The sequence below is a fragment of the Hyphomicrobium sp. genome, from assembly GCF_041674905.1.
GTDB lineage: Bacteria > Pseudomonadota > Alphaproteobacteria > Rhizobiales > Hyphomicrobiaceae > Hyphomicrobium_B.
In genome coordinates, this window is record NZ_JBAYUV010000026.1 from 1 (window position 1) to 50132 (window position 50132).

Sequence of the window (50132 nt, forward strand, 5' to 3'; positions counted from 1 at the left end):
ATCGTGCGAGGCGAGCGAGAAGCCTGCGCCAAGCGTATCGAGCGATTGCAGAACCTTGAGCCGTTTTTCTGCGCCTTCCGTCAGCTTCTTGTCCGGCGGCGTCGTGATATAGGCGTAGGCGCGCGTCTTCGATCGGCCGACGCGGCCGCGCAATTGATAAAGCTGCGCCAGTCCGAACATGTCGGAGCGATGCACGATCAGCGTATTCGCGTTCGGCACGTCGAGGCCGGACTCGACGATCGCCGTCGACAGCAGGATGTCGTATTTGCCCTCGTAGAACGCTGTCATCACGTCTTCGAGTTCGGTCGGCGACATCTGTCCCGTGGCGCGGGCGAAGACGAGATCGGGCACGGCCTCGCGCAGGAATTCTGCGATGTCGTCGAGGTCGGAAATGCGCGGCGCGACGTAATAGGTTTGCCCGCCGCGGAAGCGTTCGCGCCTGAGCGCTTCTTTCAGAATGACCGGATCGAACGGCGAGATGAACGTACGCACCGCCATGCGGTCAATGGGAGGCGTGGTGATCAGCGACAGCTCGCGCACACCGGTTAGCGCGAGTTGCAGTGTGCGCGGGATCGGTGTCGCCGACAGAGTCAGCACATGCACATCCTCGCGCATCTTTTTGAGGCGCTCTTTGTGATTGACGCCGAAATGCTGCTCTTCGTCGATGATGAGCAGGCCGAGGCGTTGGAACTCGATCGATTTGCCGAGCAGCGCGTGCGTGCCGACGACGATGTCGATGTCGCCGGACTGGAGCCCGGTTTTGACTTCCGCAAGCCCCTTGGCGCCAACCATACGCGACGCCTGCGCGATCTTGACCGGCAATCCCTGAAAGCGCTGCGTGAAGGTCTTAAAATGCTGGCGCGCCAGAAGCGTCGTTGGCACGACGACGGCAACCTGCAAGCCGTTCATCGCGGCGACGAACGCCGCGCGCAGTGCGACTTCCGTCTTGCCGAAGCCGACGTCGCCGCAGACAAGCCGATCCATCGGCTTGCCTGATGCGAGATCGGCAAGCACGGTGTCGATGCTCGTCGCCTGGTCTTCCGTTTCCTCGTAGGGGAAGCGTGCAACGAATTCGTCGTAGGCGCCGGTCGGTGGTACGAGCGCGGGAGCTTCGCGCAAGGCTCGGAGTGCCGCGATCTTGATGAGCTCGTTGGCGATCTCGCGCAGCCGCTTCTTGAGCTTAGCCTTGCGTGATTGCCATCCAACGCCACCGAGACGATCTAGCTGCGCGTCGCTCTCGTCCGCGCCATAGCGCGAGAGAAGCTCGATATTCTCGACGGGCAGAAACAGCTTGTCGCCGCCCGCGTAATGCAATTCGAGACAATCATGCGGCGCGCCGAGCGCGGTAATCGTCTGCAATCCCGCGAAGCGGCCGATGCCGTGATCGCTGTGCACGACGAGGTCGCCAATCGAAAGCGCCGTTGCTTCCGTCAGAACGTCGGCGGCCTTACGCGCGCGGCGGCGCTGGCGCACGAGACGGTCGCCGAGCACGTCCTGTTCGGCGATGACGACGAAGTCGGGCGTCTCGAAACCTTCCTCGATGCCGAATACCGCAAACGCCGTCGCGTTCGGCTTCAGCGCTTGAGCCTCGGTGAAGCTTTCGACTTTTTCCACGCCCTTCAGGCCGTGATCGGCGAGGAGCGTGATCAACCGCTCACGCGCGCCCGTCGTCCAAGCCGCGAGGATGACACGCCGGGTTTCAGCGTGGATGCGGCGGACGTGACCGACGACGGCGTCGAACACGTTGTTGTCGGGATCGGCGCGCTCCGCCGCGAACGTCCGGCCCCGCCGCCCCTTCATCGCATAGACGTTCGAGGTGCCCGGATCGTCGAACGGGGTCAGCCGCGAAACCGTGCGCGCATCGAGCGCTGACGCCCAGTCCTTGCCATCCAGAAATATCTGGTCCGGCGGCACGGGTTTGTAAGGCGGCGCGCCGAAGCGCTGACCTTCAAGCGAGTCGACGCGCGCTTCGTAGTGCTCGCGAACTTGCTCGAAGCGGCGTTTGACGGCTTCGTCCGCCATGTGATCGAAACTGATGCCGACGCCCGGCAGATAATCGAAAAGCGTTTCGAGCGCGGGATGGAAAAACGGCAGCCAGTGCTCCTGGCCTTGATAGCGCCGCCCGCTGCTGACGGCTTCATACAGCGGATCGTCGCCCGTGTTGCCGCCGAACAGCGCAACATAACGCGTTCTGAAGAGCGCCGTCGCTGCTTCGCCGAACGCGACTTCGCTGACGGGCATCAGCGAGAACTTCGGCACCGGCTTCATCGAGCGTTGCGTTTCCGCGTCGAACGCCTTGATGCTTTCCAGCGTGTCACCGAAAAAGTCGAGACGGATCGGATTGCTGCGGCCTGGCGGATAGAGATCGAGAATGCCGCCGCGCTGCGCATACTCGCCCGGCTCCATCACCGTGCTCGAACGGTCGTAGCCGTAGGATTCGAGGCGACGGATCATCTCCGCCGGATCGATGCGCTGACCCGGAGCGATCGTCTTCACCGCGCCACGAATAAAGCTCCGGGGCGGCACGCGCTGCAGGATGGCGTTGACGGTCGTCAACACGAGCGTCGACTTCTTGCGCCCGCCGATCGCAAGCCTGCCGAGCGTCGTGATGCGGCGCGCGACGATCTCTGCATTTGGGCTCGTGCGGTCGTAGGGAACCGTATCCCACGCCGGAAACGGAACGACGGCGATATCGGGCGCAAAGAATGCGACGGCGGCCTGCAATTCTTCGAGCCGCCGGTCGTCGCGCACGACGTGGAGATGCAGCCCCGGCTGATCGCCGCCATGCGCCGCACGCGTGATGTCCGCAAGGACGCGACCGTCGAACCCTTCCGGGACGCCCGAAAAAATCACACGCGAGCTTTGCAATTGATCCGTCATTGGAAAATATCAGTCTGTCTCAGCGGCGAGCCGGTGAAAAATGCGAATATCGGTCAGCAGATCCTGAAACTCGCCGCTTTCAGGTTCGCCCGAGAAAATCCACGCCTGCAACAGGGGATCGGGAAGGTTCAGGAACCTTTCGAAGTGCTGCAAGGCGTCGTCCGGCCATACTGGAATCCGGGCATCGGCATAGCGCCCGACCAGCAGGTCCATCTCTTTCGTGCCGCGGTGATGCGCGCGGTAGGAGGCGCGCCGCCGCCGCACATCGAGATCGTCCGCCATTGTGAATCCGGGTTGCATGGCAATATGGCCGTGCGGCCCCTCGCGGCTTGACTGGAAAGCGATCAGCCGCCACGGTGTGCCGTCCGTGCGAAGGGTTCCTATAGCGCCCGCCGCCCTTGACGCCTAGCGCGAAGGTCGGTGCTTATTGCCGCGACCCTCGTTCGATCGCTGTGCTCCCCATGATTTCGCACGGCGGGGCGCGAATTTCCTCAATGGCAAGCCGAAGTCGACGATGCGTCCCTCGTTCCTCAACCCGCTGTTCGCGTCGGCGCAGACGATCGCCGGGATCGGGCCGCGGCTCATCCTGCTTTTGAAGAAATGCCTGGCGCTGCCGCCGGGTGTCACCGAGCCACGCGTCGTCGATATGCTTTGGCATATGCCGACCGGCGTCATCGACCGGCGCGCGGAGCCTCAGCTCGCGTCCGCTGTTCCGGGCAGCATCGTGACGCTGCAGCTTCGCGTGCTGAAGCACAAGCCGCCACCGCGCGGCAACCGGAAGGCCCCGTACAAGGTCACCTGCGAGGATGACACGGCGCGGATCGATCTCGTGTTCTTCCATGCCGAAAGAAAGTTCATCGAAAACCAGCTCCCCGAGGGCGAGGTGCGGTTCGTCTCGGGACGGATCGAACGCTATGGCGAAGTGCTGCAGATGGCGCATCCCGATTACATCGTCTCGCCGGACGCGCGCGATGATCTGCCGATGCTCGAGCCGGTCTATCCGTTGACGGCCGGGCTGTCGGGCAAGATCATGGTCAAGGCGGCGCGTCAGGCCATCGACCGTGTTCCCGATGTTCCCGAATGGCAGGAACCGCGCTGGCTCGAAGCGCGCGGCTGGCCGAATTTCAAAACCGCGCTCAACCGGGTTCATCGTCCTGTCGATGCGCAGGATGTCTCGAACGGCGCCGGTCCGTGGCAGCGCCTCGCCTATGACGAGTTACTCGCCGGACAGCTGGCCTTCGCGCTCGTCCGCCAGAATTTGAAGGCCGAGCGCGGACGCCGCCTTTCAGGCGACGGCAATCTCCGACGAAAAATCGCCGACGCGCTTCCCTTCACGTTGACGGGATCGCAGCAGATCGCGCTGGCGGAAATCTCCGACGATCTCGCGGCTCCCCATCGCATGCTGCGCCTGCTGCAAGGCGACGTCGGCTCCGGCAAAACGGTGGTCGCGCTGCTGACGATGGCGGTTGCGATCGAGGCAGGCGCGCAGGCCGCCCTGATGGCGCCGACCGAAGTCCTCGCGCGTCAGCATCTCGAAACCATCGCGCCCCTGGCCGACGCCGCTGGCCTGCGGGTCGCGCTGCTGACAGGCCGCGAAAAGGGTAAGGCGCGCGATGCGATCCTCGAACGTCTCGCATCCGGCGACATCGACATTTTGATCGGCACGCACGCGCTGTTTCAATCCGACGTCGTGTTCAATGACCTCGCGCTCGCCGTCATCGACGAGCAGCATCGCTTCGGCGTGCATCAACGTCTCGCCCTACAAGCGAAAGGCGCGAACAACGATACGAACGTGCTGGTGATGACGGCGACGCCGATCCCGCGCACGCTATTGATGACGCACTACGGCGATCTCGACGTCTCGAAGCTCACGGAAAAACCGGCAGGGCGAAAGCCCATCACAACCAAGGCGCTGCCGCTGGAATCGCTCGAACGGCTGATCGAGCGCATTCGTGCGCAGCTTGCCGAAGGCGCGCAGGTTTATTGGGTCTGTCCGCTGATCGAAAGCTCCGAGCTGACCGACCTTGCCGCCGCCGAAGAACGGTTCGCGCATCTTCGCCAGATTTTCGGCGACGGCGTCGGCCTTCTGCATGGCGCGCTCTCGGGCAAGGAGAAAGACGAGACGATGGCCGCCTTCGCCGAAGGCGCGATCAATATCCTCGTTGCGACGACCGTCATCGAGGTCGGCGTCAACGTGCCGAATGCCAATATCATGGTGATCGAGCACGCCGAACGTTTTGGCCTCGCGCAGTTGCATCAGTTGCGTGGGCGGGTCGGGCGCGGGTCGCGAGAGTCGTTTTGCATGCTCGTTTACAAAGCGCCACTCGGCGAGACGGCCGGGAAGCGCTTGAAGATGATGGAAGAGACAGAGGACGGATTTCAGATCGCCGAAAAAGACCTCGAGCTGCGCGGCGGCGGCGAAATCCTGGGTGCGCGCCAGAGCGGAGCGCCTGGCTTCCGCGTCGCCGAAGTTCCGGGCTACGACACGCTGCTGGCGGCAGCGAGCGATGATGCCGCGCTTGTGCTAGGTAACGATCCCAATCTCACATCGCCGCGCGGGCAAGCGCTGCGCACGCTGCTCTATGTCTTCGAATGCGACGAGGCCGTGCGCCTATTTCGCGCCGCCTAAGCTTTCTTGCCGCGTCCAAACGGGAACCGCGAGCCCGGCATCGAACCCGCTCCGATACGCCGCATTTTATCGTCCATGCTCGGCATCACGATCCCGCCCGACAGGATGATCTTGGCCGCTTCTTCGACGGTCATCGAAAGAAACACGACATTCTCGCGCGGCACGAAGCAGATGAACCCCGTCGGCGGCACGATGCCGGTCGGCATGAAGACCGTCAGCAGATCGCTCGTCCCGCCCGGCGCCACATCCTTGATCTCGCCCGACGTCTCGCCGGTGACGAAGACGAGGCTCCAGATTTCCTTCGACGGGAATTCGATCATTCCCACTTTCTGAAAACTCTGGTTCGGCCCGGCCGTCGAAATCACGCTTTCGAAGATTTGCTTCAGCGCGCCATAGACGTTGCGCACGATCGGCGTGCGCGACAGCATCAGTTCGCCCGACGAGACGAGCGTCCGCCCGAGCAGGTTGGCGGCGAGCGCGCCAATGACCGTCAGGCCGGTGATCGCGACGACGAGGCCGAGCCCGGGCAATGGAAACGGCAGATAGGTGTCGGGATTGAACGTCGTCGGCAGCAGCGGCTTGATCCACGCGTCGACCCAGTGAATCACGCCCCACATGATCCATAGCGTGATGGTAACGGGACCGACGATGACGAGGCCGGTCAGGAAGGCATTTCGGAAGCGCGAGCCGAGCCGCCAGCCGGTTTTACCCTCGCTGCTCGCCAGCCGCTTCAGCCCTTCGGTGAGCTGCGCAGCCTCCGCATCCCCCTGACGGCTGGCACGGCGTTCCGGGTTTGGGTCGGGCGGGGATGCGCTCATAGTCTCCTACTCGGGCCAGCCACCCGATGGAGATCGGGCTTCCCTCAGTTTGTCACGACCAGGCAATCTAGGCCACTGCTCCGGAGCTTGTCGCAAAGCCCCCGAGGTTCCTCCTGCGAAGCATAGCCGTTGATGCGCACCCGATAAAAGGTGCCCATGCTACCGATAACCGCTTCATCGACGGTCGGCACATGATTGGCGAGATCGGACCCGTGCTGGGCGATGAGTTGCTGCGCCAGCGCTTCCGCCTCGGCACGAGAGCGGACGGCGGCAATATGGATCTTGTATTTGCCCTTGCCGACAGCCGCAGGTTTGGTCGCGGTGGCGACTTTTTGAGGCTTGCCCGCCGACTTCGCGGCGCTGCCTTCGTTAACGACCGTTGCGTTGCTCCAGCTGGACGTCTCCGCGACCGCCCCGGTCGAAGACGTGGTGACGCCGGCCGGTGCCTGCGCCTGTGCCTCTGGAGCCGACGACGATCCGCCGAACATGTTGGAGAAGAAGCCCGTCACGCCGGAACCGAAGGAACTCGACTGCGCCGGTGCGGCAGACGGCGTCTGGGCCGCAGGCGCTGGGTTCGATGTGCCGTCGGTGACCGACGACGACGCGAGTGAATTGACCGGCGCATAGGCGGCCCGGGCTCGCGCCGCATCCTGCGCCGCGGAACTCGACGGGTCCTGCCGACTGACCGCCGCGCCGCTGGAATCGCCCGAGGTGTTGTTGGCTGCAGCCTGCGCAATCGCTGCGGCCGATAATCCTGCCGACCCCGTATTGGGACCTGAAGCCGGCGTTGCTGCCGGGATGGAAACCTGCGCCGAAGTTGGGGTGGCCGGGGCCGCATTTGGCGTGCCGACGACCCGCTCCGGACCTTTGCCGCTGTCCTGGATGCCGGCCATCTTGTAAGCCTCGGCACGCTCGGCCGTGGCGGTACTGCGGTCGCCGGCGCTCAATCCGTTCTTCAGCCAGAGAGCGCTCGTCAGGTCCGAGATCGCCAGGCCCGGCTGCTTCTGCTTCTTATAGGCTATCCCGCGCGTATAGAGCGCCTTCGCCATTTCCGTCGACGAAAGCCCGCCCGTGGTCAGTGCATTCGAGAGCTGGTCGATGGCGGGCTGATAGCGGCCGTTGGCGAAATCCTTGAGCCCGGTATCATAGGCTTGGCGCGACGCCTTCTTTTTCTGTTCATCAGGCGACAGCTTGGAATCGTCGCTGTCACCGCTTTGCGATGCGGTGGCCTTGGCTTTTTTTGCGTCCGCGATCGAAGGGGTCGCGATGGCAGCGAACGTAAACGCGCACAGACCCGCGACGGCGGCGAACCCCGCGCCACGCACGAGCTTCCGGACTTGCGTCATGTGCGTTTCTTTCCCCATTCGCGACGACTTTAGGCGCAATACCCCCTTCCCCTTATTGCAACCAGTCGAACTGGGCAATTTCAGGGCCCGGTTCCCGTCACGTTTTCCCCCATCATTCGACTGTGACCGATTTCGCAAGGTTTCGCGGTTGATCGACGTCGGTGCCGATCTGGACGGCCGTGTGATAGGCAATCAATTGAATAGGCACGGCATAAAGCAGCGGCGCGATGAACGAATCGACCTTCGGCATCTGAATGTGCGCTGCGGGGGTGCAGCCGGCCTTGTCGGGCGCCGCGTCTGAAATCAGAATGATCCGTCCACCGCGTGCTGCAACCTCCTGGAGATTCGACACGCTCTTCTCGAACAGGTTGTCTTCCGGCGCGACGACGATGACCGGCACGCTTTCATCGATCAGTGCGATCGGTCCGTGCTTCAGTTCACCCGCCGCATAGCCTTCGGCGTGAATGTAGGAAATCTCTTTGAGCTTGAGCGCCCCTTCGAGCGCGATGGGGAAGCTCGATCCGCGCCCGAGATAAAGAACGTCGCGCGCCTTCGCCAAGTCCTGAGCGACCGCCAGATAGATGTCGTCCTGGCGCAGGATCGCTGCGATGTGCCGGGGCACCTCCGTCAGCGCTGTGACCAGCGCCGTTTCCTGTTCCGCCGTGATCGCGCCGCGCGCTTTCGCGATGGCGATCGTGAGACAGGCGAGAACGGACAGCTGACAAGTGAAAGCCTTCGTCGAGGCGACGCCGATTTCGGGGCCTGCCAGCGTCGGCAACGCCGTGTCGGACTCGCGCGCGATGGTCGACGTCCTGACGTTGACGATCGACGCGATCCGCTGCTTGTTGGCCTTGCAGTAGCGAAGCGTCGCAAGCGTATCCGCCGTCTCGCCCGACTGCGACACGAACACGGCGAGACCGTTCTCCGAGAGCGGCGCTTCGCGATAGCGCATCTCGGATGCGACATCGATATCGACCGGCACCCGCGCATAGCGCTCGATCCAGTATTTGGCGACGAGACCGGCATAATACGCCGTGCCGCAGGCCGAAATGGTCACCCGGCTGACTTGCGCGAGATCGAGACCGAGGTCAGGGAAACGCACCTGCGCCGTCGCCATGTCGAGATAATTGGCGAGCGTGTGCGAGACGACTTCCGGCTGTTCGTTGATCTCCTTGGCCATGAAATGGCGATAGTTGCCCTTGTCGACGAGCAGCGAGCTTGCGACGGCCTTGATAAGCGGACGCTCTGTGCGCGCGCCCTGACGATCATAGATTTCCGCGCCCGAGCGGCGCAGCACCGCCCAGTCGCCCTCCTCGAGGTAGGTGATCGCGTCGGTGAACGGCGCTAGCGCAATGGCGTCGGAACCCAGATACATCTCGCCCGACCCGTGGCCGATCGCGAGCGGCGATCCTTTGCGCGCGGCGATCATCAGATCATCTTCCCCGGCGAAGATAATTCCGAGCGCGAACGCGCCCTGCAAATGATCGAGTGCCCGGCCGACCGCCGCGACGGGATCGTTACCCTGGTTGAGCTCGTCAGTAATCAGATGCACGACGGCTTCGGTATCGGTATCGGTATCGAAACGGTGCCCCTTGGCTTCGAGCCTCGTACGCAGTTCGCGGAAATTCTCGATGATGCCGTTGTGCACGACCGAAACCTTGTCGGTCATGTGCGGATGCGCGTTGCGTTCCGTCGGACGGCCATGCGTCGCCCAGCGCGTGTGGCCGATGCCCGTGCGCCCTGCGAGCGGCTCGGCGAGAAGGCGCTGTTCCAGATTTTTGAGCTTACCCTCGGCGCGCCGACGCTCGAGCCGGCCGCCCTCGACCGTCGCGATGCCTGCGGAATCATAACCGCGATATTCGAGCCGCCTGAGCGCATCGACCAGATTGTTTGCAACGGCCGACTTGCCGAGAATCCCGACGATTCCGCACATAAGATGTCCCCAAGTGATTCACCCTCTGGTTGCACGATGAGGGCGTTCCAAGATCTTCTCAAATCACAGAGTGTTTCCGTTTAACGCATGCAGACGCCGTGCCAACGAAAGCGGGTAACCCGCGTCCATCGTTAATCAATCACATTACTTTGTAGCTTTTCTGCGCGCCATCAGGATGCGGAATTTCTCCGCCCAGCCCGGGCGCTCCTCCTGGGTGCTCCGTTCGAGCGCCAGCGCGCCGGGGCTGACGTTCTTCGTGATAACGCTGCCTGAGCCGACATAGGCGCCCGCCCCGATGGAGATCGGGGCCACCAGCGACGTGTTGGAGCCGATGAACGCGCCCTCCCCGATCTCGGTCTTGTGCTTGGCGTAACCGTCGTAATTGCAGAAGATCGTGCCCGCGCCGACGTTCGCCTTGGCGCCTACCACGCCGTCGCCGAGATAGGCGAGGTGATTGGCCTTGGCGCCGGGACCGAGCGTCGTGTTTTTCACTTCGACGAAATTTCCGATGTGAGCTTCCGCGCCGATCCGGGCGCCCGGCCGGAAGCGCGAGAACGGCCCGATGCGCGCGCCTTTTCCGATCACCGCGCCTTCGAAGTGGCAGAAGCCGAGAATTCTCACGCCCTCCTCCACCGTCACGCCGACGCCGAAAACGACGTGCGGTTCGATGACGACATCGGCCGCGATTTGCGTGTCGAAGCTCAGCCAGACCGTTTCCGGCGCGATCATCGTCACGCCGCCCTCCATGAAGCGGGAGCGCGCGCGCGCCTGCCAGATCGCCTCGGCGGCGGCAAGCTGGTCGCGGGCATTGACGCCTAGAACCTCGTCTTCGCTGCATTCGACGACAGCGGTGCTCAAGCCGCTGCGAACGCCGACTTCAACGGCATCGGTCAGATAGAATTCGCCCTTGGCGTTAGCATTGCCGATGCGCCCCAAGAGATCGGAGATGTTTGGTACGCGGAACGCCATCACGCCCGAGTTGCAGAGATCGATGCCGCGTTCGGCTTCGGAAGCGTCTTTCTCTTCCCGGATAGCGGACAGCGTTCCCTTCTGGTCGGTTAGAAGCCGCCCATAGCCGGACGGGTCTTTCGCTCTGAACCCCAGCACTGCGATGTTGGCGCCCGCATCGAGAGCCGCCCGCAAGCGCGCAACTGTTTCGGGACGAATGAGCGGCGTGTCGGCATAGAGCACGACGACGTCGCCGCTATGCCCATCGAGCGCCGGACGGGCGGCGAGAACTGCATCCGCCGTGCCCAGCTGCGATGCCTGCACGAAGACCCGCGCCCCCGGCGTAACCCGCTGAGCCTCCGCCGCGACGTCGTCCATGCCGGGGCCAATGACCACCGCGACGTCACCCTGCACGTCCGAAACCGTGGCAAGCACGTGCGCCAGCATCGATTGACCGGCAATTTTGTGTAGCACCTTCGGCTCGCTCGATTTCATGCGCGTGCCCTTGCCGGCGGCGAGAACGACGAACAGCGGGTGCGATGCGCTCATGGGAAACCTTGGGCTTGGCCGCGTGCGGCCGTGGGCGTTTCATCCGTGCCGGTCGGGGTGAATGACCTCAGTCGGCGGCGCCAAGCCATAGCGCCCCAAATCCCTTCGCGGCAAGGGAGGCACACGATTTGGCGCGCAGGCGGTGGCTCCAGCTGCATGACCGCGATGATGACATCCATTTTGCTCAGAAGTTTCCGAGCCATGGCCGCTTGGCGGACATCGATGCCACCATCCACAACTTCGATGCAACACACCCTGCCCAGGCATTGCGAACGACGTCCGGGCGACCCAACGTTCTCAGTGCGGCGAAATTGATTCGGCTAGCAAATCACGCCGCGCAGCATTCGGGACCCCACTCGGAACTTAGGACACCACACCTCATGACCAAGCCCGCCATTGATAAGCCGGTTCGTAGGCCTGCGATTTTGACGCCCTACGCCGCTCTGTGGTCAACGCTCGGGACGCTTGGCCTAGTCTATCTCGGCGTCGCGGTATTCCAGCCCGACTGGCTCAGCAGTCTGACGCCCGCCAGCGCGCGTATCGAACATAGCGCCGAGACGCAAGCCACGCTCATGAAGCTCAGCGCTGACGTCGATGGGCTGAAGTCGTCGATGGCCAACCTCCAGCTCGATGTCTCGGGCGTGAAGTCGGACGTCGAGAACCAGGCGCAGCACACGCAAGCTCTTGGTTCGCAAGTCACCGCGCTGGACGACAAGATGCGTTTGGCGGAGGCGCCACCGGCGACGGCAGCAGCTCCGCAGCAGCAAACCGGGACCGACGTGATCGGAGCAGCCGACGATACGCCGGCCGGCCTCGATCTCTCCAGCGATCAGGCGCGGCCTCAGACCAAGATCATCAACGCGTCGCCCGAGAGATCGCAGATCGTCACCGGCAGCGTCGACAAATCGTCGGCGCACGCGAAGCCGAAGGCGAGCGCCGCCAACAGCGATGAGATCAGCTTTGGTCCTGCCGTCGTGAAGCCGGTGAAAAAGCCGATCGGCATTGCGCTTGCGTCGAGCGCCAGCGTCGAAGGGCTTCGCTTGAACTGGAGCCAGCTTGCGCAACAGCACGGCGACAAGCTGAAAAAGCTGAAGGCCCGCTATACGACCAACGGCGACCCGGCGAACCCGAACTTCAATCTGATCGCAGGACCGGTGAAGACGAAGGCCGAAGCGGTGAAGCTCTGCAACGATCTGCAGGCGCAGGCCGTTTCCTGCACGGTTGAGGACTTCACCGGCAACGCGCTGTAAGCCGAAAACAGAGCGGCGCTTTGAACACAAAAAACCGGCGAGCCTCGCGGCGCGCCGGTTTTTTTATGTGATCTCTCTCTTGACGATCCGGAACGGGCGAGCCGGATCTCAGTAGCTCGACGTGTTGAACGTATCGCACGCGTCCATGCGCCCGGATTCAAATCCGGCCTTGAACCAGTGCACGCGCTGGGCGGCGGTGCCGTGCGTAAAAGCATCCGGAACGACGCGGCCCGTCATCTTCTTCTGGATCATGTCATCGCCGATCTGCGAGGCCGCGTTCAATGCTTCCTCGATATCGCCAGGCTGCAGTCGCTTTTTCATCTGATCGTTGAGGTTCGCCCAGACGCCCGCCAGGCAGTCGGCCTGTAATTCGGTCCGCACCTGAATCTGATTGGCGGACACCTCGTCGTCGGCGCGCTGCTTCAGCTCCTGCACCTTATCGAGAATGCCGAGCTGCTTCTGAACGTGATGGCCGACTTCATGCGCGATGACGTAGGCCTGCGCGAAGTCACCGCTGACGTTGAACCTGCGTTTCAGCTCGTCGTAAAACGCGAGGTCGACATAGACCTTCTGATCGAGCGGACAATAGAACGGTCCCATGGCCGCCTGACCGGCGCCGCACGCCGTTCGCGTAACGCCCGAATAGATGACGAGCGTCGGATCGGGATAATTCCGGCCGAAGCTCTTGAACACGGATGTCCACACGTCCTCGGTATCGGCGAGCACCCGGCTGATGAATGCCTTCTCGTCGTTTTCGCCGGCCGCCTGCGTTTGCGGCGAGCCCGGTAATCCCGGAATGTTGTTGGTCGGTGCGCGTTGCGCCGGTCGCTCCGATTGCGGCAGCTGAGGCATGTTGATCTGGCCGCCCGAGCCGAACAGCACGTCGAGCGGGTTGATGCCCATGAACATCATGAGCGCGCCGATGATCAGCAGCGTCGTGATGCTGAACCCGCCGCCCCCGCCAAGCGGAATCCGCATTCCGCCGCCCGGAAATCGGAGGCCGCCGCCGCTATCATCTCCGCGACGATCTTCAACATTCGAACTTTCACGGTCGTTCTGGTCGTAGCGCATGGCGGCCCTATCGTTGATGTTCGCGTTACGGGTTAAACAGCGCCGCAGAAATCAACCTGCGCTTCATAACGCCAGCCGCGCCATACTGCACGGGGAAGTAGTTAAGACAAGGGCTTCCTTTGCGCCACTGGCCGCGGAAAAACGAGTTCAATCGGAGCCCATCGAGCGCGCCCGTTTTGCCTTGCTGGCACCGGGCAGCGCGAGCAGACCGGAGGTCGCCGCGACGTCCTTGATCTGGGCTCCCGACTTGAGCAGGGCACGGACGTTGCGCGATGCCGCGACCGTGCCGTCTTGCGCATAGGCTTCGTGATTGCGCTCGATCTCGGTCAGGTCATAGCGGTAGTTGACCATCAGGCCGTGAGCCTCCCGGAGCCCGCGTTCAGACGTGTCGGCGAGCCAGTTCAGGCGTTCCAGACGGGCGCCGTTGCCGAGATGAAAGCGCGCGACAGGATCGACGGGCCGTTCGTCTGCCGAGCGGACGGCCAGGAAGTATTGCGCGGCGAGCGACAGCAGCACCGGCTTCAGGTCCTCGCTTCCCGGCACGCCTTTGGCGACGTCGTCGACCCAGCGCGGATCGCCGAGCCGCGCCAGGATCGCGCGCTCCTCTGGATCGAGACCCGTCTCGCCGTCGATCGCGAGCACCCGGTCGAGCCAGCGCGCGAAGCTCGGCACCGGAGACAGCGTCACGAATGTCTTGAGGCTCGGACTGTCACGAACGAGATCCTCGACCACTTGCTTCAGCAGAAAATTACCGAACGAGATGCCTTTGAGGCCTTCCTGGCAGTTCGAGATTGAATAGAAAACGGCGGTCGTCGGCGGAACGTCGTCGTCGTCGCGATGCGCATCGAGCACGGCCGCGATCGTTCCAGGACTCTCGCGCGTCAGCGCGACTTCGACGAAGATCAACGGCTCATCGACGAGCGCCGGGTGGAAGAAGGCGAAGCACCGCCGGTCCTTCGGATCGAGCCTCCGGCGCAGGTCGTCCCAGCCGCGGATTTCATGCACGGCTTCGTAGGCGATGATTTTTTCCAGAATGGCCGCCGGCGTCTGCCAGTCGATGCGCCGGAGAACCAGGAAGCCGCGATTGAACCATGACGTCAGCAGACGTTGCAGGTCGCGGTCGACGGCCGCGAGTGCATCGTCCGCCTTGAGATGCCGGGCGAGATCGGCTCGGAGCGCCACGATCTCGGCCGTCGCCCCGGGCGCGAGGTTCAGACGCCGGAAGAACTCCATGCGCGGGCTGTAGGCGGCAGTCTGCAACCGCGCGAGGCTTTTCTCCGACGGCTGATCGAGATAGGCGCGCGCCGCATCGGCGACGTCAGCCGCGTCGGGTTGAAGCTCATCCGCCAGGAAGCGGTAAAACTGCAGGCGCTCGTCGGTGGACGCCTTTTTGAGTTGGATCAGGAGCTGCCGAGCGATCGCGACGCCCGAGGCTTCGCCACGCCCCGACATCAGCGCCCGCGCCAGAACCTCGATCGAGTCCCCGCCTGCCGCACCGAACAGCGCCTTCGGCAGCAACGCCCGGCTCTGTTCCGCGATCGAATTCATCAGCTCCTGGAAAAACGAGACGTTCACACGTTCACCCATACCAGCCGGAACCTCGCATTAACCTTTGCTTAACCCTATAGGCCGAGCATTGTTCACCTACTTGTATAGGGCATATGCGACATGAGCGATCGCCTTTCCAGTGGACGGCCGGCATCGAGCCTGGACGCCGCGAACAACGACACGGGACGCGTGGCATTCTGCGGGCCTTACGTGCTCTCCGCGATTACGGGCTACGGAATTTCGAAGATCGAGGACGTGATCCGCGAGGGGCGCGAGTTGCCTCCGCACCGCAAGCCCGTCGTCAAGGGAACGTACGCCGACGAGGTTGAATCGGCGCTCGCGCATTTCGGCTATCGCATGGTGCTGAAGGAAACCCACCTTCACCGCGCCCGCAAGGAACGTCCGACGCTCTGGACCTGGATGCAGAAGCCGCGCAACGCGTGGGCGTATTACATTCTCGCCATCCACAAAGGCAAAGAAGGCCATTGGATTCTCGTGAAGGGCGTCAAAATGTGCGACACCTTCACCGAAGGCAAATGGACGTTCGTCGTCGACGGCCCGCATCGCGGCTGCCGCATCATGGAGATTTTCGAGGTCAAGAAGGCGCACGACGCCTGACGGTTCTTTCCTCGCGCCCCCCGTCCTCCCGTGACTCTCGCCGCTTAAATGAACGCGTCGTGAACCCGCGCGTCAGGGTCCGTTCAAGCGCGATGCGTTAGCTCTCGTCGCCATGGGAGGCGTTTGCTGCGCGAGGAGAGCGTGCCATGGCTGAATTCATTCGTTCCGGAGCCTTGATGCTGATGGCGGTCGTTGTGGTCGCTGCCGGATGTGCCGTCGTTTTTTACGGCTGAACGTCTGCCCGGGCCGCATCCGCGCGATCCGGCCTTGTCGGATCGGGAGAGTTGCGCCACTTAAAAGGGACCTGACTGTCCCCTTTTTCATTGTAATGACGCGCGGCGCGATTTGACTGACCTCACCTACTCCGATCTCATCAGAGACGCGCAGACGCGGCTCGGCAACTATCTGACGCCGTGTGTTCGCCTCGGCGTCACCGGGCTTTCGCGCGCCGGCAAGACCGTTTTCATAACGGCGCTCGTGCGCAACCTCGTGTCCGGCGGCCGCCTGCCGTTCTTCACGGCGGATGCGGAGCATCGCATCGTCCGCGCCTATCTTGAGCCGCAGCCGGACGACAGCGTTCCGCGCTTCGACTACGAGGCGCATCTCGACGATCTTCTGTCCGTGCCGCCGTCCTGGCCCGACAGCACGCGCCGCATCTCAGAACTCAGGGTAACGATCGAATATCAGTCGGCGTCACTTTTGAAGCGCGTTGTCGGCCTCTCGAAACTGCACGTCGATATCGTCGACTATCCCGGCGAATGGCTGATCGATCTGCCTCTACTGGATCAGGATTATCGTGCCTTCTCGGCTGAAGCGCTGGCGCTCGCCGCCGCGCCCGAGCGGGCCGACGCCGCGAAGCCGTTTCTGGCGTTTCTTGCCGGAACCGATCCTGCCGCCGTCGAGGACGAGCAGATCGCGATGACCGGCGCCAAGCTCTTCACCGACTATCTCCGCCGCATGCGCGAGAGCGGCGCGCAGTCGACCCTCGCGCCCGGACGCTTCCTCCTTCCCGGAGATCTCGAAGGCTCGCCGCTGCTGACGTTCTTTCCGATGCCGCTCGCGTCCGGCGAACGTCCGCCGCGCTCTTCGCTCGCCGCGATGATGATGCGCCGCTTCGAAAGCTACAAATCGACGGTCGTCAAACCGTTCTTCAACGAGCACTTCGCGCGGCTGGACCGTCAGATCGTGCTCGTCGACGTGCTCGCCGCATTGAACCGCGGCGCCGAAGCGGTTGGCGATCTCGAACGCGCGATGACCGCGATCCTCAAGGCGTTTCGCCCGGGCGCCAATTCCTGGCTGTCGCTGCTGATCGGGCGCAAGATCGACCGCATTCTGTTTGCCGCGACCAAGGCCGATCATCTGCCCGCATCGAGCCACGATCGCCTGGAAGCCATCCTGAAACTCATCGTCGACGAGGCGATCTCGCGCGCCGAGACCGAAGGCGCGGGCGTCAATGCGCTGGCCATCGCGGCCTTGCGCGCGACGCGAGAGACGACCGCGAAACAGGGCAGCGAAATCCTGCCCTGTCTGCGCGGCACGCCAATCCAGGGTGAAACGATCGGCGGGGTGATGTTCGACGGCAAAACCGAAGCCGCTATTTTTCCGGGGGACCTACCGGTCGATGCCGCAGCCGCGCTGAGCGCGGCGCGAAGCGCCAGGACGGCTTCCCTCGAGCTTGTTCGCTTCGCGCCGCCGAAGCTCACCGATACACTTCCCGACGGAAAGCCTGCCGCGTTCCCGCATATCAGATTGGATCGTGCGCTCGATTTCCTCATTTCGGATTATCTCGCATGACGTTTGAGAACGATGTCCCGCCGCCGCGCAAGCCGCGCGTCTTCAAGCCCGACGACGTCGCCGTCGAGGCACGAAGCGATGACGCCGTGCACGATGCCGGCTCGGTAACGGCACGGCGCGCGGCACGCGTCCCATCCCGTCATCTCACCGTGACCGACATCAATCGCGGCTTCCGTTTCGGCGGCATCATTCTCTCCGCAATGGCAGCGCTGGCTTCACTAGCCGCGGGACTCTGGTTCGCCCGCTTCGTCTCGGTTGCACTCGAACGCCAGGACTGGGTCGGCTGGCTGGCGTTCGGGCTGATGTCGATCATCATCGTCGCCCTGCTCGGCATCGTGCTCCGGGAATTGATCGGTTTCCGGCGGCTCGCCCGGCTCGCCAAGCTCCGAGCGCTCGTCAAAGCGGCGGTTGCCAAACCCGAGCGGCCCAGCGAGCACGCTGCGGTCGATGCGTTGCTCTCGCATTATCGCGGGCGCGCAGATCTCGCATGGGGACTGGCCCGCGTCCGCGATCACCTCGGCGATGTCCTCGAGCCAACTGAATTGCTCCGGCTCGCCGACCGCGAACTGCTGCATCCAATCGACGGAGAAGCCCGGCGCGTCATTCTCAAATCCGGCAAGCGCGTTGCGACGGTCTCGGCGCTGTCGCCGATCATGTGGATCGCGATGGCGTTCGTGCTCGTCGAAAACGTCAGGATGTTCCGCGCGATTGCCGGGTTGTATGGCGGCCGCCCGGGCGTGCTCGGCGCCTTGCGTCTCGCCCGGCTCGTCGTCGGGCATGTGATCGCGACCGGCGGCATCGCGATGACGGATGATCTTCTCGGACAGTTCGTCGGGCAGGACGTTCTGCGTCGCTTATCCCGCCGCCTCGGCGAGGGAGCCTTCAACGGAGCCTTGACCGCCCGCCTCGGCGTCGTCGCCGTCGAGGTGACGCGCCCGCTGCCCTACCTCGATGCGGAACCGTTGCGCGTGCGCGAGATTTTCAGCGAGCTTGTGCGTTCGCTCAGAGGTTCGGAAAAAACAGAGAAACCGGAATAAGCGACGGTCTCATGCCGCGGCGGCTTCGGGCTCGGAGCCAAGGCCTCCCGGCGTCGCGGCCCGTCGCGCCCAGGCGTTCGCGCGATGTCCGGCATCGATCAGAACAGGCGGCGGCGAAAGGTCGACGTTCGTTGCAAGCGCCCAGCGCTCCAGCGGCCCCGCCCTGAGCGACGTGATCCAGCTCACGGGGCCTGCTAGGACAAGACCGAGAATGACCGGCGCCATCCAGGCGAGAAGTCCCGGTGACACCGTCCACGCAATGACACCCGCGATGAGACCGATCAGCGTATGCCAGCGGGCGAACCACATCGCATCATCGAACGACAGCGCGCCGTCGTTGCGATTCTGCGGCTTCCATCCGGAATCGAGCCCGGCCAGGATTTCAGCTGACGCGACGGTCTGCGTCACCATGAATATCGGCGCGATCAGCATCGAATAGATCGTCTCGACGAAGACGCCGATGGTGACGCGCACCGCGCCCAAGACGTCGTGCTTCGCGCGGGCTTCCTTCCAGGCGAGAAATAGCCCCAGGAACTTCGGCAGAAGCACGACGAGCAGCGTCGCCATGAAAAGCCTGAGAGCTGCGCCGGGATCGATGATCGGCCAAATTGGGAACAGCGTCTTGGCATCGCGGAAATAGCTCGGGATCATCTGCTGGCCTTGCAGGGCCAGGATCATGCCGACGATGAGCGACAGCGCCCAGACGGCCGAGATGAGATACGACGCAGCGCCCATGCCGAGATGCAGGCGTCCCATCGGCGTCAAGCCGCTTTGGGATACGATCGCGAGATGCTGCAGGTTTCCCTGCGCCCAGCGGCGATCGCGGGCGACGATATCGACGATGTTGGGCGGCATGCCCTCATACGAGCCTTCGAGCGACGGCATCATGTGCACGCCATAGCCGGCGCGTTGCAGCAGAACCGCTTCGACGAAGTCGTGGCTCATGATGTGGCCGCCGAACGGCTTGCGGCCCGGCAGGTCGGGAAGTCCCGCCGCCGACGCGAATGCCGCCGTCCGGATGATGGCGTTGTGACCCCAGTAGTTGCCCTGGTCGCGATGCCAGAACGCCAAGCCCGACGAAACCGCGGGACCGTAGGTGTTGCAGGCGAACTGTTGCAGCCGCTGCAGCAACGTCTCGCCGCCGACGATGCGCGGGACGGTTTGAATCAGCCCGGCGTTCGGGTCGGCTTCCATCGCAAGCGCCAGCGAAACCAGCGTGCGGCCATCCATGACGCTGTCGCCATCGAGAATGACAAAGCTTTCGTAAGCGCCGCCGAAGCGAGTGACCCAATCGGCGATGTTGCCCGCCTTGCGGGCCGTATTCTGCAGCCGCCTGCGATAGTAGACGGACACGACGGATTGGATGTCCTGCGTGAGCGCGCGATAGACGTCGGCTTCCCGTCCGCCGTCATCGTCGCCGCGCGTGTCGGACAGAATGAAGACGTCAAAATTCCCGGCCCGCCCCAGAGCGTCGAGTTCGCGCGCCATGGCTTCGATCGCGCCGGCGATCCGTGTCGGCTCTTCGTGATAAACCGGAAAGAGCAGCGCCACCCGCGAAGTTATCGGCTCGGTCGGCTGCGGCGGATCGATGGTGTCGGCACGCTCGCCCGCGAACAGCGGCAGGAAACCGAGCACCGCGCTCAGGCTGCCGATGGCGATCCAACCGAACGCGATCGTCGACAGGATGAGAAACAAGAACTGCACCGGCGTGATCATGACGAACGACAGGATGCCGAACAGCTCATGCGCGAACGCCGCCGTCAGGGCTGCCGCGCCCGCGAAGATCGCGGTCCGAGGCACCCAATAGCCACGTCGACGCGGCTCGCTGATCCGTGCGACGCGCTCGCCGAAATCCTGCGCCGGCATGTCGAGCTGCGCGGACGGCGGCAAATGCCACCACGGTCCCGCGTCGCGCGCCACGACTGGCTGTGTCGGACCTAGCGGAATTTGACCTTTAAAATTTTCGTTTACGGCTTCGTCCATCGATAGAGCCAAGTCTCCGAGACCGCCTGATCGCCTGTCTTCAAAATGCACCGCAACTCAACGAGCTCGGCGTCGCCGGGCGCCAGCTCGAACGTCACTCGAACACCGGAAATCTCAAGATTGCGTTGAACGACGACATTTGAAATTTGGCCGGCGCTCGCCGAAACGTCCGCCACCGGCAAATCCTTCGCATCTTTCACTGAAGGACCTGTCAAATCGATGACGAAAAGAAGGTTTTCCGGTTTCTTGCCGCCGCCGACGCGCGTCTTTGCGACGCGAGCACCCGACCACGACGTCGGCACGTCCCTGCCCCAGAAGAGCTTGTAGTTGAACACGTGCGGCCCGCCGGGCGTGAGCGGCTTCGTCGGATGCCAGTAGGCGACGACGTTGTCGTGAATTTCATTCTCGACTGGAATTTCGACCAGCTCAATGAAACCTTCGCCCCACGATCCCTTGGGCTGCACCCAGACGCTCGGCCTTTGCTCGTAATGAGCTTCGAGATCCTCATAGCTGCGGAACGCACGGTCACGCTGCCATAGTCCGAAGCCACGCGGGTCCTTGTCCATGAAGGCGCTGACTTGCAGGGTTTTCGGATTATTCAGCGGACGCCATAAGCGTTCGTCGCTGCCGTTGACGATGGCCAATCCTTCGCTGTCGTGAACTTCGGGGCGGAAATCCTTCGCGCGCCGAGGAGTGGCATTCCCGTGCAGGAACATGCTCGTCAACGGCGCAATTCCGACATGGGGCAGCGTGGCGCGAGGATATAGCGTCACCGACACGTCCATGATTGTCGTTTCTCCCGGCTCAATGACAAACCGATACGCGCCGGTCGTCGACTGACTGTCGAGCAACGCATAGAGCGTGACCTGGGTTGCACCGGGCTTCGGCTTTTCGAGCCAGAACGTGCGGAAGAAGGGAAATTCTTCCCCACCGGGGCGCGCCGTATTGAGCGCCAGCCCGCGCGCGGACGCCCCGTAGCCTTGTCCCCGCCCGACGGCGCGCAGATAGCTCGCGCCCTGAAAGACGGCGTACTCGTCGAAATAGTCGGAGCGGTTGATAGGGCCGTGAACGCGGAACCCGGAGAAGCCGTAAGGCGCATCGTCGGGACCTGGACCGATCAACGGTCCGAAGCTGAAGAGCTTGCCATTGGCGACGAGCCGCGACGCCGCGCCGTTGTCGACGACCCAGATGTCGACGGGCATGTCGTACAGCCAGCCCATGGCGAAGGGCTGGATTTCAAAATTGAGATGCTCACCCTTCCATATCGCCTTCTCGGATCGAAACCGGATATCGCGATACTGATCATAATTGAGCTTGTTGAAAGGCGCCGGCAGGTCGAGCGCCGGCTTTGCGAACGGCTGGTCGGCGAGACGCTTAGCCTCCGCGTTGACGTTCGTCGCGTTGAACGGTGTCGACGGTGTCGGCGTCGACGAACTCTCGCCCGCAGCCTCCGCGATATTCGCGGCGAGGGCCAATTTGGCGGCCGCCAGGGCAAAAGTTCCCATTGCGGCCTGCCCAAGAACCGACCGCCGATCGAATAGTTTGCCTGTCATGTCCGATATTCTGCTGGCCCGAGCGGTACGCGTTTCCTGGTCAGATGTACGCTTCCGCAAAGCGCGCACCAAATGGCAATAAGAGATTTGCTAAACGACGATTGTGGCAGTTTTTCCACGTCCGACCGTCGCGAGTGTGACTTTCCCGTCAATTGTTTCCAGGCCTTTAAAGAAAGTAGAAAGTCGTCGCCCTGCATTTCAACCGCCGCGTCGGAAACGCGTCACGGCTGAAAAATGGCGGACAAATATCGCGGCTTCGAACACGCCTTCATACATGCAGTGCGATCCCGTCGATGAAGTCTTTTTACTCCAAAGAATGATAACTTTTCTAGGCCGCGAGCCGATTTCTTTTGTCCATTAGGGTGTTATAGATCCGGCTGTTCGCACCCCGCGACGGGTGCCATGACGAAGCTGAAGACGACACAAGCGCACGCTGGTCGAAACCCACGCTCACAACGGAGCGTTGATATGCTCGGCTTTGACTACTTCCGCTCGTGGCTTTTGTGTCACAAAGCTGGGCAATTCCACAGGTGCTTTCGTCAACGCTATTTCACCTGCGAATCTTATCTGCTTTAAACGGTGCCCTGAGCGGTGATTCGGGGGGCACCCGTGGACCGCAGAAGACGGGTTTGACGACGGGTTTTAACAAAAGACCATCGAATAAGAAGAAGAGTGTTGGGCTGAACAGTTCGTTCCGTCCGTCATTCCTCAGTCGAAGCAGACGGGAGTAGGTTCATGAGCAAGTATAGTCTGAGTGCCCTGGTGGCGGCAGGCCTGTTAGCAGGCGGCATGTCGGTCAGCAGCGCATCCGCGGCTGATCTTGGGGGCAACTGCTGCGCAGACCTCGAGGAGCGCATTGCGGAACTCGAAGCCACGACGGCCCGCAAGGGCAACCGCAAGGTCTCGCTGACGGTTTCTGGTTGGGTTGGCCAGCAGGTCACCTGGTGGGATGACGGCGGCCAGTCGAACGTTTACGTAACCGACCTTGGTTCGACGCTCGCCAGCCACGTGAAATTTACCGGTCAGGCGCAGATCCTGCCGGGTTGGACTGCCGGTTACGTGCTGCATCTCGAAGCCATTGGCTCGGATGCCTTGACGACGACGCAGGACGTTCCCGATGGTCCGAACCTTTTGACAGGCACGAATAACGGCGTCAGCACGCTGCAGTCGTTCTGGTTCATCAAGAGCGACCAGCTGGGCAAGGTCTCGGTTGGTAAGCAGTCGCAGGCTTCGGACAACACGGCCATCCTGGTCGACGGTTCGGGCTCGCTCGTTCCGGCCAACTGGGTTCCGTTCGACTTCAACTCGTTCTTCATCAGACAGAAGAACGGCGGTTTGACCGATACGACCTGGGGTGGCGTGGGAACGTGGGGTGACGTCAACGGCGCGCCGACGAACTCGGTTCGCTACGACTCACCGTCGTTCGGTGGCTTCTCGGTATCGGCATCGTGGGGTGAAGACGACTTCTGGGACGTCGCCGCCCGTTACGCCGGCGAATGGGCTGACTTCAAGGTCGCTGCTGCCGCGGCTTACAGCCAGACGAACAGCACGTCGGGAAACAGCGCCAACGTCCTGCAGCCCTTTGATACAGGGTACTTCCAGGTTGGTGCTTATGTTGAGCACATGCCGACCGGTCTGTTCGCCTACGGCGCATATGGAAATCTCAACTTCCATGACTCGTCCGCTAGTAGCAATGAAACCTGGTACGGCAAGGCAGGTATCCGTCAGCGTTGGAACCCGCTCGGCCACACCGTTCTTTATGGTGAGTACGAGCGCGTAGAAAACCGTAACGGTGGATCTATCTACGCGAACGGCACAACTCCTGAAGTAGGCGATCCCCCCCTCGATCCGCTGTACAGCTACGGCAATGCATCGGCTCGCCTCTGGGGTGTTGGTGTTGTCCAGGAAATCGACTCGGCCGCCATGTCGCTGTGGCTCAAGTATCGCAACATCGACGCCAGCTTTAAGGACGTTACTATCGTTGATGGTGATGGCGGTCTCGCGACCAACAACTTCCAGGAAGTCACCTTCGGCGCTCTGATCAATTTCTAATCAGCAGCTCGAAAAATCGAAAAAAGTTAAGGCCGTCCTTCGGGGCGGCCTTTTCTTTTGCGTCATGCACAGGTTGTTCGCATGTGGTGCGTGGAAAACCCATTTCAGCCGGACACACGCTAGTTATTCAACTTTAATGTAGTAATTTCCGCATCTTATACTCTCTTGCAACAGGCGCGCGCATCGTCCCGTTAGTTGCCGTCTCGCCACAACGCCAGATTCGTCACGGCGAATTTGCAAACCGTAATTGTTGCAAAGGGGCGAATCACAGAGCTTCCCCCTCAAGCGGCGACGTCACTTGGCAGGTGTACCGCCGTGGATTGCGCAGTCGCGCAGTTCGGCAATACGGCGAAACGCCAAGTACCGCGTCCACCACTAGAAGTGATGAAGACGGGAGAAGGTAGAATGATGAAATATAGCCTAGGCGCACTGGTCGCTGCAGGCGTCCTCGCTGGCGGTTTCGCCACGAGCGCCTCTGCTGCGGACCTGGGCGGCAATTGCTGCGCGGATCTCGAGGAACGCATCGCGGAACTCGAAGCCACGACGGCGCGCAAGGGCAACCGCAAGGTCTCGCTGACGGTTTCCGGCTGGGTTGGCCAGCAGGTCACTTGGTGGGATGACGGCGGTGAATCGAACGTCTACGTGACGGATCTCGGCACGACGCTCGCCAGCCACGTGATGTTCACAGGCCAGGCGCAGATCATGCCGGGCTGGACAGCCGGTTATGTCCTGCACTTGGAAGCGATGGGCTCCGACAGCTTGACGACCAGCCAGGGCGTACCTGATGGTCCGTCGGTGCTGACCGGTACGAACAATGGCGTCGGTACTCTGCAGTCGTTCTGGTTCTTGAAGAGCGACCAGCTGGGCAAGATCTCGGTTGGTAAGCAGTCGCAGGCTTCGGATAACACAGCTATCCTGGTCGACGGTTCGGGCTCGCTCGTTCCGGCCAACTGGGTGTCGTTCGACGTCAACAGCTTCTTCATCCGCAACAGCGATACAGGAGCTCTGACTGGTCTTCAGTGGGGTCCGGCCGGTGGTTGCGTCTGGGGTGACTGCAACGGCGCGCCGACCAATTCGGTCCGTTATGACTCGCCAACGTTTGCAGGCTTCTCAGTTTCGGCATCTTGGGGTGAAGATGACTTCTGGGACGTCGCGGCTCGTTATGCCGGTGAATGGAACAGCGTGAAGGTGTCTGTTGCTGCTGCTTACAGCCAGACGAACAGCACAGCTAACAACAGCCCGAATATCATTCAGCCGTTTGACTCTGGCTACTTCCAGATCGGCGCTTATGCCGAGCATGTTCCGACAGGCCTGTTCATTTACGGTGCCTACGGTCATCTCAACTTCTCTGATAGCAGTACCGCATCTAACAATACCTGGTACCTCAAAGGTGGTATCCGGCAGCGTTGGAACCCGCTTGGTCATACCGTCCTGTACGGCGAGTATGAGCGTGCAGAAAGCAACCAGATTGTTGGCGGCGGCGGTGCAATATCCAGTGGCGGATCGTTCGATGGTCAGTTTATCGGAAACAGCGAAGTAAAAATGTGGGGTCTCGGTGCCGTGCAGGAAATTGACGCTGCAGCGATGTCTCTGTGGATTAAGTATCGCCATCTTAGTGTCGATGCCGTCGATGTAGACTTCGGCCGCCTCCCGACAGACGACTTCAACGAAGTTACCGCTGGCGCTCTGATCAACTTCTAATCCGATCAGAACCCATAAATACCGAAGCCGCCCCTCACCGGGCGGCTTCTTTCGTTTTAACCTGCACGCCATGACTTTGCTCCTGTCGCAGCCCTCCCCGCCACGGTCGCACCCGTCCACCGCCCCTTATTATTCATCCGCCACACTCGGCGCTCGCGCGTCGCGTACCCCACTCGCCCGTCATGGCCGCGCAGGCGGCCATCCACGACAGATCTAATCTTCATCCGCTGGCCGCGACCTGCTCAGGAAAGCCAACACACCGCAGTCCCGGCATCCGCCCGACCCGTGACGCTGAGCCGTCGCCGGGCTACACTTGCAACCATGTTCGAGACGTTTTTCACCGAGCTTCGCTCGGCCAAAATTCCGGTCACTCTGAAGGAATACTTGACGCTGCTCGATGCCGTCGCGGCGGGCGCGGCCGGCACGCGCGTCGAGGATTTCTACTACCTGTCGCGCGCCGCTCTTGTGAAAGACGAACGCAACCTCGATCGCTTCGACCAGGTCTTCGGTCACGTCTTCAAGGGCCTCGAATCGACGACTGAGGCGATCGAAGCCGAGATCCCCGAGGAATGGCTCCGCCGCATCGCCACGCTGCATCTTTCCGATGAGGACAAGAAGCGTATCGCCGAGCTCGGTGGCTGGGACAAAATCATGGAGGAGCTCAAGAAGCGCCTCGCCGAGCAGAGAGAACGCCATCAGGGCGGTAACAAATGGATCGGCACGGGCGGCACGTCGCCGTTCGGCGCCTATGGCTACAATCCCGCCGGCATCCGCATCGGCCAGCACGAAAGCCGCCACCGGCGCGCGATCAAGGTCTGGGACAAGCGCGAGTTCAAGGATCTCGACGGCACCGCCGAGATCGGCACGCGCACGATCAAGGTCGCGCTGCGCCGCCTGCGCCAGTTCGCGCGCACGGGTGCTGCGTCCGAACTCGACCTCGACGGCACGATCCGCGGCACCGCCGAAAAAGGCTATCTCGACGTCCGCATGCGTGCCGAGCGCCACAACGCCGTGAAGCTCCTGATGTTCTTCGACATCGGCGGCTCGATGGACGACCACATCAAGGAAGTCGAGGAGCTGTTCTCGGCCGCGCGCTCGGAATTCAAGCATCTCGAATATTTCTACTTCCACAACTGTCTTTATGAGACCGTCTGGAAGGACAACGCCCGCCGCTACAGCGACAAGACACCGACATGGCAGGTGTTGAACACCTTCCCCGCCGATTACAAAGTCATTTTCATCGGCGATGCTTCGATGAGCCCCTACGAGATTTCGGTTCCGGGCGGCGCCGTCGAGCATATGAACGAGGAGCCCGGCGCGCTCTGGCTGACGCGCGTCACCGACATCTACAAGCACGCGGTCTGGCTGAACCCGATCGACGAGCGCCATTGGAACTGGACTCCATCGATCAATATGGTCCGGAAGTTGTTGAGGGGCCGCATGTACCCCTTGACGCTCGAAGGCCTCGACGCCGCGACCCGCGAACTGATGCGCTGACGCACCATGCGCCCGGAAACGGGTGCTCTGCCTGAGCTAATGCGGTGCAAAGAACGGCACGAAATTGCGCCCTGAGGTTGACCCGCCCCCGGACCTGCGCCATGTCATGAGGGTTCGGGGGGACGGGGACATTCCCAAATGAAGATCGCACGGATTCTATTCGCGAGCCTGATGACGGCAAGCTTCGGCGGCTGTGGCGCCAGCCTGCCGAAACTGTCGACGGGCTCGCTCTTTGGCGCCAAGACGGAGAGCCCGATCGATCGCAACAACGATCCCGCGACACGCACGATGGGCGTCGCGGCAACGTCGGCTCGCGCCATGAAGTGCGGTTATAATTTCGATCCCGCGAAGCTGAAAAACAATTTCCTCACGACGCAGTCGGCCGCCAATCCCGGCGATCTGCCGAAGCTGACGCAGATCTACGATGCGTCCTTCAACACGGTCTCGAAGGCGCTCGTCGACAAACCGGATTATTGCTCGGCGGAAAAGACCATCCGTATCAAGATGGCATTGAACCGGCACCTCGCAGGCGATTTCACGCCGTCTCCGCCTGAGACGGTCGAAGACGACAGTCTGTTCGGCGGCTGGGGTAAATCGTCGTCGTCTGATGGCTCTGAAGGTCATGGGGCCAATATGCAGGACATGATGCGGTAAGCTGCGTGCGGTTCTCTTCCATGACCGCACTGAGTTCCAATCCGACGAACCGGTTGTGATAGCGTGCAGCAAATTCTGTGGGCTGAAATCTTCATCAAGGCCATCGCGGGCGGATTGCTCTTTCTCGCCCCGCTGACGACCTCGACGCTTCTCGGTCTCGAACGGCCGAGCACAGGTTTCTGGCCGAGACTTCTCGGCGCAATGACAGTTGGCATTGCCGCGGGCGTCTGGATCGGATTGCAGTTTTCCGCAGCCCGGGGCGCGATCGGTCCCGGCGGCCTGATCGCCATCAATTTCGCCACCGCCGCAGCGCTGATCGCAGCTCTCATCCTTGGCACGGCGGCGCCCTCGCGACGCGGAAAGCTCGTCATCGTCATCGTCGCGGTGCTGCTTCTGGCGCTCGCATTTCTCGAAATCGCACACGTGTAAACGATCGCTTCAGACGCGATCCGTAACCGTCGCCTAACGATTGCGCTCTAGAAAAGAACGCCAGTCGCGCGCGCCAATCCGCTTGCGCCGAAATTTCGTATGGAAATATCGAACATGGACGTTGCCGCCCGTTCGGTCGCCTCGCTCGCGCAGACATCAACGAAGGCGGCGACCCGTGCTGCCGCGCGCGACAGCGCTTCGCCGCGCGTCGATTTCGAACTCATCACCGGACGCAGCGCATTCGAGGCGCTGGAACACGAGTGGAACGAATTGTTCGAACGCTCGGCGCGATCGATCCACGTCTTCCAATCCTTCAATTTCTGCTGGCACTGGGCGAACACCTTCCTCGAGCAAGAGAGTGATAAATCCGGCCCTCGCCTCGCAATCCTGACGGCTCGCCATAATGGTCGCCTCGTGATGATCTGGCCGCTCGTATCCGAGCGCGCGCACGGCATCACGGAAGTCTATTGGATGGGCGAGCCGGTGGCCCAATATGGCGACGCGCTGATCGACCCCAGCTGCGACTCCGCCGAGGTCCTGCGCGCCGGGTTGGAATTTCTCCGCAAAAATCTGTCGTCGGATGTTCTGCGCCTGAGACGCGTCCGCGCCGACGCCAACATCGCGCCGCTGATGAACGCCATCGGCGCCCGGATCGCCGATACGCAAGTCGCGCCCTACATGAACCTCGCAAGCGCGAAGGATTTCGCAACCTTCGAGGAGCAGAGCTTCTCAGCCAAAATGCGCCGCAACCGCCGGCGGCTGACGAAACGCCTGGAAGAAAAAGGCCCGCTCGAATTCCTGCGCTTGCACGGCGGCGACGAGGCAGGCGTGTTCGCGGCTCACGCGATCGCCGTCAAAAACCGCTGGCTCAAAGATCGTGGCCTTGTTTCGAGCGCCTTGAATGACGAGCGAACGCTTCGCTTTTTTCACGACGTCGCCGCGAGCAAAGACAAGCCCGTCTCCTGCGTTGTCTCCGTTCTGAAGACGGGCGGAGAAGCGGCGGCCTTTGAAATTTCATTCACCTGCAAGGGCCGTCTCGTCGTGCATGTGATGGCTTTCGAACTCGCGTTCGAAAAAGCCGGTGTCGGCGTGCTGCTTCTCGAACAGAATTTGAAGCAGGGATATGCCGAAAAGCTCGACGTCTACGACATGATGGCGCCGGGCGACGCCTACAAAATGGACTGGTGCGAAAAATCCGAGACGGTTATCGACTGGGTGATCCCGTCGAGCGCGAAGGGTTACCTCTACGCGCGGGTGTATCTCGGGTTCCTGCGCCCGCGTATGAAGTCGGCGCTCAAGGCCATGCCCAAACCTCTTCGCCGTCTGATGCGGCAGGGCATTGGCGCCTCTGCGCCCGGCTGACCGATAACGACAGACTGCTGCGTGCTATTTGACGCCGAGCTTCTTCTGCAGGTTCGACGACGACGTCGTGTACTGGAACATCAGCTTCTTGTCTGGATAGACAATCCGATGCGCCGCCTGCGCCATCAACGCGGCTTCGTGGAAGCCCGACAGGATGAGCTTCAGTTTTCCCGGATACCAGTTGATGTCGCCGATGGCGAAAATGCCCTTCTCGCTCGTCTCGAAGCGCTCGGTATCGACGTGAATGAGGTTCTCATGAAGATTGAGCCCCCAGTCCGCGACCGGCCCGAGCTTCATCGTCAATCCGAAGAACGGAAGCATGGCCGTGCAGGGAACGCTCTCGACGCCGTTCGCGGTTTTAATCTGTAAGCTCGAGAGTTCGCCGCCCGCCCCTTCGAGCGCCGTCACCTGACCGATCAAAAGCCGGACGCTGCCGTCCGCGACCAGCTTGCGCATCTTGTCGACGGAATGCGGAGCCCCGCGAAATTCGTCGCGACGGTGAACCAGCGTCAGGCTGTTAGCGACCGGCGCGAGGTTCAGCGTCCAATCGAGCGCGCTGTCGCCGCCGCCAACGATGACGACATCCTTGCCGCGCATCTGCTCGATTTTGCGCACCGAATAGAAAACTGATTTTCCTTCGTAGTCCTCGATGCCCGCCAGCGGCGGCCGCTTCGGCGTGAACGATCCGCCACCCGCGGCAACGATCACGACCTTCGTCAGGAACTCGGTTCCCGCATCCGTCGTCAGGCGGAAGCGTCCGTCAGCCTCGCGGCTGAGCGTACTGATCTGCTCGCTGAAATGGAATTCTGCGCCGAACGGCTTGATCTGCTCCATCAGCCGGTCGGTCAGCTCCTGGCCGGTGACGGTCGGCAGCGCGGGAACGTCATAGATCGGTTTTTCCGGGTAAAGCTCGGCGCATTGTCCGCCCGCACGATCCAGGATGTCGACGACGTGCGCCTTGATGTCGAGAAGCCCAAGCTCGAAGATTGCGAAAAGACCGCAAGGCCCAGCTCCGATGACAACGGCATCGGTCTCGATGATCTCGGTTGAGGTCGTTGCCTCTTGCGCCGGCGCGGTCACGCTCATTCCAATGCCCAAACGTTTAAGTGTTGTCAGAACTGCTTCTCGGGGACGCGAACGACAAGTCCGTCCAGAGCGTCGCTGATTTTGATCTGGCAGGACAGCCTGCTCTCCTCGCGCACGTCGAAGGCGAAATCGAGCATATCTTCTTCCATCTCGGACGGCTTGCCCACCTTCTCCCGCCAGGCTTGCTCGACATAGACATGGCACGTTGCGCAGGCGCACGCTCCACCGCATTCCGCTTCGATACCGGCGACGTCGTTCAGCTTGGCGGCCTCCATGACGGTCAGTCCGTTTTCCGCCTCCACCGTCTGGCCCTCGCCGTCGGGTTGGATGAACGTGATTTTCGTCATGGTTCCGTGTGCGTCCTGTCGCTATTTCGCAAACCCGCCGGTGGGCTTGGCTTTCTCTGCTGGATTGGAAGTTACGATAGCGCGCACACTTAGAGGCACCGTTGCGGCATTTCAAGCCAAAGGCTCGACGCCCCGGTCTGGGTGCTGCTGATAGGCCACCCCGAATGCCGGAAGGCCGTTGGCGGTCAGGATATTTCGTAGGCGCCGCAAATGAACGCGCAGGCGTCGCCCGCGCTCTGCTCAATGCGAACGATGGACTCCGCGCAGGCCTCGGAACCGGCGCCGAAGTCCAATCTTTCCGCATCCTGAGCGATATCGCCGAGCCGGAATGCCCCGACAGCCCGGCATGATCCCTTGAGCGTATGGGCGGCCACTTTCCAGTCTTTCGGGCTCGTCGCGGCGCGCAACGTGGCGATCGTCTCAGGCAATTGCATCACGAACAGCGACAGAATTTCCTTCTCAAGCGCCAGATCACCGAACGTGTATCGCCGGAGATGCTCGACATCGACGGGGGCGGTTGACTGTGCGGCGGGCTCCATCAGGGCCGGGCCGCTTGGTGAACTTGGCGCTCTGTGCATCGAATTCCCCGAGATCGCGACCAGATTTCTCGCCGCGGCGACACTGGACTTCTCGGAATTGTGGCAAATGCGGAATAACTCTGGGTAAAGTCGAAGTGTCTATTTCGAAGCGTTTCAGCAAGGATTACTTAGGTAAGCCTGTTTAGCCGCGTCACGTGGTCGGCCACGCGATCCAGCTTTGCGTTTGCCGTAATCCAGCCGCAAACATCGCGATAGGCTGCTAAGTACCAGTGATGCATAGGCATTTCTTATCAAAGGATATGTCTTTGTGTTTTGCGGACACCTACAAAGTCCGATAGTGTGCAAAGAGAGTTCCGGCTGCCCCGGGCGCACGGGGTATCGTTTGCCGTCGCCGGTTCGAGTGGGGGGCGTTGCGCAATGTCGCAAGATCAAATTGCGAAGCTGATGGCTATTGCCGGAAGGGCGCCTGCAACGGCGACGCTGGTTGAGCCGACGCTTGGCCAGCCGTCAACGTCCGAGGAAGCAACCGCGCCCTCCGCGTCCGCGCCGATGCCTGCGCTTGCCTTGCCTCCTCCCCTCCTGGGCGGGACTGCGCCGTCCGAACAGCCAAAACCTGAAAAGCCGGCGGCGACGCTCGAAGAACCCTCGGCCCGGCGCGTGGCGCGCCGGCGTCCGGCAGGACCGGTTCGCGGCAAGATCGCCGCCAACGACGACGTGCCGAGCATCGGCGGCCTTATCTACGCACTCGAGCAAAAGCCTTCGAGCAAGGTATTTCGTCTCGCCACCATCGGCAGCATCGTCTGGGCCATCGGCGGGCTGGCGATTGGTGCCTTGACGCTCGCGCCGCAGTGGCAGGAAGGCGCCTCGCTTGCCACGCTCCTCTTGCAGCCTACGGCCTTCTACACCGCGACCGCGATTATCGCTCCGATCGGCATCATCTGGTTGCTCGCTCTGCTCAGCTGGCATGTTGCCTCGCTGGCGCTCAAATCCTCCACGATGACCGAAGTCGCGATCCGGCTTGCCGAGCCCGATCGCACGGCGGAGCAATCGATCGCGAGCCTCGGCCAGGCGGTGCGCCGTCAGGTTTCCTTCATGAACGACGCGGTCTCGCGGGCGCTCGGTCGCGCGGGCGAACTCGAGGCGCTCGTTCACAACCAGATCGCCGAACTCGAACGCTCCTATGAGCAGAACGAGCAGCGCATTCGCGACCTGATCAAGGAGCTGAGTGGCGAACGCCACGCGCTCGTCGATACATCGACCAGCGTCACCGATACGCTCCGGACGCTCGGCACCGAGATTCCGATGCTGATCGAAAAGCTCTCGACACAGCAGGTCACCCTCTCGCACATCATCACCGGGGCCGGCGAAAATCTTGCCAATCTCGAAGGATCGCTCGCGACCGCGACCGGGCGCTTCGAAGGCACGGTCGGAGCCCGGACGCAGCAGCTGCAGACGGTGCTCGAAGATTATACAGCCGCCTTTGCGACGGCGCTCGGCGCACGAACCGAGCAGATGCGTCTGACGTTCGACGGCTATATGCAGACCCTCGATACGACGCTTGGCAATCGTACCGAGAACCTGCAAACGGTGTTCGAGGAATACGCGCTCGCCCTCGACACGACGCTTTCGAACCGCGCGCAGGCCCTCGATATCCAGCTTGTCGAACGCACCCGTTCGCTCGACGAAGCCTTCTCGAAGCGTCTCGAGCTGTTCGACGACCAGATCATGCGCTCGACGACGGCGATCGACACAGCCGTCAGCGAGAAAGCTTCCCTGCTGACCAACGCGCTTGAACTCCACGCGCATTCGTTCCGCGAAACGATTTCGCGCCAGGCGGCCGACCTCGACGACTCGGTGATGAACGGCATCAGCGCCGTCCGCCGTACCAGCGAGAACATCACCCGTCAGACGATGAAGGCGATCGACGGCCTCGCCAAGCAGTCGGGCGCATTGCAGAACGTCGCCGAGAACCTCTTCTCGCAAATTCACGGCGTGACCGATCGCTTCGAGAGCCACGGCGAACAGATCATGAAAGCCGCGAACGTTCTCGACACGGCAAATCTCCGGATCGAGTCGACGCTGCAGTCGCGCCACGCCGAACTCAGCAGCACGCTCGACCGCTTCTCCGGCAAAGCCGATGAATTCGGCCGCACGCTCGCCGGATACTCCACCGATCTCGAAGGCTCGCTGTCGAACATCGAGGTGCGCGCCCGCGCCATCGCCGACGAGCTTCGCGACGGCGCCGAAAACAAGTCGCGCGTGCTGATGGCGGAACTCGACCGCGTCAAGAACGAAACCGAAGCCCAAAGTGATCGCGCCATCACCGATCTGCGCACGCGCTTCCAGAGCGTCTCTGGAGACCTGTCGCGGGAATTCGAGGAACTCTCGTCGCGGCTCGCCTCCGCGTCGGACGAAACCCGTGAACGCGCCGCCGAGGCGGCTGCGACGCTCGCCCGCGAGCAGGCCCGCATTCGCGAAGAGGCCTCCCGTCTTCCAGCGTCGACCCGCGAGACCGCGGAATCGATGCGCCGCGCCCTTCAGGATCAGCTCCGCGCCATCGAGCAGCTCAATCAGATTTCGCAACGCGCCAACGCTCCCCGCGATGTCGTCCGGCCGGACCTGCCCGGCGGCGCGCGGATGCCCGTCTCGCTCACCTCGGCGCTCAGTCAGCAAGGCCCGGGCGCTGCTCGTGGCAAAGCCTCGCCATCCCCGGACGGCCGCGAGTCCTGGTCACTCGGCGATTTGCTCGCACGTGCCTCGCACGAGGACGATGCTCAAAGCGCGCAAGCACAAGCGCCTGCTCCAAGTGCGCCGCCGCCGAATGCCGCCCCTCCCCGCCTCGACATCGCGACGATTGCTCGCGCGCTCGATCCGACGACCGCCTCCGCCATTTGGGGCCGCATCCGCGCAGGCCAGCGCAACGTCCTCGTTCGCAGCATCTACGCGCCGGAAGCACGCGCCCTGTTCGACCAGATCGCGAACCGTATCCGTGTCGACCGCGATCTCGAGCAATCGATTTTCCGTTACCTCACCGACTTCGAACGCATCATCAAGGATGCCGAGGCGCGCGATCCGAGTGGACGCTCCGCACAGAACCACCTCGTGTCGGATACCGGGCGCGTCTATCTATTCCTCGCCCACGCCGCAGGACGCATCCGCTGATTGCGCATGATCGCGACCGTTGCGGACGCGCGTTTCGACACCGCAATCCCGGCTTGATCTGATGCCCACTCTCACCATTGATGCCCAAAGCGAAGTCTGGCCGCTGAAAGAAGCCTTCACGATCTCGCGTGGAGCGAAAACGGCGGCGCACGTCGTCGTCGCAACCGTACGCGAGGGTGAGGTCTCGGGACGCGGCGAGGCCGTGCCCTACGCCCGCTACGGCGAGACGGTTGAGAGCGTGCTCGCGCAAATCAAGGACGCAGCCTTGAGCGTCAGCACGCACGGCGACCTTGCGCACACCCTGAAACCCGGCGCGGCGCATAACGCCCTTGATTGCGCCTTCTGGGATCTTGCCGCGAAACGCACCGGCCGCACCGTCGCGACGCTCGCAGGCTTACCCGAGCCCGAGGCAGCTCATACGGCCTACACGATCAGCCTCGATACGCCGGAGACGATGGCGGGAAAGGCCACCGGAGTTCGCAATCTTCCGATCTTGAAACTGAAGCTTGGCGGTATCGGCGATGCGGACCGAATGCGTGCGGTCCGCTTCGCGCGGCCGGACGCGCGGCTGCTGGTCGATGCCAATGAAGCCTGGACGCCAGACATGCTGCCGGATCTGATCGCGGTCGCCGCCGAGTGCAAGGTTGAAGTCATTGAGCAGCCGCTTGCTGCTACGGCGGACGAAGCCCTGCGTTCGGTGCCGCGCCTCGTACCGATCTGCGCGGATGAAAGCGTGCACACCGGCGCTGACCTCGCGCGTCTCAAAGGCCTCTACGACGCGGTCAACATCAAGCTCGACAAAGCCGGCGGCCTCACCGGCGCCATGGCATTGCAGCAAGCGGCCCGGCAGCAGGGATTGAAGGTGATGATCGGCTCGATGGTCGCGACCTCCCTTGCCGTCGCGCCCGCAATGCTGCTCGCACGAACAGCCGACTGGATCGACCTCGATGGCCCTCTGCTTCTGGCGCGCGATCGCGAGCCGCCATTGCATATCGAGAACGGCCGCATATCGCCGCCCGAGCGCGCACTCTGGGGCTGACGTCGCTGACGCTGCTCAGGCCGAAGGCCGCGCGACCAACACGCCGCCATTCCAGACCTGCATGAGGCGCACGGCCGCGCCGAGTGAGACGACGGCAATCGCCGCCATCGCGACATACGAAAGCGGACCGGCCTCGGTATAGAGATATCCCGCAATCAACGTTGCGATGCCCATCGCAACGCCTGACGACACCGTTGCATAGAGGGCCTGAGCGCTCGCAGCCCGGTCGCGCGGCACGGCATCGTGGATGAAGTGCATCGCGCCGATGTGCGACGCGCCGTAGGTGACGCCATGCAAAAGTTGCAGCGGCACAAGGACCGCGAGAGACGGATCGCTCGCGAGCGTCAGCCATCTGACGATGGACGCAAGCCCCGCGACCGCGATCAGCCGCGCGGCGCCGAATTTCGCAGCAACGCGCCCGGAAAACGTAAACAGCAGAACTTCCGCGAAAACGCCGATCGCCCACAGCGTTCCGCACCACGCAGCCGACAATCCCTGCTTCTGCCAGATGATCGTGCCGAATGTGAAGAACGTCGCATGCGCCGCCTGCGCGAGGCCCGCCGCGATGAGGAACAGCCGGAATTCGCGCCGCGCCAGGAGTTCGCGCGGCTCCGCGATCTTCCAGATCGGTTGTGTGACGCTGGCGGGCGATACCGGTTGAGCGCCGACATTCGGCACCTGGTACGCCGCGATCATCGTCAGCACACAGCCGATCGCAATGAGCCAGATCCCCGCCCCGCCGCCGAACTCGGTGATTGCGATGCCGCCGGCAAAACTCGCCGCAACGAAGCTCAGCGATCCCCAAAGTCGTAATCGCCCGTAATCGAGCCCGCGCGCACGCGAGCCCTGCACCGCGATCGTGTCGATCAACGGCATGATCGTCGAATTGCTGACCATCAACAGGATCGCGAAAACGAGAATTGCCCAGAACGACTGCGCGATCGTCAGCACAAGCGCGAAAGCCAATGCCGCCCAGGCGAGCGCGATCAGCTGACGGCGATCAACTCCGCTGCGATCGGCGACGACGGCGACAGCTGGAGTGATCAGCACACGAACGAACAACGGAGCCGCGATCACCGTGCTGATCTCGCCCGCCGTCAACCCTTTCCAGTCGAGCCAGACCGGCATGAACGGAACGTACATGCCGTAGACGACGAACAACGCGCCGTAGAAGAGAGCGACAGGCAGAGCGAAGCCGCCGCCTTTATCTCCCATTCCAGTCACCGCGATCCCTCGAAATACTCAAAACCGTCTCAACTTGTAGCAGCGATGCGAAATAGTGACGGCCGCCGCCTCCGCACGGCTTATCCCTAGCGAGGGGACCGCTCCGCCTGCTCATCGCACGAGAATCGCTTATGCGTTGAGTGTTTTTTGCGGAGCACAAAACGACGATGCAGCCTTTGTCTCTACCGGTCGGCGAGGACGCCGAGACCGAATATCGCGCGATTGAGGCGACGCTTCTGGAAACAGCACGCGGCCGCTGGTTTCTGGCCGAGCACGGCCGCCGCGCGCGCCGCCTCGACAGCAACCTCCTCGAGGACGCGATCAAGCGGCTGCAGAACTCGTTGCGCGAACCGCCGGCGCTCCTGGGACAGCTCAAGGCAGAAATCGAAACCGTCAAGGCAAGCCTCGCTGAGACGCGAACCAAGCTCATGGCCCGGCCGACCGTCGATGAGAGCATTCTGCCGACGCACGCCATTCTCAAGGCTGCCGAAGATATCCACGATATCGCGTGGTCGCTGCAGGCCAATCCCTTCGATCCGAAAGGTTGCGAGGAAATCGCCCGCAACGCCGGCAAGCTTTACGCGATGAGCCAATCGCAGGCGGCCCAATCACACCGCGCCGTCGCCGCGTCCAACGCGTTGGAGACCGCCGCGACGAAGCTCGAGGGCGTCCTTGAAAGCGTCCTGCACGAGCTAAAGGTTGACGATGCCTCTTGATCGGTCACGCACGTGTAGTGAATAAAAAAACCGGGCGCGATGCCCGGTTTTTGTTTGCTCGATCCGATGAAGACGCGACCGCTTACCACCTCGTCCGCATACCGACGGAGAACAGGTCGACGGAGGCTTCGACGTTTCCGGTGAACGGGCCAACGTTGGCTGGGCTGGCCGTGTAAAGATTTATGCCGCCGTCCTGGATGAAGATGTGCGAATAGGCGACGTCGAGGGTGATCGCGTCGCTCCACTTGTAGCTGGCGCCGATGCTGAGCCACACGCGGTTATTATCCGGGATTTGCACCAGTCGCTTAGAGGCATCGTCAATCGGCGAAATCTCGTAGGCCACGCCGCTTCGCAGTGTGAGCTTCGAGGAATAATCGTACTCACCGCCGACCGAGAAGAACCAGCCGTCGTTCCAGTTGGCCGCGACGGACGGTCCAGGACCATAGGGCGTCGAGAGCGAAAGATCCTTGAAGCGGCTCCAGTTCGACCACTGCGCCGTGCCGAGCAGGCGTGTGGTGGGTGTCACGACCTGCCGCAAGCTCAATGTCACGATATCGGGAAGATTGACCGCGCTCGTCGCCGCGAGCGTGCCCGTGCCGCTGGAATGGAAACTGCCTTCGAGATCGTGCGTCATCTGCGAGCGATACCCGAGGCCGATCGTCGTCCCTTCGGTCGGCTCGATCGTGATGCCTGCGGTCGCGCCGAATGCCCAATCGGTGCCGCCGAACTGAGCGACCGCCGACGGCGACTCGCGGAATTGCAGCTTGCCTTGCGCCCATTCGATCTGGACGCCGGCGCCGATGGTGATGCCGGGCGCGATGCGGTAGGCGATGGTCGGGTTGGCGTTGATCGTCAGCAGCTTGGTCGTCACGCCGAGATACGATCCAGGATAACCGACATTATCGGGCTTCGTCGCCAGGCCGAACGGCGACGTAATCGCCATGCCGAGCCACAGGTCCGGCGCGAACTGATAAGCGCCAAAGCTCGAGCTGGTCGTCGCATCGATGCCGATGTTGCCGCTACTTCCCGTTCCCAGACCGGGCGACCCCGTGATGTCGATGTTCCCATAAGGCAGAACGAGCGTGTACGATGATTCCGAATTGAGGCCCGAAAATTGTGCTGTTGCGGCGGGGTTCCAGAACATCGAGCCGAGGCTGCCGCCCGCCGCCGATCCTGCCGAAGCCGACCCCATGAACACGGTCGACTGCTCGTGAATGTCAAAACCGCCAGCGGACGCGATGGGTGTTCCCAACGTCAACGCTAAGAGGCCAGCACCTCCCGCATGCAGTAAAGTCCGGATGTCGTGTCGCATCGGCATCGTAATTGGGCCCCCTCAGGCGCGCTTAGAAGCGCCTTCCCTATTTTGCCACAATACGTGAACCGCGCCACTTTCGTAGGCGTGTTTCCAACAGCGGCGACTCGAATCGGAGAGATAGTTGGCCCGTGTGCCAGCGGAGCAACAAAAAAAAACCGGCCCGCCATGAGCGGACCGGTTTTGCTAAGCTCCGCTCCAAATTCTGGATCGAGCCTAGCGCTCCCCCCGGAGATGTTGACCGGCCACAAGTGCCGGAGCCGCGCGCAAGCTGCCAAAGTGAAGACGGTATCGCAAGTCTTGACGTCAAATGACGGAAATGAGTCTGTATTCAAGGTGCGCGAACGCCACAGTGGCCGCTGCAATGCAGCAACGATCGTCGATGCCTCACATGAAATAGATCAGTGCTCGCGCGAAGGCTTTCGCAGCGCAAAGTGATGATCAACCGGACCGTTGCCGTTGCCGATGCGACGGTGCTGGCCGGCATCAAGCGCCTCCCAGACGAAGGATTTGCTCAAGGCAACGGCGTCTTCGAGCCAGCGCCCGAGCGCGAGATTGGCCGCGATCGCTGCGGAGAGCGTGCAGCCCGTTCCGTGCGTGTTCCGGGTTTCAATCCACGGCCGCCTGAGAACATGATGCGTTGCGCCATCGAAAAGAATATCGACCGCATCGGTGCCGCTCGCGTGCCCGCCCTTGAGAAGCACGGCGCCGCAGCCGAATTGCATCAGCTTCTCCGCATCCCGGCGCATGTCGGCCTCGGTCTCGGCCGCCTCACCCCCGAGCAGCTTCGCCGCTTCGGGAATATTCGGCGTGATCAGAAAGGCGCGCGGAATGAGCAATCGCTGGACGGCGTCGATCGCCTCGGGCGCGAGCAGGACGTCGCCGCTGGTCGCGACCATCACCGGATCGACGACCACGGGCACGGACGGGATTTCGGAAAGAAGCCGCGTCACGATCTCGACGGTCGCCGCGTCGCCCAGCATACCCGTCTTGACGGCGGACACGGCCAGATCCGACGCAACCGAGCGGAACTGCGCGGCAATGAAATCGGGAGCGATCCCGAGGACGCCTGAAACGCCCGTCGTATTCTGCGCGGTAAGCGCGGTGATGACGGACGCCCCGTAAACGCCAAACGCCGAAAACGTTTTCAGATCAGCCTGGATGCCTGCGCCGCCCGACGGATCGGAACCCGCAATTGTGAGCGCGATCGGCGGCGCTGCGCTTGCCATCAGGGCTTTTTCCTCCGCGCTCAGGGCGTCCCTTTTTGTAGGATCTGGCTTTCGAGACCGGCCGGCGTCACGAGGGATTCAATCTTGGCGAGGCCCGGAAAGTTTTCGATCATCCACTGGCTGAACCAGTTCTGCGCGCCGAAGATGAACAGCAGGCCCATCGCGATCAAGAGCAGGCCCATGAGCTTCTCCAGCGTCGTGAAGTACTTCTTGAAGCGCTTCATGAAGCCGAGGAAGGGGCGGATCGCAATCGCCGCAAGAACGAAGGGCACACCGAGCCCCAGCGAGTAGGCGAACAGAAGTTTCACACCCGCCCAAAGGCTCGTCTCGCTCGCCGCCAGCGTCAACACCGTCGCAAGCACCGGCCCGATGCACGGCGTCCACCCGAACGCAAACGCGAGGCCCATGATATAGGCGCTGATAAAGCTCGCTTCCTCCGCCGCGTGCGAGTAGCGCGCCTCTCCATAGAGCATCGGAATTTTAAAGACGCCGAGGAAGTGCAAACCGAAAAGCAGAATGACGATGCCCGCGATCGTTCCGAGTTCGGCGCGATAGGAGAGCATGACCTGCCCGACCGTGCTCGCTCCCGCGCCGAGCGCCACGAATACGGTCGTGAACCCCAGAACGAAAAACATCGAGGAGGCGACGACGCGTGCCCACACACGGCGGTCGATGGCATCATCGCCCGTCAGCTGATCGAGCGTCGTACCGCCGATATACCCGAGATACGGTGGAACGAGCGGCAGCACGCACGGCGACAAGAAGCTCGCGAGCCCGGCGAGGGCAACTCCGATGTAGATATGTGCGTCCGCAAACATTCTATCGATCCAACTCGGTGCGCATGGCGCGCTTGTCTCGCTTAGCGCGCAAGCGCTGCAATGCCCGGCAGTTCACGCCCTTCGAGCCATTCGAGGAATGCGCCACCGGCCGTCGAAACGTAAGTGAAATCGCTCGTGACGTTTGCGGCGTTCAGCGCAGCGACGGTATCACCGCCGCCCGCAACCGACACAAGTTTTCCAGCTTTCGTCAGGGTCGCCGCAGCACGTGCGACGGCAAACGTTCCTTCCCCGAAGGGCGAAATCTCGAACGCACCCATCGGGCCATTCCAGAGCAGGGTCTTGGTGCTTTCGAGAACCTTCGTCACATGCGCGACCGACTTCGGTCCAACGTCCAAGATCATGGCGTCCGACGGCACGTTGTCGATTTGAACGACCTCGCTCGCCGCACCGTCCTTGAATTCGCGTGCGATCACCGCGTCGACAGGCAGAATGATCTCGCATCCCTTGTCTTTGGCCGCCGAAATGATGTCGCGTGCCGTCCCGGCAAACTCGGGCTCGGCCAGAGATTTGCCGACATTCGTGCCCGCCGCCTGCAGGAATGTGTTGGCCATACCGCCGCCGATGATCAGCTTGTCGACTTTGGCGACGAGGTTCGTCAGCACAGGGATTTTCGTCGAAACCTTGGCGCCTCCGACGAGCGCGGCCGTCGGGCGTTGCGGCTTCTCCAGCGCGGTGCGCAGCGCAGTGATTTCTTCCATCATCAGCGGCCCGGCATAGGACGCGAGATGGTGCGTGATGCCCTCGGTTGAAGCGTGCGCACGATGCGCGCAGGAGAACGCATCCCCGACGAACACATCTCCGAGCTTGGCAAGCGCGCTCGCGAATTCCGGATCGTTCTTTTCCTCGCCTTTGTGAAAGCGAAGATTTTCGAGCACGGCGATATCGCCGTCCTGCAATGATTGCACAACGGCTTCGGCGGCTGCGCCGATGCTGTCTTCGCCGAATTTGACAGGCCGGCCGAGAAGCTCTTGCAGCGTCTGAGCGACGGGACGCAGCGACAGTTCCGGATCAACCCCTTTCGGTCGTCCAAAATGCGAAATGACGATGACCTTGGCGCCGCGCTCGCTGAGCGCTTTCAATCCCGGCACGACGCGTTCGAGCCGCGTCGCATCCGTGACCTTGCCATTCTTGATCGGCACGTTGAGATCGGCACGGACGATCACACGCTTGCCCGCGACGTCGATGCCGTCCGTGGTCTTCAGTTTGTCGAGATTCATGTCATGCACCAGTACGTTTGAGCAGCCGCCGACGTTACGCGCGCCGCTTAGCCCGCTTTCGCAGCAATGGCCTGCCGCGCGACGTCGGCTACGTGCGTTGCGGTGATGCCGAAATGCTCAAAGAGCTTCGCAGCTGGAGCCGATGCGCCAAATCCTGGCATGCCGACGAACTTGTCGGAGGGTCGCAGCCACTCGTACCAGGATTGCGCGACGCCCGCTTCGATGGCGATGCGCGGAGCAACGCCGAGCACGCTGTTGCGGTAGCTCTCGGACTGCGCGCGGAAGAGTTCGAACGACGGCATCGAGACCACCGCTACCGAAATTCCGCTCTTTGCAAGCGCTGCCGCCGCCTCGACGGCGACGCCGACTTCGGACCCCGTTGCGATCAGCGTCACGTCGCGCACACCTTCGGACGCTTTGATGACGTAAGCGCCTTTCGCGCTCTGGTTCTCAGGCCCGTCTCTGCGAAGATTGGGAACCGCCTGCCGCGACAACGCCAGGATCGACGGCGTCTTCTTGGCGGCGATGGCAAGCTGCCAGCACTCGGCCGTTTCGATGCCATCGGCAGGGCGGAAGACATAGACGTTCGGAATGGCGCGCAACGCACTCACGTGCTCGACCGGCTGATGCGTCGGGCCGTCTTCGCCGAGTCCGATGGAATCGTGCGTCATGACGTAGATGACGCGCTGCTCCATCAAGGCCGACAAGCGGATCGACGGACGGCAATAGTCCGTGAAGACGAGGAACGTGCCGCCGTAGGGAATGAACGACCCGGACAGCGCGATGCCGTTCATCGCAGCCGCCATGCCGTGCTCGCGCACGCCGTAGTGCACGTAATTGCCCGTGAAATTGTCCGGCGTGATCGAGACTTGCTGCTTCGTCTTGGTGAGGTTCGATCCGGTCAGATCGGCCGAGCCGCCAATCAATTCAGGCAGCGCCGGAACCAAATGCTCGAGCGTCAATTGCGACCAGACACGCGTGGCGCGCTTCGTCGTGTCGGCGGCGAACGCCGTCTTTGCAGCCGCAATCGCGGAAGCAAGCGCCGTATCGACCTTGCGGCCGCCGATCAGCGCCTTGGCTTCGGCGTTTGCCGCCGAGAGACGCTTCGCCCAATCAGCATGAACCTTGGCACCCCGGCTTCCGACCGCCCGCCACGCCGACAGGATATGATCGGGAACGTCGAACGGCTGATACGGCCAGTCGAGCCGTTCGCGCGTCGCCTTGATTTCGTCCGCGCCAAGCGGCTCTCCGTGTGCGGATGATTTGCCGGCCTTGTTGGGCGCGCCGTAACCGATGACGGTCTTGCATGCGATGAGCCACGGCCGCGAGCTGTCGCCCTTGGCAGCCTTGATCGCCGCCGTGATCGCCGCCGGATCATGACCGTCGACGCGCGCGGTGTTCCAGCCCGACGCCGCGAAGCGTTCGAGTTCGTTGTCGGAGACGGACAGGCTCGTCGCGCCGTCGATCGAAATCGAGTTGTCGTCCCAGAGAACGATCAGCTTGCCGAGCTTGAGGTGCCCCGCCAGCGAGATCGCCTCCTGGCTGATGCCTTCCATCAGGCAGCCGTCACCGGCGATGACATAGGTATGATAATCGATGAGATCGCTACCGACACGCGCCGCGAGCAGCCGCTCCGAAAGCGCGATGCCGACGGCATTCGCCAAGCCCTGCCCCAGCGGCCCGGTCGTCGTCTCGATGCCGGGCGCGTGGCCGTATTCGGGATGCCCTGCCGTCTTGGAGCCGAACTGCCGGAAGTTTTTCAGCTCCTCGATCGTCATGCCGGGATAGCCCGTCAGATGCAGCAGCGCATAGAGCAGCATCGAGCCGTGTCCAGCGGAGAGAACGAAGCGGTCACGATTGGCCCAGGACGGGGCCGCCGGATCGAATTTCAGCGCTTCTGTAAATAGCACGGTCGCAACGTCGGCCATGCCCATCGGCATTCCGGGATGCCCGGAATTGGCGGCCTGCACCGCATCCATGGCCAGCGCACGGATGGCGTTCGCCATGTCGCGAACGCTAGGGGCCGGCGACGTCGCCGCCTTGCTTTGGGCTTTGCTCATTTATCGGTCGATCCCGTGTAGTGGCGCCTGGCGCACCGTCATGAAACTTTGACGGACATTTACCGGGCGAACGGGGGGCCGTCTACCGCGGTTAATCCCTAGCCAGGCAATAAAGCTTGGCTTTTCGAGCCCTTGACAATCGATGACCAAGTGTCACGCTGCGCCGGCCCGCGATTTCGACTTTGCATCGCGCGGGGACGACTCGGATTTGGCGAGATTGGCCTCTTCGATTTCATCCTCCTGGAACAGCTTTTCCAGCATGGCCTGAGATGAGCGGGCCCGTTCGATAAGCTTTTCGGCATCCGAAGTATGCTTGTAATCCTCGTTCAAGCGTCGCTCATCGTGATCCCGGAAGGTATTGACGGCCCGTTCGGCGACGCGCTGCGAGTAACCGAGCCCGAGCAGAAGCAGGCGCGTCAGGTCGAGGGACGCCAGGAACGTTTCGCGACGCAGCTCGGCGACACCAAGATCGAGCAATTGCATGGCATGCATGCGGTCGCGGGCACGCGCGTAGACGGGCACGTGCGGATAGTTGTTCTTGACGATTTCCGCAGCCCGCATCGAGGCTTCGACGTCGTCGATGGCCAAGACAAACGCCCGGGCTTTTCCAATTTGCGCGGCTTCGAGCACTTCCGGACGGCTCACGTCGCCGAAGAAGGCCTTGTTGCCGAAGCGTTCGACGAAGGCGATCTGTTCGGCGCTGATATCGAGTGCGGTGAACGGAATGCCCTTGGCGCGCAACACACGCGCCGTGATTTGACCGAAGCGGCCGAAACCCGCGATGACGACGTGCCCGTCGTTCTCGGGGATCGGATCGAACGCGCGCTGCAGAGCCTGCTTCTTGAACAGCGCGCGTTCAAGCATCAGCAGGATGGGCGTCATCGCCATCGACAGCGTCACGACGACCGCCAGGATTTGGGACGACCGCGTGCCGAGCACACCGGCGGCGCGTCCAACCGAAAGCAGCACGAACGCGAATTCCCCTCCCTGCGAGAGTGCAAACGCTAGTCGCCGCGCCGGCCCGGCTTCGAGCCCCTGCCAGCGCCCGAGGCCGAACAGAATGAGCGCTTTCGTGGCAATCAGCGACGCCGTCAGCATCACGATCAAGGCCGGTTCGGAGACGAGCAGTTTCAGGTTCAGCGACATGCCGATCGCGGTGAAGAAAATGCCCAGCAGCAAACCTTCGAACGGCGCGATGTCGGCTTCGAGTTCGTGGCGATAGCTGCTTTCCGCGAGCAGCGCGCCGGCAATGAATGCGCCGAGAGACGCGGAAAGGCCAACCGACTCCATGATCAGCGTCACGCCGACGACCGTCAGCAGCGCCGCAGCGGTCATGGCTTCTTTCACCTTCGACAGCGCAACGATGCGCAGCAAGAAATCAAGCACGTATCGCCCGATGAACACGACGGCGGCAATCGTCGCCAAACCTTTCGCGAACGCCAGATAGTCGATGTGCGGCGCCTGCTGCATGGCTGTCACGGCGAAGTAGGGCGCCAGCGCGATCAATGGAATTGCGGCGAGGTCTTGGAAAAGCAGCACCGAGAACCCGAGACGCCCATGGCGCGCCTGGAGTTCGCCGTTCTCCTCCATCACCTGCAGCGCAAATGCGGTCGACGACAGCGCCAGCGCCGCACCGGCGAAAAGCGCGGGCTGCCATTGCGTATCGAAAAACAGCATGCCGATCATGCCGAGCGCGATCGCCGTCAGCACGACCTGCGCCGATCCGAGACCAAACACCGCCTGCCGCATCGCCCACAAGCGTTTCGGTTTGAGTTCGAGGCCGATGAGAAACAGCAGCAGCACGACCCCGAATTCCGCGAAGTGCAGAACCTGCTCGGCATCCTGTTCGGTAAAAAGCGCCCCGGCGACGAACGGTCCAAGCAGGACGCCGGCAATCAGGTAGCCAAGGACGGCCGCTATTCCGAGCCAGCGAGAGAGCGGCGCGGCGAGCGCCAAGGCAGCGAGCAGAATCGCGAGTTCATTGAGAGTCACGCTCGTTCCTCATCTTTTGGGCCAGAGATATTGAAGGCATTCGCCGGACGCGAATAGCACAGGAAGGGCTGGTGCATGAACCAGGGCTGACCGTGACGCAAAAAGCCGGGCTTTATTCAGGCAAACCCGAAGTTCCAGCAATTCTGAATTGCCGAGATATCAGAAGTGCTTCTGCGAGCAGGCTCGATCGGCCGCGCGGGTCAGCGACGCGGATGAACCTCTTCCAGCAGTCCGCCCTCTTCCTGCCAGCCGTCCGTCCCGTCGCGATACCAGTCGACGTCGCTGAAACCATAGCTCAAGGCGCGCTTTGCGGCGTTCCAGCTCATCCAGCAATCTCTGAGACAAAAGAAGACGAGCTTTTTGGTCTTGTCGCCGCCGCTCAGATCATCGAGGCTGCGCCGGAAATATGCGTCGTTCGCCTGCGACAGCACGCCATAACCGACGTTCGGAAGCCAGACGGCGTTCTCTATGGATTGGTGCGTCGTCTCCCGCCAGAGCGTCTCCGCGGGGAGATTTGGCGGTTTAGGCGGGTGCGGATAGACATCGATAAAGACGGCGGTTTTCGCGTCCCAGAGATTCAACGCCTCGCGATCGGAAAGGACAGTAGCGCCTTTGAGCGTCAACGGCACCGGGGAACGATAGTTATCGTTGCGATATTCGTCTGGCTCGGGAGGCGGCACGTGCGTCGCCGGCAACGTCGGCGACGATATGGCAACGTCTTCGCTATCGCCAGCGAGCACCGCCGATGACGGCAGCGCAGTCGTCGCGACTGCAGCACAAACGCCGCCGACGATCGCCGAGGCAATGTTGCGTAATCTCATCCGTTGTGGCGATGTCATCACCGGCTTCCGACATATCGACCTCGCGCTTTCTGGCATCTTTCGCGACGATACGAAAGCGGCTCAGGGCGAACGTACGAACACCGTACGCTCGCCCTTCGAGCTTTTGTCGTCAGGGAGCGTTGGCGCTGGCCGGCTGCTCCGGCGCTGCCGCCGTCGAGGAAGATGCGGCCGAAGATCCCCCCGCTGCGGTCGTCCTCGGCTTCGTCACCATCTCCATCGATGTATCGTCGTCGACCAGCAACGGCACGCCGTAGTCGAGCAGTACTTTGTCGATGTCGCCCTGACGCTTGCGAATGATGTCATTCAGCTGCCGTTTCCAGGCATCGTCGCCGTTGCGCACGCCCATCGTGATGCGGAACGCGATCTTTCCGCCAACCGTCTCTTTCACGAGTGGGACAACGACGAGCGGCTCACCGCCGCGCGACGCCCAATAGGCTCCGATGGGTCCCCAGAGCACCCCGGCGTCGACTTCGCCCTTGCGGATGTCGTTGATCATCTCTTCTGCAGGATTGAAATATCGCCGGTCGACGTTCATCCGATAGCCGCGGACATTGCTCATCAGGCCGTTGGCGGCAACGACATTGCCACCCGGCGAGCCTTGCTCGACGCCGATCCTTTTGCCCTTGAGACGTGGATCGGCGAAGGTAACAACGCCGTCGAGGCCCGTGCCCTTCTTGTAAAGAAGAACCGAGGTCGATCGATAGATGGCGTTGGTGTTGAGGACGACATCATCGCCCTGCCCCCATCCGATCACGAGATCGCATCGCTTCGCCGCAAGAGTCATGCGAATGAAACCCATGGATTTCGGAAACCATGTGTATTTGACAGGAAGCTTCAATTCTTCGCCGATGATGTCGGCGATCTTGTTTTCGAAGCCTTCGCCTTTTTGATTTGAGAAAGGCAGGTCCGAAGGGTCGGCGCAGACGCGCAACTCCTTGCGATTGACGAGATCGGCGCGAGGCACATCAGCCGCGTTTGCCGAATTTACAAACGCCAGTCCTGAGAAGACTCCGGCGACCGTCAACGCCAGGATTGGCCTGGATGACATTACAATTCCGATAGCTTGCTTCCTCACGACGATAACCTTTTTGTTCGTTTCGATGATGTGCTTGTCTCGATCCCATTACGGCAAGGGGCACGCCGCGATCGCGGCCTGCCCCGAGACTACTTTGCTGAACGAGATATTGTGTGCCTTCCGCCACGCCGAGAGCGCAAGACGCATCAATCTTTGGTGAGGTTCGAAAAAGCGCGCCGCCTCAGCCGGTGCAGTCGTCGGCTGCCTTTTTTGCTTCATCCGAAATATCTTCGCGCCCGTTGGGACGGCCCGGAGGCATGATGCCGAGCGAACGCGCCTTGATGTACGTGTAGATATCGTCCAGGTAACACATGATGTTCCGATCTTCGCCGAATGCCGGCATGACGAACATCGTGCCGCCCTTGTTTGTCGTCCTACCGCCCGAAACGATCCCGACAAACGTGGCGTAGTCCATTGTCTTCAGCGAATCCGCCAGTGCCGGCGCAAACGTGCTGCCTAGCGCATTCGGACCATGGCAGACGTGGCAGGCGTCATGATAGCGGCGGAAGCCGTTCCAGGTGCCCCAATCGACCATGTAATCCTTGGTGGCCACGGGCTGCGGATCGCCATCCTTGTTGCGATAGCGCCCGTCCTCGAACTTATAGCCATCCAGCTTGGCGAGCTCCGAAACGGGATCCGGCGGCGACGTGCGATCCTTGATGTCGGTCGGCGCGGCATCGTCAGCGATCACGGGCACGGACACTGACGTCATGAGGGCGGCGCAGGACATGACTGCGACCGCAATGTTTTTACTAAACTTTCCCACGAGTTTCCTCTTGTCGTTATGTTTTATCTAAACACCGGATGGGTTGTTTGTATCCCACCTTCATTGTTTTGGTATGGAACTTACGCGTTACGCTCAAGAGCCGAATTGCCTGTTTATCCGGTACATGACGGCGCAGGAGCATATAATTCTTAGCAAGTTTTCTTCCGGCTCACTTGACTTGGCCCATTTGGGCAGAGCTCTGGCAACCGCTTATTCGAGGACCACTCGAAACAGAAAAGAGCCGGCGCAGGGTTAATCCTGCGCCGGCCCCAAATATTGTAACCTTCACTCTATGGGAGAGCGAAGACGGTGAGCGAGCCACCAAGGTTCGTGTACTGCTTCAGGCCAGCGTAGCCACCGACAGCACCCAGACCATCGGTCGGGTTCGTCAAGCCAGCTGCCAGACCGATACCGGCCCAGCCGCCAACGCCCGAGAACACGGCCACGTACTGCTTACCCGCATGCGAGTAAGTCATGGCGTTGCCGATGATGCCCGACGGCGTCTTGAACTTGTACAGTTCCTTGCCATCCTTCTGGTCGACGGCTTTGAAGTAGCCTTCGAGCGTGCCGTAGAAGGCAACGCCGCCGGCCGTCGTCAGAGCACCTGACCAGACCGAGAACTGCTCAGGCTTCGACCAGACGATTTTGCCCTTCACGCCATCCCAGGCAATGAAGTTGCCCATGCCGCCATGGCTGTCCGGAGCCGGGAACATGGAGAGCGTGGCGCCAACGTAAGGCTGACCCGCCGTGTACGAAACCTTGAAGGGTTCGTAATCCATGCACACGTGGTTCGTCGGAACATAGAACAAGCCGGTCAGCTTCGAGAACGAAGCCGGCTGCTGGTCCTTGGAGCCGAGAGCCGCAGGGCAGACGCCCTTCGTGTTGACGTCGGCACCCTTGCCGTCCTTGAACGTCGAGTACTTGGCGACGCGGATCGGACGTCCATAGTTCTTGCTGGACTTGTCCATGTCGACGCCGGTTGCCCAGTTCACTTTCGGATCGAACTTCTCAGCGACGAGAAGCTCGCCCGTAGCG

General features: G+C 62.1%; 38 protein-coding genes. 14 read left to right on the forward strand and 24 right to left on the reverse strand.

The window, feature by feature from the left end; genetic code table 11:
* Both mfd and WC026_RS11330 read right to left on the reverse strand, forming a co-directional pair.
* The coding region (mfd, locus tag WC026_RS11325) for a transcription-repair coupling factor (RefSeq protein WP_372711064.1) at nucleotides 1–2880 on the reverse strand (2880 nt) is incomplete at its 3' end.
* Between the two features lie 9 nt (nucleotides 2881–2889).
* Nucleotides 2890–3162: a succinate dehydrogenase assembly factor 2 gene (locus WC026_RS11330; protein ID WP_372711065.1), complete on the reverse strand. Its 273-nt coding sequence runs from the start codon at nucleotides 3160–3162 to the stop codon at nucleotides 2890–2892.
* 232 nt (nucleotides 3163–3394) lie between these two features.
* Between WC026_RS11330 and recG the strand changes: the two genes are divergently transcribed.
* On the forward strand, nucleotides 3395–5509 hold the full coding sequence (gene recG, locus WC026_RS11335; RefSeq protein WP_372711066.1) for an ATP-dependent DNA helicase RecG: 2115 nt from the start codon (nucleotides 3395–3397) through the stop codon (nucleotides 5507–5509).
* Here the strand turns inward: recG and WC026_RS11340 are convergent.
* The 4 genes from WC026_RS11340 to glmU all read right to left on the reverse strand — a co-directional run bounded on the left by WC026_RS11340 (nucleotide 5506) and on the right by glmU (nucleotide 11103).
* Nucleotides 5506–6327 (reverse strand): DUF502 domain-containing protein, encoded by an 822-nt coding sequence (locus WC026_RS11340; protein ID WP_372711067.1) that lies wholly within the window; start codon nucleotides 6325–6327, stop codon nucleotides 5506–5508. The genes recG and WC026_RS11340 overlap by 4 nt on opposite strands.
* 44 nt (nucleotides 6328–6371) lie before the next feature.
* Nucleotides 6372–7673, reverse strand: a complete 1302-nt coding sequence (locus WC026_RS11345) for an SPOR domain-containing protein (RefSeq protein WP_372711068.1) — start codon at nucleotides 7671–7673, stop codon at nucleotides 6372–6374.
* Between the two features lie 112 nt (nucleotides 7674–7785).
* The gene (glmS, locus tag WC026_RS11350; RefSeq protein ID WP_372711069.1) at nucleotides 7786–9606 is read right to left on the reverse strand and encodes a glutamine--fructose-6-phosphate transaminase (isomerizing); all 1821 of its coding nucleotides are present in this window, start codon (nucleotides 9604–9606) and stop codon (nucleotides 7786–7788) included.
* Nucleotides 9607–9750: 144 nt separating this feature from the next.
* The gene (gene glmU / locus WC026_RS11355; RefSeq protein WP_372711070.1) at nucleotides 9751–11103 is read right to left on the reverse strand and encodes a bifunctional UDP-N-acetylglucosamine diphosphorylase/glucosamine-1-phosphate N-acetyltransferase GlmU; all 1353 of its coding nucleotides are present in this window, start codon (nucleotides 11101–11103) and stop codon (nucleotides 9751–9753) included.
* A 380-nt stretch (nucleotides 11104–11483) separates the two neighbouring features.
* Between glmU and WC026_RS11360 the strand changes: the two genes are divergently transcribed.
* Nucleotides 11484–12353 (forward strand): SPOR domain-containing protein, encoded by an 870-nt coding sequence (locus WC026_RS11360; protein WP_372711071.1) that lies wholly within the window; start codon nucleotides 11484–11486, stop codon nucleotides 12351–12353.
* A 108-nt stretch (nucleotides 12354–12461) separates the two neighbouring features.
* Here the strand turns inward: WC026_RS11360 and WC026_RS11365 are convergent, their stop codons facing one another.
* Complete coding sequence (locus tag WC026_RS11365; protein WP_372711072.1) at nucleotides 12462–13424, reverse strand: neutral zinc metallopeptidase; 963 nt, start codon at nucleotides 13422–13424, stop codon at nucleotides 12462–12464.
* Nucleotides 13425–13571: 147 nt separating this feature from the next.
* Nucleotides 13572–15011 carry a malonyl-CoA decarboxylase gene (locus WC026_RS11370; RefSeq protein WP_372711073.1) on the reverse strand — a complete coding sequence of 480 codons (1440 nt, stop codon included), beginning with the start codon at nucleotides 15009–15011 and terminating at the stop codon, nucleotides 13572–13574.
* An 81-nt stretch (nucleotides 15012–15092) separates the two neighbouring features.
* Between WC026_RS11370 and WC026_RS11375 the strand changes: the two genes are divergently transcribed.
* The 3 genes from WC026_RS11375 to WC026_RS11385 all read left to right on the forward strand — a co-directional run bounded on the left by WC026_RS11375 (nucleotide 15093) and on the right by WC026_RS11385 (nucleotide 18421).
* Nucleotides 15093–15590 carry a hypothetical protein gene (locus WC026_RS11375; RefSeq protein ID WP_372711074.1) on the forward strand — a complete coding sequence of 166 codons (498 nt, stop codon included), beginning with the start codon at nucleotides 15093–15095 and terminating at the stop codon, nucleotides 15588–15590.
* 345 nt (nucleotides 15591–15935) lie between these two features.
* Nucleotides 15936–17384 carry a YcjX family protein gene (locus tag WC026_RS11380; protein WP_372711075.1) on the forward strand — a complete coding sequence of 483 codons (1449 nt, stop codon included), beginning with the start codon at nucleotides 15936–15938 and terminating at the stop codon, nucleotides 17382–17384.
* Nucleotides 17381–18421: a YcjF family protein gene (locus tag WC026_RS11385; protein WP_372711076.1), complete on the forward strand. Its 1041-nt coding sequence runs from the start codon at nucleotides 17381–17383 to the stop codon at nucleotides 18419–18421. The genes WC026_RS11380 and WC026_RS11385 overlap by 4 nt, the downstream gene beginning before the upstream one ends.
* Before the next feature lie 9 nt (nucleotides 18422–18430).
* On the opposite strand, the gene mdoH is transcribed toward WC026_RS11385, so the two are convergent.
* Together mdoH and WC026_RS11395 are read right to left on the reverse strand one after the other, a co-directional pair.
* Nucleotides 18431–20404 carry a glucans biosynthesis glucosyltransferase MdoH gene (gene mdoH / locus WC026_RS11390; protein WP_372711077.1) on the reverse strand — a complete coding sequence of 658 codons (1974 nt, stop codon included), beginning with the start codon at nucleotides 20402–20404 and terminating at the stop codon, nucleotides 18431–18433.
* Nucleotides 20389–21957: a glucan biosynthesis protein G gene (locus WC026_RS11395; RefSeq protein WP_372711078.1), complete on the reverse strand. Its 1569-nt coding sequence runs from the start codon at nucleotides 21955–21957 to the stop codon at nucleotides 20389–20391. The genes mdoH and WC026_RS11395 overlap by 16 nt, the downstream gene beginning before the upstream one ends.
* A 735-nt stretch (nucleotides 21958–22692) precedes the next feature.
* On the opposite strand from WC026_RS11395, the gene WC026_RS11400 reads away from it, so the two are divergent.
* The 6 genes from WC026_RS11400 to WC026_RS11425 all read left to right on the forward strand — a co-directional run bounded on the left by WC026_RS11400 (nucleotide 22693) and on the right by WC026_RS11425 (nucleotide 29652).
* On the forward strand, nucleotides 22693–24009 hold the full coding sequence (locus tag WC026_RS11400; protein ID WP_372711079.1) for a porin: 1317 nt from the start codon (nucleotides 22693–22695) through the stop codon (nucleotides 24007–24009).
* Between the two features lie 405 nt (nucleotides 24010–24414).
* A complete protein-coding gene (locus WC026_RS11405; RefSeq protein WP_372711080.1) occupies nucleotides 24415–25710 on the forward strand; it encodes a porin in 1296 nt (431 codons plus the stop codon).
* Between the two features lie 321 nt (nucleotides 25711–26031).
* Nucleotides 26032–27207 (forward strand): VWA domain-containing protein, encoded by a 1176-nt coding sequence (locus WC026_RS11410; RefSeq protein ID WP_372711081.1) that lies wholly within the window; start codon nucleotides 26032–26034, stop codon nucleotides 27205–27207.
* A 138-nt stretch (nucleotides 27208–27345) separates the two neighbouring features.
* Nucleotides 27346–27861 (forward strand): hypothetical protein, encoded by a 516-nt coding sequence (locus tag WC026_RS11415; RefSeq protein WP_372711083.1) that lies wholly within the window; start codon nucleotides 27346–27348, stop codon nucleotides 27859–27861.
* Nucleotides 27862–27924: 63 nt separating this feature from the next.
* Entirely contained in the window at nucleotides 27925–28290 is a 366-nt protein-coding gene (locus tag WC026_RS11420; RefSeq protein WP_372711084.1) for an ABC transporter permease, read from the forward strand.
* A gap of 114 nt (nucleotides 28291–28404) precedes the next feature.
* Complete coding sequence (locus WC026_RS11425) at nucleotides 28405–29652, forward strand: GNAT family N-acetyltransferase (RefSeq protein WP_372711085.1); 1248 nt, start codon at nucleotides 28405–28407, stop codon at nucleotides 29650–29652.
* Between the two features lie 24 nt (nucleotides 29653–29676).
* Here WC026_RS11425 and WC026_RS11430 read toward each other — a convergent pair whose 3' ends face one another.
* The 3 genes from WC026_RS11430 to WC026_RS11440 all read right to left on the reverse strand — a co-directional run bounded on the left by WC026_RS11430 (nucleotide 29677) and on the right by WC026_RS11440 (nucleotide 31663).
* Nucleotides 29677–30738: an NAD(P)/FAD-dependent oxidoreductase gene (locus WC026_RS11430; protein ID WP_372711086.1), complete on the reverse strand. Its 1062-nt coding sequence runs from the start codon at nucleotides 30736–30738 to the stop codon at nucleotides 29677–29679.
* 26 nt (nucleotides 30739–30764) lie between these two features.
* A complete protein-coding gene (locus WC026_RS11435) occupies nucleotides 30765–31085 on the reverse strand; it encodes a 2Fe-2S iron-sulfur cluster-binding protein (RefSeq protein ID WP_372711087.1) in 321 nt (106 codons plus the stop codon).
* Between the two features lie 185 nt (nucleotides 31086–31270).
* A complete protein-coding gene (locus WC026_RS11440; protein ID WP_372711088.1) occupies nucleotides 31271–31663 on the reverse strand; it encodes an Hpt domain-containing protein in 393 nt (130 codons plus the stop codon).
* A 378-nt stretch (nucleotides 31664–32041) separates the two neighbouring features.
* On the opposite strand from WC026_RS11440, the gene WC026_RS11445 reads away from it, so the two are divergent.
* Together WC026_RS11445 and dgcA are read left to right on the forward strand one after the other, a co-directional pair.
* Nucleotides 32042–34786: a hypothetical protein gene (locus WC026_RS11445; protein WP_372711089.1), complete on the forward strand. Its 2745-nt coding sequence runs from the start codon at nucleotides 32042–32044 to the stop codon at nucleotides 34784–34786.
* Nucleotides 34787–34847: 61 nt separating this feature from the next.
* The gene (gene dgcA / locus WC026_RS11450; protein WP_372711090.1) at nucleotides 34848–35825 is read left to right on the forward strand and encodes an N-acetyl-D-Glu racemase DgcA; all 978 of its coding nucleotides are present in this window, start codon (nucleotides 34848–34850) and stop codon (nucleotides 35823–35825) included.
* 15 nt (nucleotides 35826–35840) lie between these two features.
* Here the strand turns inward: dgcA and WC026_RS11455 are convergent, their stop codons facing one another.
* Nucleotides 35841–37040: an MFS transporter gene (locus WC026_RS11455; protein WP_372711104.1), complete on the reverse strand. Its 1200-nt coding sequence runs from the start codon at nucleotides 37038–37040 to the stop codon at nucleotides 35841–35843.
* Nucleotides 37041–37216: 176 nt separating this feature from the next.
* Between WC026_RS11455 and WC026_RS11460 the strand changes: the two genes are divergently transcribed.
* A complete protein-coding gene (locus tag WC026_RS11460; protein ID WP_372711091.1) occupies nucleotides 37217–37765 on the forward strand; it encodes a hypothetical protein in 549 nt (182 codons plus the stop codon).
* Nucleotides 37766–37847: 82 nt separating this feature from the next.
* Here WC026_RS11460 and WC026_RS11465 read toward each other — a convergent pair whose 3' ends face one another.
* From WC026_RS11465 to WC026_RS11510, 10 genes are all read right to left on the reverse strand, one after another.
* The gene (locus WC026_RS11465; protein ID WP_372711092.1) at nucleotides 37848–39083 is read right to left on the reverse strand and encodes an OmpP1/FadL family transporter; all 1236 of its coding nucleotides are present in this window, start codon (nucleotides 39081–39083) and stop codon (nucleotides 37848–37850) included.
* A gap of 395 nt (nucleotides 39084–39478) precedes the next feature.
* Entirely contained in the window at nucleotides 39479–40306 is an 828-nt protein-coding gene (thiD, locus tag WC026_RS11470) for a bifunctional hydroxymethylpyrimidine kinase/phosphomethylpyrimidine kinase (RefSeq protein ID WP_372711093.1), read from the reverse strand.
* A 20-nt stretch (nucleotides 40307–40326) separates the two neighbouring features.
* On the reverse strand, nucleotides 40327–41124 hold the full coding sequence (locus tag WC026_RS11475; protein ID WP_372711094.1) for a cytochrome c biogenesis CcdA family protein: 798 nt from the start codon (nucleotides 41122–41124) through the stop codon (nucleotides 40327–40329).
* Between the two features lie 41 nt (nucleotides 41125–41165).
* Nucleotides 41166–42362: a phosphoglycerate kinase gene (pgk, locus tag WC026_RS11480; protein WP_372711095.1), complete on the reverse strand. Its 1197-nt coding sequence runs from the start codon at nucleotides 42360–42362 to the stop codon at nucleotides 41166–41168.
* A gap of 47 nt (nucleotides 42363–42409) precedes the next feature.
* Nucleotides 42410–44422, reverse strand: coding sequence for a transketolase (tkt, locus tag WC026_RS11485; RefSeq protein ID WP_372711097.1), 2013 nt, complete (start codon nucleotides 44420–44422; stop codon nucleotides 42410–42412).
* A gap of 153 nt (nucleotides 44423–44575) precedes the next feature.
* Nucleotides 44576–46414 carry a monovalent cation:proton antiporter-2 (CPA2) family protein gene (locus tag WC026_RS11490; protein ID WP_372711099.1) on the reverse strand — a complete coding sequence of 613 codons (1839 nt, stop codon included), beginning with the start codon at nucleotides 46412–46414 and terminating at the stop codon, nucleotides 44576–44578.
* Between the two features lie 200 nt (nucleotides 46415–46614).
* Nucleotides 46615–47253 (reverse strand): PQQ-dependent catabolism-associated CXXCW motif protein, encoded by a 639-nt coding sequence (locus WC026_RS11495; RefSeq protein ID WP_372711100.1) that lies wholly within the window; start codon nucleotides 47251–47253, stop codon nucleotides 46615–46617.
* Between the two features lie 112 nt (nucleotides 47254–47365).
* Nucleotides 47366–48304 carry a substrate-binding domain-containing protein gene (locus WC026_RS11500; protein WP_372711101.1) on the reverse strand — a complete coding sequence of 313 codons (939 nt, stop codon included), beginning with the start codon at nucleotides 48302–48304 and terminating at the stop codon, nucleotides 47366–47368.
* 208 nt (nucleotides 48305–48512) lie between these two features.
* Nucleotides 48513–49043, reverse strand: a complete 531-nt coding sequence (locus tag WC026_RS11505) for a c-type cytochrome, methanol metabolism-related (protein ID WP_372711102.1) — start codon at nucleotides 49041–49043, stop codon at nucleotides 48513–48515.
* Between the two features lie 344 nt (nucleotides 49044–49387).
* Nucleotides 49388–50132: PQQ-binding-like beta-propeller repeat protein (locus WC026_RS11510; protein ID WP_372711103.1), on the reverse strand; the 745-nt coding region annotated here is incomplete at its 5' end.

What these genes read in the sequence shown, in the direction of transcription:
- WC026_RS11330 (WP_372711065.1), bottom strand. Translation starts at nt 3,162, where the DNA reads ATGGCGGACGATCTCGATGTGCGGCGGCGGCGCGCCTCCTACCGCGCG.
- recG (WP_372711066.1), top strand. Translation starts at nt 3,395, where the DNA reads ATGCGTCCCTCGTTCCTCAACCCGCTGTTCGCGTCGGCGCAGACGATC.
- WC026_RS11340 (WP_372711067.1), bottom strand. Translation starts at nt 6,327, where the DNA reads ATGAGCGCATCCCCGCCCGACCCAAACCCGGAACGCCGTGCCAGCCGT.
- WC026_RS11345 (WP_372711068.1), bottom strand. Translation starts at nt 7,673, where the DNA reads ATGACGCAAGTCCGGAAGCTCGTGCGTGGCGCGGGGTTCGCCGCCGTC.
- glmS (WP_372711069.1), bottom strand. Translation starts at nt 9,606, where the DNA reads ATGTGCGGAATCGTCGGGATTCTCGGCAAGTCGGCCGTTGCAAACAAT.
- glmU (WP_372711070.1), bottom strand. Translation starts at nt 11,103, where the DNA reads ATGAGCGCATCGCACCCGCTGTTCGTCGTTCTCGCCGCCGGCAAGGGC.
- WC026_RS11360 (WP_372711071.1), top strand. Translation starts at nt 11,484, where the DNA reads ATGACCAAGCCCGCCATTGATAAGCCGGTTCGTAGGCCTGCGATTTTG.
- WC026_RS11365 (WP_372711072.1), bottom strand. Translation starts at nt 13,424, where the DNA reads ATGCGCTACGACCAGAACGACCGTGAAAGTTCGAATGTTGAAGATCGT.
- WC026_RS11370 (WP_372711073.1), bottom strand. Translation starts at nt 15,011, where the DNA reads ATGGGTGAACGTGTGAACGTCTCGTTTTTCCAGGAGCTGATGAATTCG.
- WC026_RS11375 (WP_372711074.1), top strand. Translation starts at nt 15,093, where the DNA reads ATGAGCGATCGCCTTTCCAGTGGACGGCCGGCATCGAGCCTGGACGCC.
- WC026_RS11385 (WP_372711076.1), top strand. Translation starts at nt 17,381, where the DNA reads ATGACGTTTGAGAACGATGTCCCGCCGCCGCGCAAGCCGCGCGTCTTC.
- mdoH (WP_372711077.1), bottom strand. Translation starts at nt 20,404, where the DNA reads ATGGACGAAGCCGTAAACGAAAATTTTAAAGGTCAAATTCCGCTAGGT.
- WC026_RS11395 (WP_372711078.1), bottom strand. Translation starts at nt 21,957, where the DNA reads ATGACAGGCAAACTATTCGATCGGCGGTCGGTTCTTGGGCAGGCCGCA.
- WC026_RS11400 (WP_372711079.1), top strand. Translation starts at nt 22,693, where the DNA reads ATGAGCAAGTATAGTCTGAGTGCCCTGGTGGCGGCAGGCCTGTTAGCA.
- WC026_RS11405 (WP_372711080.1), top strand. Translation starts at nt 24,415, where the DNA reads ATGATGAAATATAGCCTAGGCGCACTGGTCGCTGCAGGCGTCCTCGCT.
- WC026_RS11410 (WP_372711081.1), top strand. Translation starts at nt 26,032, where the DNA reads ATGTTCGAGACGTTTTTCACCGAGCTTCGCTCGGCCAAAATTCCGGTC.
- WC026_RS11415 (WP_372711083.1), top strand. Translation starts at nt 27,346, where the DNA reads ATGAAGATCGCACGGATTCTATTCGCGAGCCTGATGACGGCAAGCTTC.
- WC026_RS11425 (WP_372711085.1), top strand. Translation starts at nt 28,405, where the DNA reads ATGGACGTTGCCGCCCGTTCGGTCGCCTCGCTCGCGCAGACATCAACG.
- WC026_RS11430 (WP_372711086.1), bottom strand. Translation starts at nt 30,738, where the DNA reads ATGAGCGTGACCGCGCCGGCGCAAGAGGCAACGACCTCAACCGAGATC.
- WC026_RS11435 (WP_372711087.1), bottom strand. Translation starts at nt 31,085, where the DNA reads ATGACGAAAATCACGTTCATCCAACCCGACGGCGAGGGCCAGACGGTG.
- WC026_RS11440 (WP_372711088.1), bottom strand. Translation starts at nt 31,663, where the DNA reads ATGCACAGAGCGCCAAGTTCACCAAGCGGCCCGGCCCTGATGGAGCCC.
- WC026_RS11445 (WP_372711089.1), top strand. Translation starts at nt 32,042, where the DNA reads ATGTCGCAAGATCAAATTGCGAAGCTGATGGCTATTGCCGGAAGGGCG.
- dgcA (WP_372711090.1), top strand. Translation starts at nt 34,848, where the DNA reads ATGCCCACTCTCACCATTGATGCCCAAAGCGAAGTCTGGCCGCTGAAA.
- WC026_RS11455 (WP_372711104.1), bottom strand. Translation starts at nt 37,040, where the DNA reads ATGGGAGATAAAGGCGGCGGCTTCGCTCTGCCTGTCGCTCTCTTCTAC.
- WC026_RS11460 (WP_372711091.1), top strand. Translation starts at nt 37,217, where the DNA reads ATGCAGCCTTTGTCTCTACCGGTCGGCGAGGACGCCGAGACCGAATAT.
- WC026_RS11465 (WP_372711092.1), bottom strand. Translation starts at nt 39,083, where the DNA reads ATGCCGATGCGACACGACATCCGGACTTTACTGCATGCGGGAGGTGCT.
- thiD (WP_372711093.1), bottom strand. Translation starts at nt 40,306, where the DNA reads ATGGCAAGCGCAGCGCCGCCGATCGCGCTCACAATTGCGGGTTCCGAT.
- WC026_RS11475 (WP_372711094.1), bottom strand. Translation starts at nt 41,124, where the DNA reads ATGTTTGCGGACGCACATATCTACATCGGAGTTGCCCTCGCCGGGCTC.
- pgk (WP_372711095.1), bottom strand. Translation starts at nt 42,362, where the DNA reads ATGAATCTCGACAAACTGAAGACCACGGACGGCATCGACGTCGCGGGC.
- tkt (WP_372711097.1), bottom strand. Translation starts at nt 44,422, where the DNA reads ATGAGCAAAGCCCAAAGCAAGGCGGCGACGTCGCCGGCCCCTAGCGTT.
- WC026_RS11495 (WP_372711100.1), bottom strand. Translation starts at nt 47,253, where the DNA reads ATGACATCGCCACAACGGATGAGATTACGCAACATTGCCTCGGCGATC.
- WC026_RS11500 (WP_372711101.1), bottom strand. Translation starts at nt 48,304, where the DNA reads ATGTCATCCAGGCCAATCCTGGCGTTGACGGTCGCCGGAGTCTTCTCA.
- WC026_RS11505 (WP_372711102.1), bottom strand. Translation starts at nt 49,043, where the DNA reads ATGACGTCAGTGTCCGTGCCCGTGATCGCTGACGATGCCGCGCCGACC.